Source organism: Asticcacaulis sp. P2_B1 (assembly GCF_056404915.1).
In genome coordinates, this window is record NZ_JBFUDD010000002.1 from 625,300 (window position 1) to 682,970 (window position 57,671).

At 61.5% G+C, this 57,671-nt stretch carries 49 protein-coding genes (2 of these 49 only partly in view); 19 read left to right on the plus strand and 30 right to left on the minus strand.

The window, feature by feature from the left end; all coding sequences use genetic code 11:
• The 3 genes from AC1DX3_RS07210 to AC1DX3_RS07220 all read right to left on the minus strand — a co-directional run.
• A protein-coding gene (locus AC1DX3_RS07210; protein WP_476988576.1) for a PAS domain-containing sensor histidine kinase crosses the window boundary here: on the minus strand, nucleotides 1-1,795 show its 5' portion. 629 nt of this gene lie to the left of the window's left edge; only the first 1,795 of its 2,424 coding nucleotides appear in the window; it begins with the start codon at nucleotides 1,793-1,795; its stop codon lies beyond the left edge, outside the window.
• 240 nt (nucleotides 1,796-2,035) lie between these two features.
• Nucleotides 2,036-2,692: an SdpI family protein gene (locus AC1DX3_RS07215; protein ID WP_476988577.1), complete on the minus strand. Its 657-nt coding sequence runs from the start codon at nucleotides 2,690-2,692 to the stop codon at nucleotides 2,036-2,038.
• Nucleotides 2,676-2,981 carry an autorepressor SdpR family transcription factor gene (locus AC1DX3_RS07220; RefSeq protein WP_476988578.1) on the minus strand — a complete coding sequence of 102 codons (306 nt, stop codon included), beginning with the start codon at nucleotides 2,979-2,981 and terminating at the stop codon, nucleotides 2,676-2,678. Before AC1DX3_RS07220 ends, AC1DX3_RS07215 begins: the two co-directional genes overlap by 17 nt.
• 117 nt (nucleotides 2,982-3,098) lie before the next feature.
• On the opposite strand from AC1DX3_RS07220, the gene AC1DX3_RS07225 reads away from it, so the two are divergent.
• A complete protein-coding gene (locus AC1DX3_RS07225; RefSeq protein ID WP_476988579.1) occupies nucleotides 3,099-3,662 on the plus strand; it encodes a hypothetical protein in 564 nt (187 codons plus the stop codon).
• Between the two features lie 147 nt (nucleotides 3,663-3,809).
• Here AC1DX3_RS07225 and AC1DX3_RS07230 read toward each other — a convergent pair whose 3' ends face one another.
• Both AC1DX3_RS07230 and AC1DX3_RS07235 read right to left on the minus strand, forming a co-directional pair.
• Nucleotides 3,810-4,397, minus strand: a complete 588-nt coding sequence (locus AC1DX3_RS07230) for an ActR/PrrA/RegA family redox response regulator transcription factor (protein WP_476988955.1) — start codon at nucleotides 4,395-4,397, stop codon at nucleotides 3,810-3,812.
• A 26-nt stretch (nucleotides 4,398-4,423) separates the two neighbouring features.
• Entirely contained in the window at nucleotides 4,424-5,887 is a 1,464-nt protein-coding gene (locus tag AC1DX3_RS07235) for an ActS/PrrB/RegB family redox-sensitive histidine kinase (protein WP_476988580.1), read from the minus strand.
• On the opposite strand from AC1DX3_RS07235, the gene AC1DX3_RS07240 reads away from it, so the two are divergent.
• The 3 genes from AC1DX3_RS07240 (at nucleotide 5,862) to AC1DX3_RS07250 (ending at nucleotide 8,676) form a co-directional block, all read left to right on the plus strand.
• Nucleotides 5,862-6,476, plus strand: coding sequence for an SCO family protein (locus AC1DX3_RS07240; RefSeq protein WP_476988581.1), 615 nt, complete (start codon nucleotides 5,862-5,864; stop codon nucleotides 6,474-6,476). The genes AC1DX3_RS07235 and AC1DX3_RS07240 overlap by 26 nt on opposite strands.
• Before the next feature lie 219 nt (nucleotides 6,477-6,695).
• A complete protein-coding gene (locus AC1DX3_RS07245) occupies nucleotides 6,696-7,946 on the plus strand; it encodes a polyhydroxyalkanoate depolymerase (RefSeq protein WP_476988582.1) in 1,251 nt (416 codons plus the stop codon).
• Entirely contained in the window at nucleotides 7,930-8,676 is a 747-nt protein-coding gene (locus AC1DX3_RS07250) for a M48 family metallopeptidase (RefSeq protein ID WP_476988583.1), read from the plus strand. The genes AC1DX3_RS07245 and AC1DX3_RS07250 overlap by 17 nt, the downstream gene beginning before the upstream one ends.
• Before the next feature lie 99 nt (nucleotides 8,677-8,775).
• Here AC1DX3_RS07250 and AC1DX3_RS07255 read toward each other — a convergent pair whose 3' ends face one another.
• Nucleotides 8,776-10,857 (minus strand): transglycosylase domain-containing protein, encoded by a 2,082-nt coding sequence (locus AC1DX3_RS07255; protein ID WP_476988584.1) that lies wholly within the window; start codon nucleotides 10,855-10,857, stop codon nucleotides 8,776-8,778.
• A 195-nt stretch (nucleotides 10,858-11,052) separates the two neighbouring features.
• Between AC1DX3_RS07255 and AC1DX3_RS07260 the strand changes: the two genes are divergently transcribed.
• Nucleotides 11,053-12,624, plus strand: coding sequence for a RecQ family ATP-dependent DNA helicase (locus AC1DX3_RS07260; RefSeq protein ID WP_476988585.1), 1,572 nt, complete (start codon nucleotides 11,053-11,055; stop codon nucleotides 12,622-12,624).
• 85 nt (nucleotides 12,625-12,709) lie between these two features.
• Here the strand turns inward: AC1DX3_RS07260 and AC1DX3_RS07265 are convergent, their stop codons facing one another.
• From AC1DX3_RS07265 to AC1DX3_RS07280, 4 genes are read right to left on the minus strand one after another with little or no spacing between them, the layout of a single operon-like run.
• Nucleotides 12,710-13,546 (minus strand): hypothetical protein, encoded by an 837-nt coding sequence (locus AC1DX3_RS07265; RefSeq protein ID WP_476988586.1) that lies wholly within the window; start codon nucleotides 13,544-13,546, stop codon nucleotides 12,710-12,712.
• Between the two features lie 18 nt (nucleotides 13,547-13,564).
• Nucleotides 13,565-14,074 carry a PadR family transcriptional regulator gene (locus tag AC1DX3_RS07270; RefSeq protein ID WP_476988587.1) on the minus strand — a complete coding sequence of 170 codons (510 nt, stop codon included), beginning with the start codon at nucleotides 14,072-14,074 and terminating at the stop codon, nucleotides 13,565-13,567.
• A gap of 54 nt (nucleotides 14,075-14,128) precedes the next feature.
• Nucleotides 14,129-14,542: a diacylglycerol kinase family protein gene (locus tag AC1DX3_RS07275; protein WP_476988588.1), complete on the minus strand. Its 414-nt coding sequence runs from the start codon at nucleotides 14,540-14,542 to the stop codon at nucleotides 14,129-14,131.
• Entirely contained in the window at nucleotides 14,535-15,077 is a 543-nt protein-coding gene (locus AC1DX3_RS07280) for an NUDIX hydrolase (protein ID WP_476988589.1), read from the minus strand. Before AC1DX3_RS07280 ends, AC1DX3_RS07275 begins: the two co-directional genes overlap by 8 nt.
• A 272-nt stretch (nucleotides 15,078-15,349) precedes the next feature.
• On the opposite strand from AC1DX3_RS07280, the gene AC1DX3_RS07285 reads away from it, so the two are divergent.
• Nucleotides 15,350-16,702, plus strand: coding sequence for an OmpA family protein (locus AC1DX3_RS07285; protein ID WP_476988590.1), 1,353 nt, complete (start codon nucleotides 15,350-15,352; stop codon nucleotides 16,700-16,702).
• Between the two features lie 165 nt (nucleotides 16,703-16,867).
• Here AC1DX3_RS07285 and eat read toward each other — a convergent pair whose 3' ends face one another.
• From eat to rpsT, 8 genes are all read right to left on the minus strand, one after another.
• Nucleotides 16,868-18,229: an ethanolamine permease gene (gene eat, locus AC1DX3_RS07290; protein ID WP_476988591.1), complete on the minus strand. Its 1,362-nt coding sequence runs from the start codon at nucleotides 18,227-18,229 to the stop codon at nucleotides 16,868-16,870.
• Nucleotides 18,230-18,262: 33 nt separating this feature from the next.
• Nucleotides 18,263-19,000 carry an ethanolamine ammonia-lyase subunit EutC gene (gene eutC / locus AC1DX3_RS07295; protein WP_476988592.1) on the minus strand — a complete coding sequence of 246 codons (738 nt, stop codon included), beginning with the start codon at nucleotides 18,998-19,000 and terminating at the stop codon, nucleotides 18,263-18,265.
• Nucleotides 18,997-20,394, minus strand: coding sequence for an ethanolamine ammonia-lyase subunit EutB (locus AC1DX3_RS07300; protein WP_476988593.1), 1,398 nt, complete (start codon nucleotides 20,392-20,394; stop codon nucleotides 18,997-18,999). The genes eutC and AC1DX3_RS07300 overlap by 4 nt, the downstream gene beginning before the upstream one ends.
• A 103-nt stretch (nucleotides 20,395-20,497) precedes the next feature.
• On the minus strand, nucleotides 20,498-22,936 hold the full coding sequence (gene gyrB / locus AC1DX3_RS07305; RefSeq protein ID WP_476988594.1) for a DNA topoisomerase (ATP-hydrolyzing) subunit B: 2,439 nt from the start codon (nucleotides 22,934-22,936) through the stop codon (nucleotides 20,498-20,500).
• A 14-nt stretch (nucleotides 22,937-22,950) separates the two neighbouring features.
• The gene (gene recF / locus AC1DX3_RS07310) at nucleotides 22,951-24,087 is read right to left on the minus strand and encodes a DNA replication/repair protein RecF (protein ID WP_476988595.1); all 1,137 of its coding nucleotides are present in this window, start codon (nucleotides 24,085-24,087) and stop codon (nucleotides 22,951-22,953) included.
• Between the two features lie 8 nt (nucleotides 24,088-24,095).
• Nucleotides 24,096-25,217: a DNA polymerase III subunit beta gene (gene dnaN / locus AC1DX3_RS07315; RefSeq protein WP_476988596.1), complete on the minus strand. Its 1,122-nt coding sequence runs from the start codon at nucleotides 25,215-25,217 to the stop codon at nucleotides 24,096-24,098.
• Nucleotides 25,218-25,446: 229 nt separating this feature from the next.
• A complete protein-coding gene (gene dnaA, locus AC1DX3_RS07320) occupies nucleotides 25,447-26,916 on the minus strand; it encodes a chromosomal replication initiator protein DnaA (RefSeq protein WP_476988597.1) in 1,470 nt (489 codons plus the stop codon).
• 843 nt (nucleotides 26,917-27,759) lie between these two features.
• Nucleotides 27,760-28,029 carry a 30S ribosomal protein S20 gene (gene rpsT / locus AC1DX3_RS07325; RefSeq protein ID WP_476988598.1) on the minus strand — a complete coding sequence of 90 codons (270 nt, stop codon included), beginning with the start codon at nucleotides 28,027-28,029 and terminating at the stop codon, nucleotides 27,760-27,762.
• 235 nt (nucleotides 28,030-28,264) lie between these two features.
• On the opposite strand from rpsT, the gene AC1DX3_RS07330 reads away from it, so the two are divergent.
• Nucleotides 28,265-28,810, plus strand: coding sequence for a TlpA family protein disulfide reductase (locus AC1DX3_RS07330; protein ID WP_476988599.1), 546 nt, complete (start codon nucleotides 28,265-28,267; stop codon nucleotides 28,808-28,810).
• Between the two features lies 1 nt (nucleotide 28,811).
• Here AC1DX3_RS07330 and mutM read toward each other — a convergent pair whose 3' ends face one another.
• From mutM to AC1DX3_RS07350, 4 genes are all read right to left on the minus strand, one after another.
• The gene (gene mutM / locus AC1DX3_RS07335; RefSeq protein WP_476988600.1) at nucleotides 28,812-29,678 is read right to left on the minus strand and encodes a bifunctional DNA-formamidopyrimidine glycosylase/DNA-(apurinic or apyrimidinic site) lyase; all 867 of its coding nucleotides are present in this window, start codon (nucleotides 29,676-29,678) and stop codon (nucleotides 28,812-28,814) included.
• A gap of 168 nt (nucleotides 29,679-29,846) precedes the next feature.
• A complete protein-coding gene (locus AC1DX3_RS07340) occupies nucleotides 29,847-30,755 on the minus strand; it encodes an aldo/keto reductase (RefSeq protein WP_476988601.1) in 909 nt (302 codons plus the stop codon).
• A 216-nt stretch (nucleotides 30,756-30,971) separates the two neighbouring features.
• Nucleotides 30,972-31,592, minus strand: a complete 621-nt coding sequence (locus AC1DX3_RS07345; protein WP_476988602.1) for a carbonic anhydrase — start codon at nucleotides 31,590-31,592, stop codon at nucleotides 30,972-30,974.
• Nucleotides 31,593-31,648: 56 nt separating this feature from the next.
• A complete protein-coding gene (locus tag AC1DX3_RS07350) occupies nucleotides 31,649-31,891 on the minus strand; it encodes a hypothetical protein (protein WP_476988603.1) in 243 nt (80 codons plus the stop codon).
• Between the two features lie 168 nt (nucleotides 31,892-32,059).
• Here AC1DX3_RS07350 and AC1DX3_RS07355 point away from each other — a divergent pair, with 168 nt between their 5' ends.
• From AC1DX3_RS07355 to AC1DX3_RS07365, 3 genes are all read left to right on the plus strand, one after another.
• Nucleotides 32,060-33,721 (plus strand): MFS transporter, encoded by a 1,662-nt coding sequence (locus AC1DX3_RS07355; RefSeq protein WP_476988604.1) that lies wholly within the window; start codon nucleotides 32,060-32,062, stop codon nucleotides 33,719-33,721.
• 106 nt (nucleotides 33,722-33,827) lie between these two features.
• The gene (locus AC1DX3_RS07360) at nucleotides 33,828-34,295 is read left to right on the plus strand and encodes a hypothetical protein (protein ID WP_476988605.1); all 468 of its coding nucleotides are present in this window, start codon (nucleotides 33,828-33,830) and stop codon (nucleotides 34,293-34,295) included.
• Entirely contained in the window at nucleotides 34,292-34,597 is a 306-nt protein-coding gene (locus tag AC1DX3_RS07365; RefSeq protein ID WP_476988606.1) for a type II toxin-antitoxin system RelE/ParE family toxin, read from the plus strand. The genes AC1DX3_RS07360 and AC1DX3_RS07365 overlap by 4 nt, the downstream gene beginning before the upstream one ends.
• A 124-nt stretch (nucleotides 34,598-34,721) precedes the next feature.
• Here AC1DX3_RS07365 and pbpC read toward each other — a convergent pair whose 3' ends face one another.
• Nucleotides 34,722-36,827: a penicillin-binding protein 1C gene (pbpC, locus tag AC1DX3_RS07370; RefSeq protein WP_476988607.1), complete on the minus strand. Its 2,106-nt coding sequence runs from the start codon at nucleotides 36,825-36,827 to the stop codon at nucleotides 34,722-34,724.
• 217 nt (nucleotides 36,828-37,044) lie between these two features.
• A complete protein-coding gene (locus AC1DX3_RS07375; RefSeq protein WP_476988608.1) occupies nucleotides 37,045-42,042 on the minus strand; it encodes an alpha-2-macroglobulin family protein in 4,998 nt (1,665 codons plus the stop codon).
• A gap of 200 nt (nucleotides 42,043-42,242) precedes the next feature.
• Between AC1DX3_RS07375 and AC1DX3_RS07380 the strand changes: the two genes are divergently transcribed.
• The 4 genes from AC1DX3_RS07380 (at nucleotide 42,243) to AC1DX3_RS07395 (ending at nucleotide 45,664) form a co-directional block, all read left to right on the plus strand.
• On the plus strand, nucleotides 42,243-42,746 hold the full coding sequence (locus AC1DX3_RS07380) for a response regulator (RefSeq protein ID WP_476988609.1): 504 nt from the start codon (nucleotides 42,243-42,245) through the stop codon (nucleotides 42,744-42,746).
• Between the two features lie 125 nt (nucleotides 42,747-42,871).
• A complete protein-coding gene (locus tag AC1DX3_RS07385; protein ID WP_476988610.1) occupies nucleotides 42,872-43,660 on the plus strand; it encodes a class I SAM-dependent methyltransferase in 789 nt (262 codons plus the stop codon).
• Between the two features lie 14 nt (nucleotides 43,661-43,674).
• Complete coding sequence (ubiB, locus tag AC1DX3_RS07390) at nucleotides 43,675-45,186, plus strand: 2-polyprenylphenol 6-hydroxylase (protein WP_476988611.1); 1,512 nt, start codon at nucleotides 43,675-43,677, stop codon at nucleotides 45,184-45,186.
• 103 nt (nucleotides 45,187-45,289) lie between these two features.
• On the plus strand, nucleotides 45,290-45,664 hold the full coding sequence (locus tag AC1DX3_RS07395) for a hypothetical protein (RefSeq protein ID WP_476988612.1): 375 nt from the start codon (nucleotides 45,290-45,292) through the stop codon (nucleotides 45,662-45,664).
• Here the strand turns inward: AC1DX3_RS07395 and AC1DX3_RS07400 are convergent.
• From AC1DX3_RS07400 to AC1DX3_RS07410, 3 genes are all read right to left on the minus strand, one after another.
• On the minus strand, nucleotides 45,661-47,124 hold the full coding sequence (locus AC1DX3_RS07400) for a hypothetical protein (RefSeq protein ID WP_476988613.1): 1,464 nt from the start codon (nucleotides 47,122-47,124) through the stop codon (nucleotides 45,661-45,663). The genes AC1DX3_RS07395 and AC1DX3_RS07400 overlap by 4 nt on opposite strands.
• Before the next feature lie 102 nt (nucleotides 47,125-47,226).
• Complete coding sequence (locus AC1DX3_RS07405; protein WP_476988614.1) at nucleotides 47,227-47,703, minus strand: cupin domain-containing protein; 477 nt, start codon at nucleotides 47,701-47,703, stop codon at nucleotides 47,227-47,229.
• On the minus strand, nucleotides 47,700-48,413 hold the full coding sequence (locus tag AC1DX3_RS07410; RefSeq protein ID WP_476988956.1) for a hypothetical protein: 714 nt from the start codon (nucleotides 48,411-48,413) through the stop codon (nucleotides 47,700-47,702). The genes AC1DX3_RS07405 and AC1DX3_RS07410 overlap by 4 nt, the downstream gene beginning before the upstream one ends.
• On the opposite strand from AC1DX3_RS07410, the gene coaBC reads away from it, so the two are divergent.
• The gene (coaBC, locus tag AC1DX3_RS07415; RefSeq protein WP_476988615.1) at nucleotides 48,412-49,599 is read left to right on the plus strand and encodes a bifunctional phosphopantothenoylcysteine decarboxylase/phosphopantothenate--cysteine ligase CoaBC; all 1,188 of its coding nucleotides are present in this window, start codon (nucleotides 48,412-48,414) and stop codon (nucleotides 49,597-49,599) included. The genes AC1DX3_RS07410 and coaBC overlap by 2 nt on opposite strands.
• 194 nt (nucleotides 49,600-49,793) lie before the next feature.
• On the opposite strand, the gene AC1DX3_RS07420 is transcribed toward coaBC, so the two are convergent.
• Nucleotides 49,794-51,272, minus strand: a complete 1,479-nt coding sequence (locus tag AC1DX3_RS07420) for a S10 family peptidase (protein WP_476988616.1) — start codon at nucleotides 51,270-51,272, stop codon at nucleotides 49,794-49,796.
• A gap of 257 nt (nucleotides 51,273-51,529) precedes the next feature.
• Here AC1DX3_RS07420 and AC1DX3_RS07425 point away from each other — a divergent pair, with 257 nt between their 5' ends.
• The 4 genes from AC1DX3_RS07425 (at nucleotide 51,530) to AC1DX3_RS07440 (ending at nucleotide 55,582) form a co-directional block, all read left to right on the plus strand.
• On the plus strand, nucleotides 51,530-53,944 hold the full coding sequence (locus tag AC1DX3_RS07425) for a glycoside hydrolase family 95 protein (protein WP_476988617.1): 2,415 nt from the start codon (nucleotides 51,530-51,532) through the stop codon (nucleotides 53,942-53,944).
• A gap of 145 nt (nucleotides 53,945-54,089) precedes the next feature.
• Complete coding sequence (dut, locus tag AC1DX3_RS07430; protein WP_476988618.1) at nucleotides 54,090-54,542, plus strand: dUTP diphosphatase; 453 nt, start codon at nucleotides 54,090-54,092, stop codon at nucleotides 54,540-54,542.
• 236 nt (nucleotides 54,543-54,778) lie between these two features.
• Nucleotides 54,779-55,138 carry a hypothetical protein gene (locus AC1DX3_RS07435; RefSeq protein ID WP_476988619.1) on the plus strand — a complete coding sequence of 120 codons (360 nt, stop codon included), beginning with the start codon at nucleotides 54,779-54,781 and terminating at the stop codon, nucleotides 55,136-55,138.
• Nucleotides 55,139-55,243: 105 nt separating this feature from the next.
• Complete coding sequence (locus tag AC1DX3_RS07440; RefSeq protein WP_476988620.1) at nucleotides 55,244-55,582, plus strand: hypothetical protein; 339 nt, start codon at nucleotides 55,244-55,246, stop codon at nucleotides 55,580-55,582.
• Between the two features lie 71 nt (nucleotides 55,583-55,653).
• Here the strand turns inward: AC1DX3_RS07440 and dapB are convergent, their stop codons facing one another.
• Both dapB and dnaJ read right to left on the minus strand, forming a co-directional pair.
• Nucleotides 55,654-56,409 carry a 4-hydroxy-tetrahydrodipicolinate reductase gene (dapB, locus tag AC1DX3_RS07445; protein WP_476988621.1) on the minus strand — a complete coding sequence of 252 codons (756 nt, stop codon included), beginning with the start codon at nucleotides 56,407-56,409 and terminating at the stop codon, nucleotides 55,654-55,656.
• 120 nt (nucleotides 56,410-56,529) lie between these two features.
• A protein-coding gene (dnaJ, locus tag AC1DX3_RS07450; protein WP_476988622.1) for a molecular chaperone DnaJ crosses the window boundary here: on the minus strand, nucleotides 56,530-57,671 show its 3' portion. It continues 19 nt past the right edge of the window; 1,142 of the gene's 1,161 nt are visible here — the last part of the coding sequence; its start codon lies beyond the right edge, outside the window; it ends in the stop codon at nucleotides 56,530-56,532.

Genomic DNA, 57,671 nt, shown 5'->3' on the forward strand with positions numbered 1-57,671 from the left:
CGAGATAGGCGCGCTGTTTGGTGTCGACGCCGGTGTTTTGCGCGTGCAGCAGGTCGGCATAGCCGACAATGGTGGTGAGCGGCGTACGCAGCTCATAGCTGACATTGGCGACGAAATCGCGTTTCAGCCGCACCGATTCGTTGAGTGCTTCGTCGCGCGCCTCGATGGCCTTTTCCAGACCGCGGGTCGCCGTGATGTCGGAGAAGGCGACCAGGGTCGCGCCGTCCGGCAGGGGCTGGGTGCGCCATTGCGCCAGGCGGCCGTCGGAAATCTTGATCTCGCCCATTTGCGGCGCCCGGGCCAGCGGGTCGGTGTCGGTAACGCGCGCCTTCAGCTCCGACCAGAAGCCGCGGTCATGGACCAGGGGCAGGCACAGCTCGGCGACATTGGTGAAATCCATAACCGAGACCATGTCGTCGGCCGACAGGTTCCAGAAACGATCGAAGGCCAGGTTGCGCAGGCGCAGGCGGCCATCGCTGCCATAGACCGAGACGGCGTCGTTCAGTTGGTCCAGCGTCGACTTCTGCACCTGGATCAAGGAGTTGAACTGCGATTTCAGCTTGAGCTCGCCGGTCTTGTCGCTGAACAGGATCAGCAGGCCACCCAAGGGGTGCGGTTGCCGCACGACGCGCAAAGACCGGCCGTCGGGCAGGCTCCACATTTCGTCGTCGGCCGTGTGGGTCAGGCCGAAGAACTCGCTCTCGCGCGCCTTGAAGCCGCTATAATCGCTGGTTTCCGGCAGGCGGCGCTTTTGGCGCAGGCGATCCAGCCATTCGCCATGGGTCGGGCGTTCGGCCAGCCAGGCCGGCTCCAGCTCCCACAGTTTTTCGAATTCGCGATTATGGAAGGTCAGTTGGCGTTCCGGACCGAAGATAGCGACGGCGTCTTCGAGGGAATCGAGCGTCTCATCGTGGGCCTTGGCGTGGCGCTTGAGCGCTTCGCGGCTTTCCTCGGCCTCGGTGACGTCGATGGCATAGGCGCAGACATAGGCCTCGTTGAGCGGCTCGGCGATGACCTGGAAGGCGCGGCGTTGGCCGGAAATGGTCAGCCAGCGGAAACCTTCGCGGCGCGTCTTCTGCTCCATGGCCTCATGGACCAGGGTATCGGCATTTTTGTCGAGCGTCAGATTGGCCTTGATGGCCTGTTCCAGACTGGTCGCCTCGGCGGCCTTCAGCCAGGCGGCATTGGCCCACACCACGCGGCCGTCGCGGGCGCAGATCCAGCATGGCGCAGGCAGGTGTTCCGCCATCTGGGCGAACGGACCCGACGACAAGGATTGACGGGCGCCGGCAATGGCCAGACGAATCCAGGCGGTGGCGCCCGACGACTTGCCTTCGACGATCAGGGTCATGCCGACCGGCAGGGACGACATCAGACCGTGCTGGACTTCGGCGAAGACTTCGAAACGGCACGACTTGCCTTCGGAAATCAACGATTTCAAGCCGATGGCCGCTTCGGGCGAGGTTTCACCGAGCGCCGCGACAACCTGTGGCGCGCAATCGGCGACCTTGGCATTTTCCATGAGGGACTTCAGACCGAGGGCCTCGGCGCAGTGGCGCAGAGTTTCCTCGCCCCATACCAGGCGAACGACATCACCTTCGACAGCCAGGAAGGCTTCATCGAACGCCGACGTGGCAGCATCGAGCTCACTCAACATGGTGTCTTTGGTAAACAGTTCGGACTTGAAGCCATCGCGTGACTTGGCGAGACGTGTGCGTGTCCGCCACGCCAGATAGGTCACGGATGAAGCAAGGGCCATCGACCCCGCCGCTACCGTATAGGCTATCGATTCCATGGCCATTACGCGCCTACTTAGCCCCACTACGAATCAGTTAACGGTCCACTATAGTCTAACTTGATTCTGACACAAATCGAGGGCGAGTTTTGCAAGGCAATCGCTTGCAGGAAAATGTTCAATGTGGACGCCAATACCGCGCCTTTAAACCTGGCGCATTGAGCGCCCGCGCCACGTTTGGCGCGTAGCCAAGGCCACGGATGTGGCCGGCCGGCGCGTGAGGCCGAGCAAAAAAGTCCATTATACGCTGCCCAATTTGCGCGCTGCCAGATAGGAGTAGGCGACGCTGGCTGCGGCTGGAATTGCGACCGCGACGATGAGAACGCCAAGCCGCCAGGTGATCGGTACGACAAATGCGGCCAGGACGACGACAGCCCCGCACAGCATGAACAGCGGCCCGGCAAAGCGGTGCGTCTTGTCCCACACACGTTCGTCGGACAAGGTCCACGGCGTCCGCACCCCCATCAGCCAGTTCTTGCGTGTCTTGGGCAGGTAGTTGCCAATAATCATGAACAGGACGCCGACGGCGGACAATGTAACACGCGTCTCGTCGATCGCCAGGCCGGCGGCACGGAAGACCAGGATGGCGTGGGTGACCGTCAACACGCCCAAGGTCGCCAGGACCACCATGCCGTAGGCGCCGGCCGAACGTTCGATCGACGCGTTTTTCGGCATAATGGCCGGCAATAGCCACAGCAGTAGGATCAGCAAGCTCAGGCTGATGGCCGGCATCATGACCAGGGCGACGTCGCGCGGCTGATAGCCATTCGGTGTGCCGCCGATGCCGAAATGCACCGCCATCGGCGCGTTGGGCACGTGCTGATAACCCCACACACTGACCCCGACCATGATCAGCCACATGACGAAGCTGACGATCATCTCATTTTTCAGGTACATGTTTCATCTCCTTGGCTGGTGTCTCAGCGAGGCCGACCTTGAATGCGTTCATCAATGCAAAGATGGCGTCTTCGAGCACGGAGGTATTCAGCCGATAGATCAGACTGGTCCCCTGGCGCGTGACATCGACCAGGCCGGCGGCCTTGAGCACGGCAAAATGGCCGGACAGGGTCGGCTTGGAGACATGGACATGACCGCTGATCTCACCGGCGGTCATCTCGCGCTCTTTCAGCAGCTCGAGAATACGGCGGCGGGTCGGATCGGCCAGGGCTTTGTAGACTTCAGACATAGGTTTCGTTCATTTGTTATTTTGGCAAATAACGAAATAAAGAAATATTGTCAAGCGAGTTCACGGACTGTTTGCCAGATCGCGGTATTCAGGGTTATGGTGCCGCCGGATCAAAACATGAACATTGCCTACCCCATTGCCAATGACGCCCATGACGCGCTCGCCCGGATGAAAGCCGGTACGGCGGCGATCGCCACGCGTGAAAAGGAAGCCGAGACCTTGTCCGGTGCACGTGTGGCGTTCGTCACGCAATCGATCGGGCCGCTCTATGAAACCCAGGACGAAGCGCTGAAGGTCTATGGCGGCGTGCTGGGTGAGGGCTGTCGGCTGACGGCGCGGATCAAGGAACAGGCACGGCGCAAGACAAAGAGCATGACGCCGGAATTCAGGGACGGTGAACGCTGGCCGAAACGCACAGCACCGGTAGCCACCGTATGGCAGTTGTCGGTAAGTTACTGGAAGATCATTACCGACAGCCATGCCGCGACGACGTCGGAGAAGCTGACCGATCAGGCGCGGCACCTGCGCAAAACCGTCAAGGGCCAAACCCTGACGCCTGAAGAGTTGCTGGCCCTGAGCCAAAGCCCGCTGGTCGCCGCCAAACCGCAAAAGGCGCTCGATTTCGGGCTGTTCGATTTTATCCCGCCGGATAATCCGGGCATCGTCATCGCGGACGAATAAAAAAAGATACAAACTCCGTCGGCCTGAGCCGGCATGATGAGTCGAAAACCGTTAGCTCTTGAGCACACGCAGCGACGTGTACGATTGTACACGAGCAAGTGCGCGCAAAGAGATGACGTGTTTGCAGACCATCAGGGCGAGCTCAGGTTACTTTGGTGCGCGCTTGGCCAAAATGCGCTGAAGAGTCCGGCGATGCATATTCAAACGCCGCGCTGTCTCCGACACGTTCTGCCCACATAGGGCATAGACGCGTTGAATATGTTCCCAGCGCACGCGATCGGCCGACATCGGATTTTCCGGCGGCGGAGGCGCGTGATCCTCGACCACCAGCAAGGCCTTGACCACATCGTCGGCATCGGCCGGCTTCGACAGATAGTCGATGGCGCCCGACTTCACGGCCTGAACCGCTGTCGCGATATTGCCATAACCGGTCAGCATGATGGCCCGAGCATCGGGGCGCTTCTTGTGCAGGGCTTCGACCGCCTTGAGGCCGTTACCGTCTTCCAGGCGCATGTCCATGACCGCAAAGGCGGGCGGCGTTTTTTCGATGATGTCCAGAGCCTGATGAACGCCTTCCGCCATGGTGACGGTAAAGCCGCGCGCTTCCAGTGCCCGTGCCAGCCGGTTGCGGAAGGGGGCATCGTCGTCCATCAGCAAAAGCGACACATCAGTCAATGTCGCCATGCGCGCCGAAATCGCCGCCTTCAAGGTCTCCAGCGAAGCGCCGCCGTCCATCAATGCATCGTCCATAGCAAAATTCCTTAGGCAGATGTGTCCGCCACCCACAAAATATCCTCTTGGTCGCGCCGCCACAAGGCCCGGACATAGGCCCCGCCACTTTCGCGGTTGCCAAAGGTGACCATGGCGCCGGTATGTTCGCACAGTGTCTTGGCGATGAAAAAGCCAAGCCCCATACCGGAATAACTGCGTCCCTCGGCCGCCGGCGCGTCGTCGCCGAACACCCGCGAAGAGATATAGGGATCACCCAGGCGCGACAATATGTCCGGCGCGAAACCACTGCCATCGTCCTCGATCGTCAGGCTGACATAGGCTTTTGTCACGTCAAAGCGCACCCAGACGGTCGTACGGGCAAAATCGACGGCGTTTTCGACGAAGGCAGCCCAGGCATGCATCCATTCCGGCCGGCGGCGGATCATCAGCTCTTCGCCGTCATTCGGCGCGCCATCGATGTGGATGTCGACGATAATTGCCTTCTTGTCCTTGCGATAGGGAGCGACGATCGAGTCGAGAAAGGCCGGCAACGATACCTGGTCGAACAGAAGGTCGCGTGTTTCAGGCCGCGCCGACAAGGCTTTCAGTATCTCCCGGCAACGCTGACTTTGCGAGACCAGGAGCTCAGCGTCCTCATAGAGCGGATCGCCCGGTTTCATGCCGTGCAGCATTTCCTTGGCGACGACCTGGATGGTGCCCAGCGGCGTGCCCAGTTCATGCGCCGCGGCCGCGGCCAAACCGCCCAAGGCCGACAGGCGGTGTTCCTTTTCAAGCACGGCCTGGGTGGCCGACAGGGCCTGCTCCATACGCGCCGATTCGAGCGAGGCCTGCCAGGCATAGCCGGCGGTGAAGGCGATGCCGACCAGGATGGCGGCCAGGAAGCCGAAGCGATACATGGCCGGCAGGGTGAAGACCTCGTCTTCACGCCATGGCAGTTCGAACGACCAAAAAGCCAGCGCAATCGTCGCCGCCATCGACACCACGACGACGGCCAGGCCGTGCCGCGTCGGCAGGTTGGCCGCGGCGACGGTCGGCGGCGCGATCAACATCAGGCAGAAGGGATTATTCAGTCCGCCGGTCACCGCCAGCAGCAGGGCCAGTTGCAGGGCGTCGAACGACAATTGCAGGGCGGCTTCCCAGTCGCGCATGCGCTGGCTGGAGCGGCGGCCCATCGACAAGACAATGTTCAACCACAGACTGGCCATAACGATGCTGAGGCACAGCCACAGGCGGATATGGTAGGCGAAGACGAAAGCGACCATGAGGACCATGGCACTTTGACCGATAATGGCCAGCCAGCGCAGCAGGACCAGGGTACGCAAGCGCAGATGATCCTTTTCGCGCGTAAAGGCCGGCGCCATCCACGGGCCGTCGTCTGCGTCATCTGGTCCATTGAAAAAGGTCGTGAACCCTTTTAGGGTCGGCGGCGGCGACATGGTACAAACCTCAAGACAGGCCGAGACATAGATGACAAAATTCCGCCTGGCAATCATAGCGGCCGCCTTCACACTGCTGATCGGCGTGGCGGCCGCCAATTGGTACCTCAGCCTGCATCATTCGCCAAACGGCACAGTGTCGCAGTCGGAAACGACGTCCGATATTGGCGGCCCGTTCGCCCTGACTGACCAGGACGGCAAGCCGGTGACGGAGGCCATGTTGAAGGGTAAGTGGTCGGCGGTCTTTTTCGGCTATACCTATTGCCCGGACGTCTGCCCGCTAACCTTGCAGTCCCTGGCCCAAACGCGGAAACTGTTGGGCGACAAGGCCAAGAATCTGCAGATCGTCTTTATCACGGTCGATCCGGCGCGAGATACGCCGGCCAACCTGAAGGCCTATCTGGCCAGTGGCGGCTTCCCTCCCGGGGTGATCGGCCTGACCGGCACCCAAGCACAGATCGATCAGGTAACCGACGCCTATCATGTGCCGGTCGAAAAGGTCGTCAGCGGCGATACCGTCAGCTTCAATCACGGCGCGGTCATCTACCTGATGGACCCAAAGGGTAATTTCAACACGCCGATGTCGAAGGAAATGGCGCCGGACGCCAATGCCAAGCTGATCCGTGACGCCATGCGCGGCGGCTGACGTGGATGGCGACTACCTGGCGCAACTTGCGACAGACCGGCATCGTAAACACGATATTGTATCACTTTTTAATTTATGTGACCGTAAACATTTGGCAGGTTAACTGTGATAGTGTTAGCTACCAGACGGGCGCATTCCCGTAAGTGACTCTCATTTTCGGGATTAAGTGCGCAACCGAGTTGGTGCCCAAGACCAGTAGTATTGTGAGTTCAAACCCTGATGCTCTATTCGTTACACGAATACGCCTATTACACCGCAGCTCCTTTCCGGGCCATGGCTCAGATGGCGCGCGATTTTTGGGGATCGAAACTCAATCCCGCCTCCGACACCGCGCTCGGCCGCACGCTCTACGCCTCGGCAGAGCTATTCAGCAATGTCACCAAGCGTTACGGCAAGCCCGAATGGGGCATCGACGCGGTTGCCATCAACGGCCACGATGTCCGCGTCTCGGTCATCGAAGACTGGTCATCGCCGTGGTGCAGGCTGCTGCGTTTCCAGCGTGATGTCTCCGACCTGCGCCGCGCCGGCTTCAAAAAGCCTGCCCCGGCCGTTTTGATCGTCGCACCGCTGTCCGGCCACTACGCCACCTTGTTGCGCGGCACGGTCCAGGAATTTTTGATCGATCACGATGTCTATATCACCGATTGGGTTAATGCCCGCAACGTACCGGTGCTGGAAGGCCGCTTCGATTTCTACGCCTATATGGACCATATCCGCGCCATGCTGACCGCCATCGGGTCGCGTTGCCACGTGGTCGCCGTATGCCAGCCGGGTCCGCCGGTCTTGGCTGCCGCCTGTTTGATGAGCGAAGACAACGACCCCTGCCGCCCGGCCTCCATGACCTTCATGGGCTCGCCGATCGATGCGCGCTTCAATCCTACCGTGACGAACCACCTGGCCAACGAAAAGCCATTCACCTGGTTCAAGTCGAATATGATCCACACGGTGCCGCCGCCCTATCCGGGTCTCGGCCGCCGCGTCTATCCCGGTTTCGTCCAGCTCTACAGCTTTATGAGCATGAACGAAGAGCGCCACACCGACGCCCATTGGGACTATTACAACTCGTTGGTCGAAAGCGACGGCGACACGACGCAAAAGCACCTGGAATTCTACGACGAGTATCTGTCCGTGCTCGACCTGACCGAGGAATTCTACCTTCAGACCATCGACCTGGTGTTCCAGAAGTTCGCCCTGCCCAAGGGCGAGCTGGTCCACAACGGCCGCAAGGTCGATTGCGCGTCGATCAACGATATCGCCCTGATGACCGTCGAAGGCGAAAAGGACGACATTTCCGGCGTCGGCCAAACCCAGGCCGCCCACAAGATGTGTCCCAATATCCCGGACGACAAGAAGGAACTCTACGTCCAGAAGGGCGCCGGCCATTACGGCGTCTTCAACGGCCGCCGTTTCCGCGAAGAGATCTATCCCCGCATCCGCGACTTCATCGCCAAAAATGACGGCGCTTCTTAAGAGCCTGTTCAAGAGCGATCCGGCCTACACACCGGGTCAGGTGCTCGATTTCGGCGCCTATGTCCTGCGCCTGAAGGTCAATGCCCGCGCCCGGCGCATTTCGTTGCGTATCGACAACAAGACTGGCGAGGCCGTCGTCACGGCGCCGCGCGTCAAGCATCTGAAAGACGCCGTCGACTTCGCCCGCACCCGCCACGATTGGATCATCGAAAAGCGCGCCGGCCAGGCCGCGCCTGAGGCTTTCGCGCCCGGCCAGATTCTGATGATAAAGGGCCACGCGGTGACCCTGGCGGAAAAGGGCGGTGTGATTTCGGCGCGGCCGGAGCAACAGGACGACGGTTCCTGGCAGCTGATCAGCAGCGGCGACGGCAAGACCTATGCCCGCCGCATCGAGCGTTATCTGCGTCAGCAGGCCCTGAAGACCCTGCAGGTCGAGACCGACCGCTATGCCGGCATGCTGGGGGTGACCGGAGTCAAGATCTCGCTATTCGACGCCAAGGGCCGGTGGGGATCCTGCACGCCGACGCGCAAGACCATCCGCTATAGCTGGCGCATCATCCTGGCGCCGGTGGCCGTGTTGAACTATCTGGTGGCGCATGAGGTGTCGCACCTCAAACACCCGGATCACAGTCCGCGTTTCTGGGCCGAGGTGACGGGTCTGTACGGTCCGTACAAACCGGCAAGAGATTGGCTGAAGAAGCGCGGGCAAGAGCTTTTCAAGTATCAGTAAGACGAGGGGCCTCGGGCCCCTCGACCCCATCACCACACGTACAGAAGGTCCACCGATGAGTTACGGGGTGCAGGGGGCTGCGCCCCCTGCCCTTCGACCTTACTGATGACTTTCCTGAGCCTGCGAGAATAGGTCATCCAGGCTTTGCGGATCGTCCTTTTTCTTGTCCTTCGGCTCTTCCGGATTGGGGATCGGCTGCATGGTAACCACCGGCGGCAGACCATTGTCGGTCGTGACCGGTGTCGCCACCTGGGAAGCCGCCACAGCATCGGCCTGAGTACCGAGCAAGTCCTTCAGCGCGTCTTCGGCGACGGGCGTCAGGGCGCCGCCGGCCGGGCCTTCGGGGATCGCACTAACCTGGATGCGTTTCAGTGCGCTGGTCATATAGGTCTTCCAGATCGCGGCCGGCGTCATGCCGCCGGTCACCTTGGCCATTTGCGAATTGTCGTCGCGGCCGACCCAGACGATGGTGACAAACCCGCCGGTATAGCCGTCGAACCAGGCGTCGCGGTAATCGCTGGTCGTGCCGGTCTTGCCGGCCAGGTCGTAACCCGGGATCAGGGCGCCGCCACCGGTGCCGCGGGTCATGACGCCACGCAGCATCTGGTTCATTTCCTGCAGCGGCGGGTTGTTGATGACGCGGATGCGGCCGCCGTCCTCGCCGGGTTCGCGGTATTGGAAGACGACCTTACCTGAGGCCGTCCGTATGCGGACGATGCCGTGGGCCGTGGCCTTATAGCCGCCGTTGGAGAACGGGATATAGGCCTGGGCCATTTCCAGCGGTGTCACTTCGGCGGTGCCCAGGGCCATGGCCGGGTCGGTATTGATCTTCGACTGGATGCCGAGACGCTTGGCGGTGCGGGCGACATTGTCGCGGCCGACATCGTTGGCCAGGCGTGCCGCCACGGTATTGACGGATTCGGCAAGGGCATATTGCAGGTCGATCAGGCCGAGATACTTCTTGGTGTAGTTTTCCGGCGACCAGCCATTGATCGTATAGGGCTCGTCGACGACCGGCGTGGTCGGCTGATAGCCGGCTTCCATGGCGGTCAGATAGATGAAGGGCTTGAACGACGAACCCGGCTGACGGAAGGCATTGGTAGCGCGGTTGAACTGGCTATCGGCATAGGAGACGCCGCCGATCATGGCGCGGATACGGCCTTCGCCATCGACTGAAACGACGGCCGCCTGCTGGACGCCCTTCTTGACGTCGCGCGCCATGATGGTCTGAACGGCGCGTTCGGCATCCGTCTGGATCGGCAGGTCGAGCGTGGTTTCAACGATCAGGTCTTCGGTGTTTTTCGGATCGACCAGGCCACGCACCTGGCTATCCAGCCAGTCGATGAAATACTGGGCGTGAGCCGAGGCCAGGGTTTTCGACACATTGATCGGCTGCTTCAGGGCTTCCTGACGCTGGGCCTCGGTGATGACCTTGGCATCGACCATTTCCTTGAGCACGACACCGGCACGGGCGCCGGCGCGTTGCTGGTCGGACAGCGGCGAATAGGAGGACGGCCCCTTCATCATGCCGGCCAGCATGGCGGCCTCGCCGATGGTCAGGTCCTTGGCGGGCTTGTTGAAATAGCGCGTCGAGGCGGCTTCGATACCGTAGGCGCCGGCGCCGAAATAGACGCGATTAAGATAAAGCGCCAGGATCTGCTTTTTGGTGAACTTATGCTCCAGCCACACGGCCAGCATCAGCTCCTGAACCTTGCGCTTCATGTTCTGATTGGCCGACAGGAACAGGTTCCGCGCCAATTGCTGGGTGATGGTCGAGCCGCCGGCCAGGTTGGAGCCCTTGTGCCGCGTGACGTTGCGCATCAGGGCGCGGGTGATGCCGACAGGGTCGAAACCGGGGTGAGTGAAGAACCGGCGATCCTCGATGGCGACGAAGGCCAGCGGCACATAGTCGGGCAGGCTGTCGATATCGACGGGAGCGCCGACCTGGGTGCCGCGCACGGCGATCAGGGCGCCGGAACGGTCGAGATAGGTGATGGCGGGCTGCTTATTGGGGTGATCCAGGGCCGATGTATCGGGCAGGTCGATCGTCATGACGCCGATAAAGGCAACCGCGAAAATGGCGCCCCAGATGATGACGATGGTGCTCCAATAGATCAGGGCCTGTAGGGGCGAACGCTTGCCCTGCCTCTTCCCCCCCGCAGAGGACATGTCCTTAGCCATACGAAAATCCTTACTGAGCCGGTCCTTTCCGGACCGACAGATAGCGCCCTGCCGCCGTTATAGCCAAACTTGTCGCGGCTGTCGCGTGAAACATCGTTAAGGCGGACCGTCCGGCACGCTCAACTGACCAGTTCTTTTTGGCTAAATTAAGGGTTAACCCTTGGCGTGGCGGACAAACCATCCTAGCTTGCGGGCATGTCCGATGCGTCCCTTCTCGACCGCTCCACCACCGATTCCAACATGCAGGCCGCGGTCCAGGCCCTGCAAAACGTCTTCGGCTATGAAGCTTTTCGCGGCCAGCAGGCCAGCGTCATCACCTCCATCATGGCGGGCAAGGATACCCTGGCCGTGTTGCCGACCGGCGGCGGCAAGAGTTTGTGCTACCAGATCCCGGCCATCGTCCGGCCCGGCATCGGCGTCGTCATCTCACCCTTGATCGCCCTGATGAGCGACCAGGTCCTGGCCTTGAAGGCGCGCGGCGTGCGTGCCGAACGCCTCGATTCCTCGCAATCCATGGACGCGCGCAGCCTGATCTGGGACGACGCACGCAACGGCGACCTCGACCTGCTCTATCTATCGCCCGAAGCCTTGATGCAGCCCTTCGTGCTTGACCGCCTGGTCAAGCTCAAACCCAACCTGATCGCCATCGACGAGGCGCACTGCATCAGTCAATGGGGCCACGATTTCCGCCCGGAATATCGCGCGCTGGGGCAATTGAAGGCACTCCTGCCGGACGTGCCGACCCTGGCCCTGACTGCCACGGCCGACGCCCACACCCGCGCCGACATCAAGGTCGCGCTCAACATTCCCGATGCGGTGGAAATCGTCGCCGGCTTCGATCGCCCGAACCTGTCGCTGCGGTTCGTTCGCCGCAAGGGCTCGGCGCTCAAGCACATCACCGAAATGCTGGCGCGGCTGAAAGGCGCCTCGGGCATCATCTATTGCGGGTCACGCGACGGCACCGAAAAACTGGCGCAAAACCTGGCGGCGGAAGGCTTTTCCACCCTTGCCTACCACGCCGGCCTGTCCGCCCAGGTGCGCGAAGACCGGCTGAAGGCCTTCATGGCGGGCAAGGCCAAGATCATGGTCGCCACCATTGCGTTCGGCATGGGCATCAACAAGGCTGACGTCCGCTTCGTCATCCATGCCGATCCGCCGTCCAGCACCGAAGCCTATTGGCAGGAAGTCGGCCGCGCCGGCCGTGACGGCAAACCGGCTTCTGGCGTTGTGTTCTACGCCTCGGGCGATCTCGGCTGGGCCATCCGCCGTTCGGGTCTGCGCGAAGCCGAGGGTTCGGGCGACCAATCCTTCCAAAAGCAGAAGGCACGCGACTTTTTCCAGATGGTGCTGGGTCATGAATGCCGCAAAGCCGCGCTGAGGCGTTATTTCGGTGAAGACGCCACAGAGGCGTGCCGGACCTGCGACAACTGCCTGTTGCGCGGCAAGGTGGTCGACGCCACGGAAGCGGCGCAGATGCTGATGTCGGCGCTCTACCGCATGAACGGGCCGCGCGGCCGCAAGAAGCTGATCGACCACGTCCTGGGTAAGTCGTCCGGTCCGGATTACACGACGCGCATGAAAACATTCGGTATCGCCAAAGGGCACTACGACGCCCACCTGCTGACCCACGCCCTGGACCAGTGCGAGGCCCACGGCATCATTGAGGAAGAGCTCTACGACAACAAGATGCCGATCGTGGGGTTAAAGGACGCCGACAAGCTCAAAGCCCTGTTCAGGGGCGAGCTCAGGTTCGAAGCCAAGATATAGCCCTTCCACCGCCGGTCTCCGATAATGCGAGAAGGGCATTCGGAGTAGCCATGCCCATTTTTGAATCGAACCAGCACTCCGAAACTCAGGCTTCACGCTTTTTACCGATCATCAGGACCAGCGCCGCCAGGATGCCGAACAGGAAGTTCGAAGAGAATATCTCCATAAGATGCATCTTGCGCACATCCCAGGGCATGAAGCTGTTCGGTAGCAACAAGACCAGAGCCATCAGCACGGCGAAAGCGAGGCCGGTCATGAGGGCGCGGAACATGACACTGCCCTTCAGGCTTTTGACGATCAGGAGAGCGACGCCCGCCCAGATGGCGCCGCGCAACACCTGCAACAATGCCAGTTGGCCCCGGTCGATATGCATGCCTTGCTCGTAATAGGCGCGCACCGCGGCGCCCTGCCAGGCGATTAGAGCTCCAGCGCCGAAATAGAAGACGATATAGATCGGAATAATGACCGGCAATTTCCACGCCAGTCCGCCCAAAGTCTCCGCCGGCTCCACGGTTTTTGCCGACCATAGTAGGGCGCAGACCACGGCAACGATCGCCGCCTTGACGAGATTGCCGATCGCCAAACCGGTCAAGAGCGAAGGCGACAGATGCATGTAACTGTTGAAATACCAGGCTTCGATCTGCGACAGACCGGTTTCCAATACATACAGGATAACGAACAGGGCCGCCGCCTTGCCCCAGGTCGCCCAGCGCATATTGGCCGCCAGCAGCGCCAGAACGACGGCAAAAGCGGCCGCGATAAGCGGCCTGGCCATAACGGTCGTGATCGGTCCATCGTTCACATTTGGGGGAATGGGTCCACGTGCGACCGCCAGGATGACCATACCGCTGACTATCTGCCCCAACATGAGAGCGACAAAGACGGCAACCGTTTTGGCCGTGAAGACAAGTCCGCTTTTCATTGTGTTCCCTCTTCTGAGTTATGGTTCGGATTGTGCAAGTTGCTTCCACGCATCGAGCGCCCATTCCGCCGATGCTTCGGTCGTTCTCAGACCGTGTTCCACTGCCAACCGGCTTTGCATTGGCATATGGTTCCAAAGGTCGCTCGACATAAATGCCTTCAAACCGGTCACGCGCGCCTTGGCGGCCATGGCGAAGGATTTGAGAAAATCGAGAGACACCTGTTTGTCGGGATGGTCGTGCAGGAAGGCAAACCGCAGTAATGCCATATGAACCGGTTCATCTTCCGCCATCGGTTTGAGCAGCCATTCGTTAAAAGCCTGCCGGCCAGCTGTCGTGATGACGTAGGGGGCCTTGTCACCGCCCGCGATCAGCGAGGCCTTCACCAAAACCTTGAGCGCAGGGTAGATGCTGCCGGGGCTGCTGGAATAGTTACCCATGGGCGTCGTTTCGAACACCTTACGCAGGGCATAACCCGTGCGCGGTTCGTCGCGTATCAATCCCAGCAAGGCATAATTCAGTGGTGTCATGGTACGTCTCGTATTAATTTCTTACATAGTACGACACGTACGAAAATGCAAGACTTAGATTGAAATGGGCCCCTGCATGGCCGTCAGCATGGCGTCGGCATAGGGCCACAGGGTCAGGAGGCCGATGGCAGCCGCACCAACGGCACAAATTAAAACAGCGCCGGCGGCGATGTCCTTGGCGCGCTTGACCGCCATATTGTACTCGGGCGAAACGACGTCGCAGACATATTCGACGGCGGTATTGAAGCACTCCGCTACCCAAACCATAACGATAGCCACAATGAGCCAGCGCCAATCTTCGGGGCGGACCTGGAGGAAGGCGGCCGTCAGGATGACAAGGACGGTCGCCACCAAATGCAGCCACGCATTATGTTGGCTCTTCAACATGAAGACGATACCCTCGAAGGCATAGCCGAAGCTTTTTAAGCGGGCCAGCGGGCTGAACCCCGGTTTGGCGTCGTCAGACATAGAGAGCCTCTCTTTGCAATTTGTCACCAAGCCGCGCCAGGCTGGGGCTGACGGCGCCGATATCGCCGAAGCGAAAACAGGCGGTCGCCAATTCCGGCTCAATCGCCGGCACACCGACGCGCGGCACCATGACATAGCGAAAGTCGATATGCCAATGATCGGGCTCTCCCTTGCGCGCGTTCGCCGGCACCGGCAACAGATCGATATCGTAGGGGACGGCAAAATCCTTATGCCAGGCGTGCAGGTCGCAGGTCAGGCCGGTTTCTTCGCGTGCTTCGCGCAAGGCGGCGGTCAACGGATCTTCGCCAGGGTCGATGTGACCGCCAGGCTGCAACCAAGACTGCAAGTGTGGATGCCAGATGGTCAGCATCGCGTCACCTTGCAGGATGATGACACTGGCCGTCACGTGGGCCGGCACGGTGGCGCGTTGCGTGATGTCGCCTTGCGTTTCGGCCAGCATGACCTGGATGCGGTCGATTGTGCCGCGCTCATCGGGAAATCGTACGGCATAGGTCTTCAGTGTTTCGGAAATCATGGCGCCGTCGGATCGGGAATCGTTGTGAAAGTCGAACACCCAACCTAGCAGTCCATCCTCCCCGGTCAATCACGGCGCGCCGTTGATGTAATCGCGGCCCGGAAATTCCTGCGACGGGCGAATTCGGCGCCAATTCGGTACGCTGGCGTCACGTTAAGAGACTTAATTGCCACCCTTTCGCCATATTTCACCGAGCGTTGTTTTTGAATTTGAGTTTTCTGCTATAGTTCGCGCCCAAAGCCGAGTCCACCCAGGATCAAGGGGCGAAGATCATGCGTTTGAAAATCATGGCCGTAGCGGCCTGCGCACTGTTTACCATTACATCCGCCGCTCTCGCCGATACCCATATCGGCTGGTATGTCGCCGCCGATGTCGGCGGCCACCAGCGTTCGACCCAGCGGTTGACCGTCACCGACGTGGCGATCGAAAGCTCGTCGTCATCGTCGTCGGAATCGTCCAGCTCCAGTTCGTCCAATTCCGGCAGCGCTCCCCTGTCGTCGCCGGCTCAGCATGCCGTGACCTCGCCGGACGACTATACCGGCCCCTATAATCTGAAAACACGCAACGACACGGCGGTATTCGTCCGCGGTGGCTATCGCTTCACGCCCAACTGGCGCGCGGAGCTCGAACTGGGCCAACGCGCCGGCAAGATCAATTCCAGCATCGCCAGCGGCGCCTATACCGATGAAGGCGCCCGCGGTTCGCTGGATGTCGACACCGCCATGGTCAATGTCATCTACGACATCGCCCCGGCCGCCAAGCTGCATCCGTTCCTGGGTGTCGGCGCCGGCGCCGTGCGCGTCAAGACCAACTATAACGGCACGGTGACGCCGACTGGTGAAGCCTATGTCACCCAGTCCTACGCCATCCACAGCAGCAAGACTGTCTCCGGCATACAAGGGATTGCCGGCCTGACCTGGGCGGCATCGGACCGGTTGAATGTCGACCTGACCTATCGCTACCTCCAAGTATCCAAGGTCAGTTACGATGTCATGGTCGATCGCAAATATTATGACGATTTCGACAATGAAGAAGCGCCCCGGGTACCGACCACGGCCCGCGTCGTCCGGGCCCCCAATGCCGAGGTCGTGCAAACCGGCGAGGTCATCGAACGTGACCGCATGTCCGGCCGTTTCAACGATCAGTCTCTGAGCATTGGCCTGCGCTGGACCTTCGGTCCGGAGTCCGCGCCGCCGCCGCCCGAAGCGCCTGTCTATGAAGCCGCGCCGCCGCCGCCGCCGCCCGCACAACCGGCAACGACGCCGTTGCCGCCAGCATCGCCGATCAGCGTCGAAAGACGCGACTTCATCGTCTATTTCGAGTTCGACAAGGCGTCGATTACGGATGACGGTCTGGCCGTCGTCCAGGCCGCCAGCGACTATACCAACGCCGCTAAATTCACGCAGGTGGCCGTTGTCGGACATGCGGACACCTCCGGCTCGGCCGCCTACAATATCAGCCTGTCCCGCAAGCGCGCTCAAATGGTCAGGGACGCCCTTGTGAGGGACGGTGTGTCGGCAGGCATCATCACGACCGACTGGAAGGGTGAAAGCCAACCGGCCGTCATGACCGGTGATGGCGTCAAGGAACCGCTGAACCGTCGTGTGGAGATCGATGTAGAGTAAGTCGCGGGGTCGCGGACCCCGCACCCCATAACTGTTCAGGATAGACTTTCTATCCAGCCAAATGAAAAGGGCGCCCAAACGGGTGCCCTTTTCATTTGGCTATATGGGAAGGTTACCCGAAACAACTTACGGGGTGTGGGGGCTGTGCCCCCACGACCTTACCCTTCACTCCGCCGGTTCGACAACCGCCACGACGCTGCGTTTACCGAAGACCTTCCACAGCACGAAGGCGATGGCCAGCATGCCGACGAAAATCGCAAACAGCAGCTGATTGAACCAGACCATGGTGATCAGGCACCCCACCGACAAGATCAGCGCAATGGCCGGCACGATCGGATAGCCCGGCGCCATGAAGCTGCGTTCCAGACCGGGCTCGCTGACCCTTAGTTTGAACAAGGCCGCCATCGAGATGATATAAAGGACGATGGCGCCGAACACCGAGATCGTCACGATGTTGGCGGTCAGGCCCAACCCGCCCAGCTTGATCAGATTGTCAGAGAAGATGGCGGCAATCCCAACCACGCCACCGGCCAGGATGGCCCAATGCGGAGTGGCGAACTTCGGGTGCACCCTGGCCAGGAACTCCGGCATATAGCCCGCCCGGCCGAGCGCGAAGATCTGACGCGAATAGCCGACGATGATACCGTGAAACGATGCAATGAGACCGAACAGACCGATCCACACCAGCATATGCAGCCAACCCGAGCCATCCCCCACGACAATCTTCATGGCTTGCGGCAGAGGGTCGTTGACAGCGGCCAGTTTGCTCCAGTCGCCGACACCGCCGGTGAAAATCATGGCGCCGAAGGCCAGGAACAGAAGCGTCAATATGCCGCCGATATAGGCGATCGGCACGACCTTCTTGGGGTTCTTGGTTTCTTCGGCGGCCATGGCAGCGCCCTCGATGGCGAGGAAGAACCAGATAGCGAAGGGGATGGCGGCGAAGATCCCGCCGACCGCGCCCATCGTGAAGTGCGAGGAGCCGGCCCAACCATTGACCGTAAAGCGGTCCATCGAGAAGCCTGGCGCCACGACGCCCATGAAGATCAGCAATTCACCAATGGCCAGAATCGTCACGAACAACTCGAACGTAGCGGCGATCGTGACGCCAACAATATTCAGCGCCATAAAGACGATATAGGCGCCCACCGCGGCCAATTTCGGGTCGAGACCCGGGAACTGCACATTGAGATAGGCGCCGATGGCCAGGGCGATGGCCGGCGGCGCGAAGACGAACTCGATCAGGGTCGCGAAACCGCCGATAAAGCCGCCGACAGGCCCAAAAGCCCGCAGGGCATAGGCAAACGGGCCGCCGGCGTGCGGGATGGCCGTGGTTAGCTCGGTATAGGAGAAGATGAAGGTGGTATACATGACGGCCACCAAGACCGTGGTGACCAGAAAACCGAGCGTGCCGGCCAGGCCCCAGCCGAAATTCCAGCCGAAATATTCGCCGGATATAACCAATCCGACCGCTATCCCCCATAGGTGCAGCCCCGATAGCTGCTTTTTTAGTCCTGTCTCAGTCATGGGATATCCCCTTCTACACACAAAACAGCCGGGTTATTCCGGCCCAGGTAACGCTGCTGCCGCCRCATTTTCCTTCAGACCGACCCCGGTCAGACCCAGGCGGCACGCCTCACGGATCAACCAGACGATCTTGTCCCCCGCGGCTTCGTAAGACAGGCCGTCGAGATGAATGTTAGAAACGCAGTTACGTTCTGAATCCATGCGCCCGACCCTGGGCGCATAGGTGACATAGGCCCCAAGGCTGTCGGGTGCGGACAGGCCAGGGCGCTCGCCGATCAGGATGACGACGACCCGGGCGCCCAGTGCTTCGCCGACCCCATCTGCCAGGGCGACACGCGCCTGTTCGGCCAGGACGACCGGCGCCACGGTGAAGCCGCCCAGGCGATTGAGGCAGGCCTGCAAAGCCTTCTCGGCATGATGTTCGATGGCAGCGGCCGACAGGCCGTCAGCGATGACGAAGGCGACATCATAACGGCCGCTCAGTTGGCCGAGGCTGTCGGGATGGACCTGCCGGCCCAAATCCGGGCGGGCGAGATATTGCGTCCGGCCTTCGCACAGGGAACGTACGCGCACCGTCTCCAAAGGCGCTAGCCGCGCCGCCATCGCCGCGAAATCGACCGCGCCGTGGACGGCGTCGCGAGCGCGGGCATGCGCGAGTTGCAGGTCGAGATTGGCGGCGGTGGGGATACCGTCGCCGCAGCGGCCGAGCCCAATCCTTGCGCGTGTGGAATTGCGAAAACGTGCGAAAGGATCAAGCTCGACGATGGTCATGGCACAACTCCATAATCGAGCAGACGCCGCGCATAGGGCGCCGCGTTCCCCGCCGGCGCCAATCGCCCGGCACTGTCCAGCATGCCCATGCGTTTCAGCCAGGCTTCGAACTCGGGCGCGGGCGGCTTGTTGAACATGTGCCTGAGGCTGACGATGTCGTGGTAGGACAGGCTTTGGTAATTCAGCATGACATCGTCGGCGCCGGGCACTGCGATCAGGAAGTTGCAGCCGGCCGTGGTCAGCAAGACCATCAGATTGTCCATGTCGTCCTGGTCGGCTTCGGCATGATTGGTGTAACAAACGTCGACGCCCATCGGCACGCCCAGCAACTTGCCGCAGAAATGATCTTCCAGGCCGGCCCGAATGATCTGTTTGGCGTCGTAAAGATATTCCGGACCGATGAAACCCACGACGGTATTGACGATCAAAGGCTTCAACTCACGGCAGACGGCATAGGCGCGGACCTCGACGGTTTGCTGGTCGACGCCATGATGGGCGCCGGCGGACAGCGCACTGCCCTGCCCCGTTTCGAGATAGACACAATTGTCGCCGACTGTGCCGCGCTTCAGCGACAAGGCTGCCTCTCGGCCTTCACGCAGAAGCGCCATATTGACGCCGAAACCGTCATTGGCGGCCTGGGTGCCGGCCACCGATTGGAATACCAAGTCGAGCGGCGCCCCGCGCTCGATCGCCTGGATGGAGTTGGTGATGTGGGTGAGGACGCAGGATTGCGTCGGAATATCGAAGCGCTGGCGCAGGCGATCAAGCAGGTCGAGGAGCGTGATACAGGCGTCGACATTGTCCGTAGCCGGATTAATGCCGATCACGGCGTCGCCTATGCCGAATAGCAGGCCGTCCAGGGTAGATCCGGCAATGCCCAAGGGGTCGTCAGTCGGGTGGTTGGGCTGCAGGCGGCTGGCCAGCCGGCCCGGCAGGCCCAATGTATTGCGGAAGGCCGTCACGACCTGAATCTTGGCGCCGACCGAGATCAGATCGTGGTTGCGCATGATTTTGGACACCGCCGCCACCATTTCAGGCGTCAGGCCCGGCGCCACGGCGGCCAGTTTTTCCGTCGTCGCTTCATAGGACAACAGCCATTCGCGAAACTGGCCGACCGTCATATGGCTGACGGGCGTGAAGGCCTCGGCATTGTGGGTGTCGATGATCAGCCGTGTGACCTCGTCGTCTTCGTAAGGAACGACAAGGTCTTCGAGGAAGGTTTTTAGCGGAATATCGGCGAGGACATATCGCGCTGCAACAGAGCGTTCATTGGTATCCGCGGCGAGGCCTGCCAATCGGTCTCCAGACCTTATGGGGCTTGCACATGCGAGCACGGCTTTCAGATCGATGAAAGTGTGTTTCTCTCCGGAAAGAACCACAGAATATTGTGCCATGCAGCATAGTTATGTATAATAAATACGATTTGGCAAGTCCATAAATAGGACTTTGAGGAAGTCGTGGGGCCGCGGGCCCCACACCCCGACCCCACGACTTCCCTTACGCATCCACCTCAGCATCCAACGCATTATCCTGGATAAACTCCCGGCGCGGCTCGACCAGATCCCCCATCAGCTTCGAGAACATCTCGTCCGCCTCATCGGCATGGTTGACCTTGACCTGCAGCAATGTCCGCACATCCTTGTCGAGCGTGGTTTCCCACAGCTGCTCGGCGTTCATTTCCCCAAGGCCTTTATAGCGCTGGATCGTCATGCCCTTGCGGCCGGCGTCCAAAACGGCGGCCACCAAGTCCAAAGGCCCGCGGATATCGGTCGACTTGTCCTTGCGGGTGAAGATGCCGACATCGTTATAGATATCACCCAAGCCATCGGCGCGTTCACCTAAACGGCGGGCGTCCTGGCTGTGCATCAAGGCGTCGTCGAGCGCGATTTTTTCCTGCACGCCACGACGCGTGCGTTCGAACAGATAACCGCCGGCCGGACCGACACTGACCGACCACGGCCCGTCGCCGTCTTCGTTCAGGCGCGTCAGGCGAACCGCCACGGCGTCCATGTCGGGATGCGTGCCGAACAAGCCGCCAAGCGCCGCCTGCTCGATGGCGAAGGCCGGCGCACGTTGGCTCAGACGATCGACACTGGCCTTGAAGCTCTTGGCCGAACGCACCTGGGCTTCCAGATCCATACCGAGGATACGTTCGCCCGATTTCAGGCTCAACACAGCGTCGCCGATGCCTTCGTCGATAAGATAGGCGTCGAGCTCCGTATCGTCCTTCAGGTAGCGCGACGACTTGCCCTTGGCGACCTTATACAGAGGCGGTTGAGCGATATAGAGATAGCCCTTGTCGATGATCTCCGGCATCTGACGATAGAAGAAGGTCAGCAAAAGCGTGCGGATGTGGGCGCCGTCGACGTCGGCGTCGGTCATGATGATGATCTTGTGGTAGCGCAGCTTTTCGATATTGAAATCGTCGCGGCCGATGCCAGCGCCAAGGGCGATAATCAGGGTACCGATCTGCTCGGACGACAGCATTTTGTCGAAACGGGCGCGTTCGACGTTCAGAACCTTGCCGCGGAGGGGCAGGATGGCCTGGTTTTCACGGTTCCGCGCCTGCTTGGCCGAACCGCCGGCGGAGTCCCCTTCGACGATGAAGATTTCAGACTTGGCCGGATCGCGTTCCTGGCAGTCGGCCAGCTTCCCTGGCAGGGACGAGATGTCGAGCGCCGACTTGCGCCGGGTCAGGTCGCGCGCCTTGCGGGCGGCTTCGCGGGCCGAGGCCGCTTCGATGATCTTGCCGACGATTGCCTTGGCTTCGAGCGGGTTTTCCTCGAACCATTGCGACAGCTTGTCATAGACCAGGCCTTCGACGGCCGGGCGGACTTCGGACGAGACCAGCTTGTCCTTGGTCTGGGACGAGAATTTCGGATCCGGCACCTTGACCGACAGGACGCAGGTCAGGCCTTCGCGGGCGTCTTCGCCGGTGACCGTGACCTTCTCCTTTTTGGCGGCGCCGGACGATTCCATGTAGGCCGTCATGACGCGGGTCAAAGCGCCGCGGAAGGCCGCCAGGTGGGTGCCGCCGTCGCGCTGCGGGATGTTGTTGGTGAAGCACAACATCGTCTCGTGATAGCTGTCGTTCCACTGCAGGGCCAGGTCGACCTCGACCTTTTCGCGCGCGCCGCGCACGTCGATCGGCGCCCGCAGGATCGATGTCTTCGCCTTGTCGAGATGCTTGACGAATTCGACGATGCCGCCGTCATAATGCAGGATGACTTCGTAAGGTTCGGCCTCGCGCATGTCGGCGAAGCGGATCGAAACGCCGGAATTGAGGAAGGCCAGTTCGCGCAGGCGGTGTTCCAGCGTCTTGCGGTCGAAATCGATAAAGGCAAAGGTCGTCAGCGACGGGAAGAAGGTGACTTCCGAGCCGGTATGGTCAAGTCCGTTGTCGCGCTTGGGGGCGTCGCCGGTGACCTTGAGCGGGCTGACGGTGACGCCGCGCTCGAAACGGACCTCGTGCTTCTTGCCCTGGCTGTAGACGACCAGGTCGAGATAGTCGGACAGGGCGTTGACGACGGAGACGCCGACGCCGTGCAGGCCGCCGGAAACCTTGTAGCTGTTCTGGTCGAATTTACCGCCGGCATGGAGCTCGGTCATGATGACTTCGGCGGCCGAAACCCCCTCGCCTTCATGGATGCCGACGGGGATGCCGCGGCCATCGTCGGTGACCGTGCAGGAGCCGTCCTGATTGAGGATGACCTGGACGCGGGTGGCATAGCCAGCGAGTACTTCGTCGATGGCGTTATCGACGACTTCGTAGACCATGTGGTGCAGTCCGGAGCCGTCGTCGGTATCGCCGATATACATGCCGGGACGCTTGCGGACGGCGTCGAGACCCTTCAAAACCTTGATCGAATCAGCGCCATATTCTGACTGTCCGTTGGCGTCCTTGCCATCGGCGTCTAGTTCGTTGGAATCGGTCATGGAAGGCCTTCGTTTTAATCAACAAAATCAATGAATTGCCCGGCCTCAACACGCACGCCGAGCGCGCGGTTCGTAAGGCCGTCGAACAGGCCCTGATCGGTGCCTGTAAAGAAGGTTTGTAGCCCTAAAGCATGGGTCTCGTCAAACAATGCGTGCCTGCGGACGGGGTCCAAATGGGCCGCCACTTCATCGAGCAGAAGGATGGGCGGGCTCAGGTTCAGCATGGCCGACAGGCGCGCGCCCTGGGCCAGGATGATGTTGAGCAGCAAGGCCTTTTGCTCGCCGGTCGAACCGTCGGCCGCGGGGCGGTTCTTGTCGCGATGGACGACGCTCAAATCCATGCGGTGGGGGCCGAAAAGCGAGCGGCCGGCGGCGCCATCGCGGCTGCGGGCGCGCTTGAAACCCATCATCAGGGCGCCCCTCAGACCGAACACGCTGGCGTCGGGGTCGTAATCGGCGCCGGTGAGGCCGAGATCGGCCTTTGGGAACGGTCCCTGGTGGTTTTCGATCTGGTCCTGCAGGACGGCAACGGCGCGGCGGCGGGCGTCGATCATCTGCTCGCCGCGTTCGCCCAGCTCGGCCTCCAGCAGGGTCAGCCAACCGTCGTCATTCGGGCCGTCGGTCAGCAGGCGCAGACGTTCTCGCAGGGCCTTCTCATAGGCGCTGACGACGGCGGCATGGGCGGGTTCGGCGGCATAGACCAGGCGATCGAAGAAGCGCAGGCGTTCGGAACGGGCTTCGAGGAAGAGACGGTCCTGGGCGGGCGTCAGCCAGATCAGCCGGACGTGTTCAAGCAGGCGCGCCGCCGTGACGGTCTGGCCATCGAGACGGACAGTGCGTTTGTCAAGATTGCGCGGATCGGAGCCGGTGCCGATATGGATTTCGTTTTCGCCGCTGTCGAGTTTGGCGGCAACGCCCCAGGCGCGGCCACGCGCTTCGTCGGGCAGACGGCGGCCCAGTTCGTTGAAGGCAGCTCCGCGCAGCCCGCGGCCGGGATTGAGGACGCTGATGGCTTCGAGCAGGTTGGTCTTGCCGGCACCATTGGGTCCGAACAGGTAGACACTGCGGCCATGGACGGCGAAATCCAGCCGTTCATAGGACCGGAACTCGGTCAGGGACAGGGATTGCAGCGCGTGGCTTTGGGTCGTCACCGGTCCGGTTAGACGCGCAGCGGCATCAGGACGTATTGCACGCCGTTATCGACCGGGTCGAGCACCAGGGTGGGTGACGAGGCGTCGCTGAAGCGCAGTTCGACGTTTTCGCCGCCGATCTGGCCCATGACATCGAGGATATAGCGGGCATTGAAGCCAATATCGATGGTGTCGTTGTCGTAGTCGATTTCGGCTTCTTCGACGGCCTGGCCGGCTTCGATATTGCGCACCGACAGGGTCAGGCGGCCGGGCTCGATCGTCATCTTGACCGAGCGCGACTTTTCCGCGGAGATGGTCGAGACGCGGTCGACGGCTTTCGACAGCACGCCGGTATCGACGATCATGATCTTGTCATTGCCCTTGGGGATGACGCGGCCATAGTCCGGGAACGAGCCGTCGATGATCTTCGACGTCAGCGAGGCGTTACCGAACTGGAAGCGGATCTTGGCCGGCGATACGGTCAGGTCGACATAACCGGTGCCATCGTCGAGCAGCCGGCGGGCCTGGTCGATGGTCTTGCGCGGGATGATGACGCCCGGGCCGCCCATGGCGCCTTCCGGGGCAGGCATTTCGGCCAGGGCGAGGCGGTGACCGTCTGTGGCGACGGCGCGCAGGTAGTTGGAGCCGTCTTCGCTCAAGCAGTGGAGATAGAGGCCGTTCAGGTAGTAGCGGGTTTCTTCGGTCGAGACGGCGAAGCGCGTCTTGTCGATCAGGCGTTTCAGGTCGTCGCGCAGGATGGCGTAGGCGACGCCTTCGTTATCATTCGACATGATAGGGAAGTCGCCGGCGGGCAGGACTGGCAGGGCGAAGCGCGAGCGGCCGGCCGAGACGCTGAGGCGCGGATCATCGCCGGCGCTGAACTTGATTTCGACGTCGGCGCCTTCGGGGAGTTTGCGGACGATTTCGTAGAGGGTGTGGGCGGGGGCCGTGATCTGACCGGGAATGGAGACGGTGGCTTCGGCGGTATCGACGATTTCCATGTCGAGATCGGTGGCCGAGAAGGACACGGTGCCGCGTTCCGCCGACAGCAGGACATTGGACAGGATGGGGATGGTGTTCCGGCGTTCGACGACGTTCTGGACGTGGCCTAGGGCTTTGAGGAGGGCACCACGTTCTATGATGAATTGCATCTTGTTGTCCTGATTGCGGGTCGTGTCCGACTCGCTGAAACTCGGGGCCGGGAGGCGGACATTAGAGCAAAATTTACGAAGTTCAATCGCCGACGGTGGAAAATGCCCACGATTGCGTTATGGGGTGCGGGGTCCGCGACCCCACATCTTTTCTTTCTTTCCCTCGCCTTTCAGGCGGGGGGAAAGAAAGAAGGGAAGTCTTGGGGCCTCGGGCCCCAAACCCCATAAATCAAGTGTTGCGCAGTTTCCGCGTCAACGCTTCCACATCACGCGCAATCTGATCGTCAGCCAGCAATAGCTCCTCGACCTTCTTCACCGCGTGCAACACCGTCGTATGGTCCCGGCCGCCGAAACGACGACCGATGTCCGGATATGACCGCGTCGTGTGCTGCTTGCACAGCCACATCGCCACCTGACGCGGACGCGCCACACTACGCGTACGGCGCTCGCTCAGCAAATCCGCCTGCTTCAAACCGAAATGGTCCGAGGTCAGCTTCTGGATCTCGTCAACCGTCACACGGCGCTCAACGGCCACCTTCAGGTTCGGCTGCAACAGCGCCATAGCTTCTTCCAAAGTCAAACTCCCAAGACGCGGCCCAGCACTTGCCACCAGGGTATTGACCGCGCCTTCAAGCTCGCGGATCGACCCCGGCACACGCTCGGCCAGAAAATGTAAAACATCAGGACGCGGCTCCTGCGGCGCGCCCAAACGCTGCGACAACTGCTGCAGCTTGCGCTCGATGATGCCCATGCGCAGGCTTTGGTCAGCCACATCCAGCGCGCAAACCAAACCCGACGACAGGTGCGAACGCAACCGCGCCTCGATCTCGGTCAGCTGCGACGGCGGACGGTCGGCCGTGAATACGACGCGACGATTGTTCTCGATCAGGCTGGTCAGCGTATGGAACAGCTCTTCCTGGCTCGATGTCTTACCGCCGATGAAATGGACGTCGTCGACCAGCAACAGATCGGCGCCGCGGATCTCGTCCTTGAACGCCGCCGTCGACTTGTCCATCAAGGCCTTGACGAAGGTCGAGGTGAACTTTTCCGCCGTCAGGTAAACGATCTTGGCATCGGGACGGCGCATCTGCGCTTCCCAGCCGATAGCGTTCAGCAGGTGGGTCTTACCGTAACCGTAAGGGCCATGGAAAAACACCGGGTTGAAATGGCCGTCGGCCCACGATGCCACCTGGCGCGACATGGTATAGGCGAATTCATTGCCACGGCCGGAGACGAACGAGTCGAACGTCAGACGTTCCTGCAAGCCGCTGATGCGATTGGCGTTCGAAACGACAACCGGCTGACTCTCGGCGACAGGCTCGCTTTCCGGCGTGCTGATGGCTTCGGAACCCGACAACGGCTTGGTGACGGCCGGCGTTTCAACCCGAACTTCGCCGCCCCGAACCTCACCGCCCAAGCGGTTCTCGTCCTCATATTCGACGCGACATTTGACGTCGAGAATGCGCGATTCAGGATCGTGCTGCGACCACAGCTCCTGCGCCCGGCGTATGGCATTGCGCGAAATCCAGTCGCGCGCATAGGCCGTCGGTGTCACCAGGACCGGATCGCCGAACGGCCCCGGCCTGACGGATGAGGGCGCGACGTACGAATTGTACGGCCCTTCGCCCAATTCCTTGCGCAGCACGGTCGCCACTTTCGACCACACTGACTCAGGAAGAATCGGTGACCAGCTTGTCATGCTTGGCATTCTTTTATCGCCCCGATCATTTTGCCCTTACCCACACTATACTTCATGACATCGTTCCCGTTGGTTTTAGCGATCCGAGATCCCCATAACCCCCTGTAAGCGACGTGTTCAGCGTCCGGCATGCAAGGCTACACCCTGCACTCAACGCGCCATTGGCTCCGTCCGCCACCCTACCCTCACCACAAGGCCGGCAACGCACGTTTTACCGCGAAGACCCCAACCGTTTTCGGCCATCGGTCAAAACTTCACCCCTTACACGCCAGCCGCGAAGCAAAACGTGCAAACGGTTACCGATTCCCCTGTCACGCGAAATGACCGGGTCATCGATACAGCCCCGCTGAGCTGGCGACCGCACAATACATGCAGTCGTCACCGGCGAAACTCAACCCCAGGGGACAGGCAGGACCTAGCCGTCCAACCGCCCCGGAAAAGCAGAAAAGCCTCATGATCCGACCTTGGCCGGATACCGGTCAATTCGTCCGTGTTGTGACGACTTGACCGTGAGGGCCTCAAATTAACGTTCTCGCGTTCCCGGTCAATGACCTTATTTGCAGTTTGCCCCGTATAAGGGTCTTGACTCTGCTAACCTGTTCGCTCGCAACGAGAAATTAATACTATATTTGGCAATTATTTTTCGCCGCCCGCAACTTTTTACCACAGGTGTGGACAAGCTTGCGCACAAGGCAAAATCCACCCGTCGCTCACCGTGATGGGTGGGCGTTTGGGGCAGAGATTATGTCGGAGAAGTTGCAGAAACCGCCCGCTCGCAGCAGGCTCTTCCACGTCGTCAGGCCGTGGCGGGCAGGCGCCCGGCCACGGTTGGCAACTGACAGCTTAGGCCGTGGCCAGCTTCTTCAGTTGCGCGGCCAGGCGCGAAACCTTGCGCGAGCCGGTATTCTTGTGAACCACGCCCTTGGATACGGCGCGCATCAGTTCCGATTGCGCCTCGACGAAAGCCGCCTGYGCAACGGCAGCGTCGCCGCCGGTCAGGGCTTCTTCGAACTTGCGCACATAGGTGCGAACGCGCGAGCGGCGCGCCTTGTTGACTTCGGTACGGGCAGCGATCTTGCGGATCGCCTTGCGGGCGCCGGGGTTATTGGCCATTCATCACCTGACAGGAGGTATAGGTTAAAGCGTACGCACCCCGCTCGGGATGAGCGGAGACGTGAATTTCAAGGGGGCGGGATATAACCGAGACTAAGGCCCCGGTCAATCATCCTTAGACCCTTTTCGCACCTTGCGGGTAAAAATTATGCACAGACGGGGACTCATATCCGATTCACCGGTCTTGCCGCGACCCGCGGTTGCGCGTAATCTTATTACATACGGGGGAGTTCCAATGTCATTGATCACACGTCGGGCGACTTTGGGCGCCGTTATGGCCACAGGCTTGGGTGCCGGCCTCGCCGTCGCCACAAGCGTAGAGGCCAAGCCCAATATCGGCAAGCCGGCGCCTAAATTTACCCTGCACACCTTCGACCGCCGCAAGATCACCCTGGCCGACCTCGCCGGCAAGGTGATCGTGCTGAACTTCTGGGCGGTATGGTGCGGCCCGTGCAAATACGAGCTGCCGGAAATCGACACCTATGTCCGCAGCAAGGGCGGCGACGATCTTAAGGTTTTCGCCGTGACGATCGACGACACGGTGTCCGACAAGGATTTGAAGCCGCTGGCCTCGGTCCTGTCCTTTCCGCTGGTATCGCGCATCGACGGCAATTACGGCATTATCGGCGGCGCGGTGCCCAGCAACTACGTCATCGATCGCAACGGCATCCTGCGCTATGCCCAGGCCAATGCCTTCAGCTATGGCAGCTTCGCTGCCACGGTCGGCCCGCTGCTGGCGGAAAAGGCTGTTCCCGCGCCAGCACCGGGTGCCACGACCTAAGCTATTTCTGACACACCGGGCAAAAGAAGCTCGATCGGCCTTGGTGAACCTTGCGCTCGATTATCCCGCCGTCGTCGCGTTTGCACGGTTCACCCTTGCGATCATAAACACAGAAGCGATGCTGGAACGTGCCCAACTCACCGGACGCCGCGGTGAAATCGCTGATCGACGATCCCCCGACCGTCACGGCCTCTTCCAGCACCGACTTGATGCAGTCGACCAAAACGCTCGCCTGCTTTTTGTTTAGCTTGTCGGCCGCGTGATCGGGGCTCAACCGCGCCCGCCACAGCGCCTCGCAGACATAGATGTTGCCAAGCCCGGCTATGCCGCCCTGGGCCATCAGCAGGGCCTTGAGATTGACCTTGCGACCCGTCGCCATGCCCATCAGGTACTGAGTGTTCAAATCGTCCGACAAAGGCTCGACACCCAGCCCCTTGAACCATGAACTCTCATACAATTCCGCCGGCGACGTCAGCAGCATGAAGCCGAAACGCCGCGGGTCGTAGAAGTCGATGCGGCTGACCTTGCCGTCCGGATGATGGGCGAGGCATTGAAAATGCAAATGCTTCTGGTCCACCGTGACCTCGTGATAATAGTGGCTCAGGCTCTCGGCCGAGTCGTTGATCTGGAACCGCCCGGTCATCCCCAGATGCGTCACCCACACCTCCTGGGTATCCAGCCAGGCCAGCAGGTACTTGGCGCGACGCTCCAGCCGCAAGACCTCGGCGCCGTTCAGACGTTCAGCAAACCGTTCCGGAAACGGATAGCGCAGATTGGGGCGATGCAAGCGCACTTCACCCAGCTTCGCCCCGACCAGATGGGGCTCAAGGCCGCGCCGGACCGTCTCGACCTCGGGTAATTCGGGCATGGTCGTCTCCAATCCGGGTTGGACTTAGCACCCGACCGATTGGCTCACAAGGTATAGGTCTCTTAAGAGCAGGGGTCGCGGACCCCTGCACCCCAACACTGTAAGAGCAAATTGAACAAGAGCGGTTATGGGGTGCAGGGGCCCGAGGCCCCTGCTCTTTAAAAAGCCTTAAGCCACGCGAACCAAACGCCGCTTGCCCAGCTCACCCAGATCGGCGAACCATTGCCGCGGATCCAGCGCCACGTCGTCATTCAATGCCATGGCATCCCACGGCATTTTCGGCGCCTTGCGTTCCGAGGCGGCGACGATGGCGCGCAGTTCGGCCGCCGAGGTGACGCCGACCATGACGGTCGAGACGCCGGCCAGGTTGAGCGCGAAGCTCAGGGCCGCATGCAGCGGATCGGCGCCCATCTCGGCCATGATCCGGCGTACGCGCGACAGGTGCGGTCCGACGGGGATGAGATTGGCCGGCAAGTTTTCGCGCGGCAGGAAGAGCAGACCTTGCAGGAAGACCGAGCGCAATTGCACTTCGCAGCCCAATTCGGCCAGACTTTCGATCGTGCCGTTGCGCACCAGCCGTTGATCAAGGATCGAGGCCGGCACCTGCATGATATCGGGCTTGAAGCGTTTGGCGAGTAGCAGGGGCTGGTCTTCGTAACGGGCGCTGATGCCGATCTTGGTGATCAGGCCGTCGCCCTTGAGTTTTTCGAGGCGCGCCCACATGGCGTCGCCATCGGGGCCCATCAGGTCTTCGGCGCGATCGACGAGGGCGGCGTGGGCACGGACTAAGCCCATATGGTCGACGGAGCGGCGCAGGCGCGATTCCAGCCACTCCAGGCCCTTTTCGAGGGGCAGGGTGCGGACCTGGGGCTTGAAGGGCGACGGGAAAGGCCAGCAGCGGCCGAGGATGCGTTCGACATCGCCGTCATAGTGGGCGGCATCGATCTGCAGAACCTTGCAATCGGCGGCCAGGGCCAGGATTTGACGCACTTCGTCCTCGCTCACACGACCACGCGTGTTCGAGATGCCGTAATCACAGCCGAATTGTGCTGAACCCAGACCTAAGGCGGCAACCATGCCCGCTATTCACCAGAAAATAACTACGTCCCTTAACCAAGAACGAACAGGTGCAAAATGCGGCCCAAACCTTAAACAACCTCTTTACAGCTTATAAAAAAACGATGTTTCTTCACAGGCCTGTTGATAACATTATGGTTAACGGGGATTAATTTTTTGTCGCGTACCCTATCCAAAAGTGCAAGATTTCTTCGCAGGACACTTTTTGGAGTGCGCTTAAACCGCGAAGATGCGACGTCTGTCTGGGAAACCCGAAACGCTGACATCCTGATCGCTGACAAGGCCGTTTTTCAATGAATAGACCCAGCCGTGGATGGTCAATTCCTGTCCCTGGCGCCAGGCGGCTTCGGTGATCGGATTGACGGTGATATTGCGCACTTGCTGGATAACATTGAGTTCGCACAGCCGGTCCAGCATATGACTTTCGTCGGGGCAGGCATCCAGTTCGTGTTTGTGGGTATGGGCGACTTCGCGGATGGGCGACAGCCAGTGATCGATCAGGCCGTGCTCGCTCGACTCGACCGCGGTGCGCACCCCACCGCAGCCATAATGACCGACGACCAGGACGTGCTTCACCTTCAGGACATGGACGGCATATTGCAGGACGCTGAGATAGTTGGCGTCCTGGTGCGGCGCCAGATTGGCGACATTGCGGTGGACGAACATTTCGCCCGGATCGAGATTGACGATTTCGTTGGCCGGCACGCGGCTGTCGGAACAGCCGATCCAGAAATATTCCGGCGATTGCTGGCGCGTCAGGCGCAGAAAGAATTCAGAATCCTTAAGGACCTTTTCCTCGGCCCATTTGCGGTTATTGGCGATCAGATGATCCAGCATAATCCGGTCCTCACGTAACTGAGATGCTTATAGAACCGGCGGCCGGGAGATCAACCCTATTTATGCGTTTGCGAGATCAAGTCATGCGCACATTGAAATACGCAGCCGATCGCCTGGTCGATGGCGAGGCCAGCCTTTTCGAACGAATGGTAACGGATCAGCAGGATCAGGACGACGACACCCAGGCAAGCCAGCAGACCTTCGACGACATTGAGCAGCATAACCGTCGGGCGCATGCGCTTGACCTTGGCGTAGGAGGTCAAGCCTTCCGGCGCGCGCGTCATTTCGGAAAACTTCATCTCAACCCCCTTGATACCAAACCTTAACGCACCTTAACCGCAAATTCCGCTCGGCGCTAGTCCGCCAAAACAGTCCCAGGACAGGCCATGAAACCCCTTGTCTTTCCTACAGGTTTCGGTCAAATGCCGTCAGGTCAAACAAGCCCAAACGGGCAACAGGGGCAATGCATGTCGGCGAATGACAAGACAAAGACACGTTTCGGCGGATTGAAGACCATCGTGGCGGCCTCGGCCGCCGGCACCACTTTCGAATGGTACGACTTCTTCATCTTCGGCACCCTGACCAAGATCATCGCCGACAACTTCTATACCGGGCTTAACGAAACCCTGGCGACCCTGGCCGCCCTGTCGACCTTCGGTGTCGGCTTTATCGCCCGGCCAATCGGCGCCCTGGTCTTTGGCCATATCGGCGATAAGAAAGGCCGCAAGGGCACCTTCCTCTACACCATCCTGGTCATGGGCCTGGCGACCATCGCCATCGGCCTGCTGCCCAATTATAAACAGGCCGGCGTTATCGCCCCGATCCTGCTGATCTGTCTGCGCATCATCCAGGGGTTTGCTTTGGGCGGCGAATATGGCGGCGCGGCTATCTATGTCGCCGAACACGCCCCTTCCAACAAGCGCGGCGCCTTTACCGCCTGGATCCAGAGCAGCGCGGCGTTCGGCCTGATCACCGCCCTCCTCGTCATCCTGGCGACACGGACCCTGCTGACCGAACCGGTCTTCGCCGATTGGGGCTGGCGCATTCCGTTTGTCATTTCCGTCCTGCTGCTGGGCGTCTCGGTCTATATCCGCGCCCGCACCGCCGAAAGCCCGGCCTTCAAGGCTTTGCACGAGCAAGGCCAATTGGCCAAGAGCCCGCTGTCGGAAATTTTCACGCGCTGGAAAAACCTGAAAGGCATGCTGATCGCCCTGTTCGGCTTCATGACGGCTCAGGGCGTCATCTGGTACACGGCCTTCTTCTATACCCAGGTCTTCCTCACCAACTTCGTCAAGCTCGATCAGGCCCAGATGAACTGGCTGATCATCGGCATGACCCTGGTATCGGCGCCACTCTACATCATCTTTGCCACCCTGTCCGACAAGATCGGCCGCAAGCCGGTCGTCTGCTTCGGCATCATCCTGGCCTGCGCATCCTTCTTCCCTGGCTTCGACATGCTGATGAAATACGGCAACCCCGACCTCGACGCGGCGCATAGGGCCAATCCGGTCTATGTCGTCGCCGATCCGGCGCAATGCACCTTCCAGTTCGACCTGTTCCAAACCGCAGTCTTTACCTCGCCGTGCGACCTTGCCAAAAGCGTCGTCACCGGCGTCGGCACGCCCTATGTCAGCAAGCCCGACACGGCAGGCGGTGCCTCGGCCAGCGTCCGCATCGGCGATCAGACCATCGCCATCCCATCCGGCGCCGGGCTCGACAAGGCCGCGATCAAGGCCCTGAAGGCCAAGGCAAGCGGCGAAGTCAAGGCGGCGATGAAAGCGGCCGGCTATCCGGAGAAAGCCGATCCGAAAAAGGCCAATCTGCCGGTCATGTTCGGCGTGCTGGTCATCTTCGCCATCGCCTGTACGGCGCTCTATGGCCCGATGGCGTCGCTGCTGGTCGAAATGTTCCCGACACGGGTGCGCTATACGGCCATGAGCCTGCCTTACAATATCGGCACCGGCTGGTTTGGCGGGCTGCAACCGGTCCTGTCGTTCGCCATGGTGGCGGCCTCGGGCAATATCTATTTCGGCCTGTGGTATCCGGTTGGCACGGGTATCCTGGCCGTCATCGTCGCCCTCCTCTTCCTCAAGGAAACCAAGGGCCGGGATCTCAGCACGATCGAATAGGGTTCTTCGCGCAGATAGGCCTGAACCCCGCAATTTATTGTTTTTCGCCTTGCGACTTATAATAAATTGCATACACTCCTCCTGTTGAAACCCAGGAGCAACGGTCATGCCGGCCGACACGATCGATCACAGCACGCTTATCCAACTCGTTGAGGCAGGAAATGTGTGCGACGCACATGTGGTGACCAAGACGGACGGCTTCGTCATTGAAGTCACCTACGGTCAACGCAATCGGGTCCTGAAAGCGCAACGCAGTGGCCAGGAGCGGCGCTTCAAGAAAATGGAAACTCTGATGAGTTATCTGAGGGGCATCGGTATTTCGAAGTTCGATGTCGATATGGTGTCGGTGTCGCCGGCTGAGATGAAGACAACCGAGCGTCCAGACAGATCCGAAGCTCTCCGCAAGACACACGCGGCTTCGGCCGACTACGACCAGTGGTTTCTCGATCAGGTCGACGAAGGCATTTATCTGGCCGACGCCCCTGACGCGGTGTGGATCAGCAATGAAGATGCCCAGGCATCCTGGAAGAAGAAGCGGGATGAGCTTCTTGCCCGCGCCGGGTCGAAGTCTTGATCATCGTATGGCTGGAAAAAGCCATTGTCGATCGCGATGGTCAGTTAGACTATATTGGCGAGCGCAATGTCACCGCCGCCATCGGGCAGGGTGATCATATCGAAGCCCAGGTCAACATGCTGGCCGATTTCCCCAATATGGGTCGAGCCGGCAAGCGCAAGGCGACGCTGGAACTGGTCATCGACAAAACCCCGTTCATCGCGGTGTACCGGGTGAAGCCGCGACTGGAGCGCGTCGAAATCCTCCGGCTATTGCACAGTGCTCAGCAATGGCCACCAAAAAAACCAAGGACCGCGACCTGAGCACGATCGAATAGTTGAAGCGCCTAATGCAGTAGTCAGAGCGCTGCATAAGAACCCCTATTTCGTTGATTTCATTCGTTTTTTAGTGTCGTTATGCAGAGGCCCGTAAAAGGTAATAGCGCACCTAAGGCGCGCCACCGGCGATGGTTTTGACGCGGATATGACTCTTGTCCTGATGACCGTTGGCGTCGATCAGGGTCAGGTCGTAAAAGCCCTCGGCCGGCGGCGACCAGCTGAATTCCCCGGCCTCGTCCTCATGGACCGGCTCGCCATTGACGTACCAGGAGATCGGCCGCAGCCCGTGGGCCGACAGTTTCAGCGGCCGCACCAGTTTCAGGTTGCCATCCTTGTCGACCCCGGCCTTTTCGACATAGACGGTCGCGTTATTGGGCGGAAACAGGATCGACGCCTTGCTGTCGCGGGCATTGAGGATGCGCAAAGCCGTCGGCGCCACATTGGGTCCCAGGGCATTGGGTAACTGGGTTGGGGCCTGCAACTGATCGAAGACGTCGAACAACAGCGGCGCGGCGGCTTCGCGACCGGTCTGGTCGGCGCGTGCACCGCCATCGGGGCGGCCGGTCCACACCATGACGGCGTAACCGCCGGCCACGCCGACCGCCAGGGCATCGCGATAGCCGTAGGAGGTGCCGGTCTTGAAGGCCGGGCGGTTGCCGGCACGCATCAAGGGCCCGGGCAGGCGCCCGGCGGGCGGCGGCGTTTCGCGCAGGATGGTGATGATACGGTCGGCGGCGTCGCCACGCATCAGTCTCTGGCCTGAGGGTTCATTCTTTTCGTCGCCAACCGTATAGGCCAGGGGCTTGACCAGGCCGTGATCGCCGAGGCCGGCATATAACATGGCCAGATCGTCAAGCCGAATGCCCTCACCTCCGAGGGCCAGAGCCAGGCCGGAATCGTGCAGGCCCGACTTCGGCACGACCAGCTTGACGCCGACGCCTTCGAGGCGCGCCTGGAAGACAGCGGGGCCGACGCGGTTCAGCACCGCCACCGCCGGCACGTTCAACGAATTGATCAGAGCCTCCTTGACCGAGACCTCACCGTGGAAGACGCGGTCGAAATCCTCGGGCTGATAGTCGCCGAAGCGCGTCGGCGCATCCATCAGCCGTGTTTCCGGCGCCACCAGGCCGTCTTCGAAGGCAAAGCCGTAGATGAAGGGTTTCAGACTTGAGCCCGGCGACCGCAAGGCGCGCGTCATGTCGATCCAGCCGCCCGGCCGGTCCAGGCCGCCGGAACCGACACTGGCGCGTACGCCGCGGGTCTTGATATCGATGACCAGGATGGCGACGGAGGTATTGGGACCCTGGTCGCGCGCCGTTTGCGCCGCCATGGCTTCCAGGCGAGTCTGCAGATTGGCGTCGAGCGTGGTGACGACGGTCGCCTGCAATCCCTTGACGTTTTTGGCCAGGCGCCCGGCCGTGTGCCAGGCAATGGTCGGGAAGGTGAAGCGTTTCGTCACCATCGGTTCGTCGACGGCATTCTTGACCTGGAGCGCGTCGATCTCGCCGGCCTTTTGCATGCGCGCCAGGATCAGGTTGCGCGCCGCCAGGGCGATCTCCGGACGCTTGTCGGGACGGCGGGCTTCGGGCGCCTGGGGCAGGGAGATCAACAACGCCTGTTCGCCAAGCGTCAGGCTGACCGGTTCATGGCCGAAATAGCTGAGCGATGCTGCCCGCACGCCTTCCAGGTTGCCGCCATAGGGCGCCAGGGTGAGATAGAGCGAGAGAATGTCGCGCTTCGAATAGCGCATGTCCAGTTGCAGGGCGCGCAGGGCTTCGATCGCCTTGTTGCCATAGTCGCGGGGGTGCGGCGACAGCAGGCGCGCCGTCTGCATGGTGATGGTCGAGCCGCCGGAGACGATGCCGCCGGCGTGGATGTTCGATAATAGCGCCCGCAGGATCGAGGTCGCGTCGACGCCGGGATGGAGATAGAAGCGCTCGTCCTCGGTCTTCAGCAAATGTTGGACGAAGCTCGGGTCCGTGCGGTCGAGATCGGCACGGATGCGCCAGCGGCCGTCGTCGACCGGCAGGGCGCGGAGCCAGGTGCCGTTGCGGTCGAGCGCCACGGCCGAGGCGCGTTCGGCCTTGGTCATATCGGGCGGCAGGGCGACATTGACCACCGCCACCAGCAACTCAAGCGCCATCAGGCCGATCAGGGTCTTGACCAGCGGAGCGATAAGTTTGTCGGGATTGAGAATTTTAAACCGCTTGAACATCGTGGTGTCTTCCCCTCGCCCCGTGACCACGGGGAGAGGGTGGCCCGAAGGGCCGGGTGAGGGGCGTGTCGGCCACCGGAAAGCAGAAGACGGTTCGCCAACCTGAAGCCGTTCATCTTGATCTTCGTCGGCGGCCCCTCACCCGCCAGGCTGAGGCCTGGCACCCTCTCCCCGTAAGAACGGGGCGAGGGGAAGGAGAGAGGCGGCCGATGCAGCTTTATTGCCGGGCCGAGATGACCGTGCGGCTGCCGCCGGTGCGGCCATAGGTGCCGGGACGGTAGAAGTCCTTGGCCTCGGCCCCGGGCAAGTAGTAATCCCCTTGCGTCACAGCACGCGCGATATAGGCCATGGTGAAGCCCTGGGCCGACGAGACGTCGAGCGCCGCGATAAAGCGGTCGTCGCGGGCCTCGGCCACCTTCAGCGAGGTCAACTCACCGACAAAGCGGAACGGTCCGTTCTGGGCGTCTTCATTGGTCAGGGTCGAGTCGATCTCGAAACCGGCCGGCAGCGGATCGTCGACCACGATGGGCCGCAGCTCCGCCATGTCCGAATGGCCGGAAATGACGATCAGGACCTTTTGTCCCTGGACCAGATGCGACGGATCGATGCGCGAACCGTCCAGGGCGTAGAAGGTCTTGACCAGGTTGAGACCGTGGCTGTCGGCGGCAGGCGAAGTCGACGGCGTACCGATCACCGTCACCGTGCGCCAGATGGCGCCCGAACCGGTGTTCTTGAGGTGCGCCTGCGCCAGGGCGCCGACGCCGTAACGCGAGACGTGCATGCCGCCGGGCAGGGTATTGACCCCCTGGGCGTCGATCTTGGTCACGCCGGCGGCCTTCATCATATAGGAGGCGGCGCGCAGGACATAGGCGTCCTCGATCGTGTTCATCTGGGCCGGCGACTTCATCGAGTTTTCGAGGCGCGGAATGAGACCGCGGGCGATGTCGTCTTCACCGGCTTCATAGGCGAGCGCAATGACACCGGCCAGGTCGCGCAGCGGCGTCTGGTACCAGTCATTGGGGTCGCTGTAGCCGAGCTTGGCGATCGCCTGCTGGAAGGCCAGACGAGCACGGGCACGGTCGCCCATCATGTCAAGGCCGGCGGCAACCTGGGCCCGCGCCAGGGGCGAGGCCTCGGCGGCGAACTGGACGTCCTGATACCAGCGCAGGCGGGCGAGATCGCCCGAATGCGCCTTGGCCAGGACATACAGCGAATAGGCCGAGGCCCGGCTGCGCAGTTGTTTGGTCAGATTTTCGCCCGACACACCGAACCACGACCACTCCGACGGCACGCTCAGGCGATAATTGACGCTGGTGAAACCGTCGGGCTTGGCCATGTCGCGCATGGCGTTGAGCGCCTTGTCGATAGCTTCCTGCGGAACATAGACACCGCGAGCGCGGGCTTCGAGCAGGAAGTCGGTGGCATAGGCGCCGACAAAGCCGTCGGCGTCGCCGTCACCCGGCCGCCACAGGCCGAACGCCCCGTCCTCGGTCTGACGATCGAGAATCTTGTCGACCGCCTGTTTGAGGGCATAATTGGCGGGCTTGGCCGCGTCCTTGCCGACCAGGGATTCCGAGACATAGAGCCACGGCGAGCCGGACGACGTCACCTGTTCGGTGCAGCCATAGGGGTATTTGTTGAGCGCGGCGGTGAGCGGCGCCGGATCGATATTGCGGAACGGCGAATAGGAGACTTCGACCGTCGCCGAACCGGGCTGGAAGCCGGCCAGCAGGTTGGCCGGCGGCGTCCAGGTTTCATTGACCGCCTGGGACTGGGTCACGACCTGGGTCAGTGGTCCCCAGCCATTGCGCGTCTGGATCTGGAAGGCGTCGGCGAAGCTGTAACCCTGGCCGTTCAACCCGACCTGGACGGTCGAGATGCCGGTGGTTTGCGGCGCGTCCATCGGTACGCTCTGGATGGTACGGTCACCGTGGTTGAGGTTAAAGGCTTTCTCGAAGGCGATGATCAGGCCTTGCAGACCGCGGACAAAGGTTTGGTAGAGGCCGGGCTTGCCGTCGACATTGTCGAGTTCGAGCGTCGCGATGGCGTGGTCGCCGGGCGCCAGGAAGCGCGGCAGGGAGAGGTCCGCCACCACCGGTTCACGCACGATCAGGCGTTTTTGGCCGGCGCCGACGGCATCGTCGGTCCAGGCCACGGCCATGATCTTGAGCTCGCCGTTGAACTTGGCGATCGGCATGCGGATGGTCGCCTTGCCGTCGAGCCCGGTTTGCACCACGCCCGACCACAAAGCCACCGTGCGGATCGGCGTCGTCGTCAGACCCTCCCCGCCCAGCTGATCGCCACCGAATTCGATCGGCGCCGGCGCCCCGAGATTGGGATCGAGCAGGCGGCCGTAATCGTCATTATAGTCGACGCCGAGGGCGCGCTTGCCGAAGTACCACGCCGTCGGATCGGGCGCGGTGAACTTGGTCAGGTTGAGGATGCCCTGATCGACGACGGCGATGCTGACCTTGGCGCGATCACCGAACTTGATGCCCTTGATCTCGACCGGCACGTCGATATAGCCGTGGCCCTGGATGTCGAGCTTGGGCTGTTGCGGCGTGTCGCTGACCGGGATGACCACACCCAGCTTGCGCGACTTCGGATCGAGCGGAACATAGATCAGGCCGATGGCGCGGCGCGGCTTTGACGAAGTTACCGGGTCGCGCGGCTGAATGACGCTGACCATGATATAGGCGCCGCCACCCCAGGCCGCGGTCGTTTTCAGGCGCACCGTGGTGCCGCCTTCACCGACCGTAACCGTCTTGAGATCGACCAGGTGGTCGGTGGCGACGGCGATCTGGGCTTCGCCCTTATAGGGGGCTTTCAGGGTCACTTCGACGGTGTCGCCTTGGCTGTAGGAGGTCGATCCGGCCGTCAGACGGACGAAATCGGGCGCGTCATTGCCTTGTTGCGACGAGCCCCAACCCGAGGAGAAGCGCGTCACGGTCTTGGCCTGACCCGGCACCTCGACCTCGATGCGGTAATCGCCCCAGTCGAGATTGCGTTCGAAGGTCGCGCCGGTATTGGCGTTGAGGTCATAGGGCTTGGTCGAGATGATGACGTCGTGGTGGGTCGAGCGCCAGTTCCATTTGCCGTCGGCAATGTACCAGTCATAGTCCCAGACTTCGGAAATCAGGGTGACCTTGGCGCCCTTGACGGCGGTCTTCTGGCCCTGGGGCGTCAGGCCGATGATGTTGAACGACATCTTCGGCGTGTCCTTCCACGAACCGTCCTTCTGGTCGACCTTGACGCCGAGATAGAGCGGGCTCTGGCGGATTTTCAGGGTCTGGCTTTCCTTGACCGGACGGCCGCCGGGTTCGAAGACCGAAGCGGTCAGGAGGACGCTGAGCGGTTGCGTCGTGTCGCCGGCCAGGGAGGCGTCGAACGGGAACAGGGCATTGCCCTGGGCGTCGGTGGTCGAGGCCGGCAGATCGACATATTTTTCCTCATAGGGTGTCGATTCATCGCCGAAGCTGTAATCGGCAAATTCCGGGAACGGGTTGGCGTCGGCGCGGATGCGCGCTTCGCCGGTGACCTGAAGGCCCGAACCGATAGCGCCATAGAGATAATGGGCGGCGACCGTCACCGGCCGGCTTTCGGTCAGCGACAATAATGGTTTTTGCGCGTCGGCCTTGACGTCGACACCGAGGCGTTGCGGGGCGAAGTCTTCGACCGCGAAACCGACATTGCCGGCGTCGCCTTCGATCCCGTCAAGAACGATCTTGGCCGACCATTGGCCGCGCGGAGCCGATTTCGGCAACATGACATCGGCGCCGGCATAACCCATCGGCGTCTTGACGAAACCGAAGCGGAAGGCTTCGACGCCGGAGGGACGCGTGACGATGAGGAAGCCCTTGCGATCCTTGATCGCCTTGCCTTCATTATCGCGCACCATGGCGACCAGGTGGACGACTTCGCCGGGGCGATAGATACCGCGGTCGGTATAGAGGTAGCCGTCGACGCCATTGACATTGGCGCGGCCGTCGGTGGTCGAGCTGTCTTGCCGCCCGCCGACCCCGTGCGAGGTCAGGTCCATCGGCGAGCGATCGATATCGACGGCGGTATAGTCGTCGCCGGCGCCATAGGCCATGATCATCTTGGGCGCCAGGGCGTCCGTGCCTTTCAGCAGGGCGCCGTTGAAGGCGGCATGGCCGTCGACCCCGGTGCGCACTTCACCCAGGGTATCGCCATTGCTGGCGACCAGGTCGACCTTGACCCCGGCCAGAGGCTTGGCGGTCTTCAGCGAGCGCATAACGACGTCGAGGCCGTTCTGCCCCTTATAGGTCGTCATCGCCATGTCGGTATAGATGACCCAGCGCCGCGCCTGGGCCGGCTGGTCGTCTTCTTTTTTGTCGCGGCCGCCCGAGGCATCCTTCACCTTGACGATATAGGCGCCCGGCTTCAGGGTTTTCAGCACGGCGCCCAGCGGGAAGACCGTGGTCACGCGTTCGCCGTTGCCGGCCTTGACCCCGACCTTGCCGGTCCAGATCTTAACGCCGATATCGTCGGCGGCATCGTCACCCCAGCTGTCGTCCCATTCGCCTTCAGCCGTCGGCTCCGGCGCCGAGACCGATTTACGCACCAGGTTGCGGTCGGAGACGTGCCAGACTTCGAAGGCCAGGGAGGTAACATTGACAGTTTCGACAGCCACCCCGTCGCCTTCCTCGCGCGGCAGGATGACACCGTTGCCGGCAAAGCCGACATAGGGCGGCTTCTCACCGAAGCTGAAGTCGAGGTCCGTATTGGCCTTCAGGGTTTCCATGCTCTTGCTGGGCAGGCCCTTGAGCAGGGTAATGCGGCGGTCGGTAAAGCCGAAACCGGAAACGCACAGTGTGTCGTCCTTGACCGAGACGGCCGGGGCCGACGGCAGGGCCGGCGAGACGACGACATAGTCGCCATAGGATTTCGCCGAGTCGAGCGGGCGCGAGAACTGGATACAGGCTTTCGGCGCGGTGCCGGTGGTATCGAGATTTTGATGCCAGACGTCGAAACCGGCCGGCTTGGCGTCGCCGGCGCGCGGGGCGTTCTTGTCGCGCGGCTTACCGAACAGGCCGGTCGCCGGTCCGGCCAGTTCCCCGGAGTCGGTGACGGCGGCCATGGAATGGCTTTGGTCGCCATTGGTGGCGCGGGCGGTGAGGAAGCCTACACCGAAGCCTGCGATGAGCACCGCCGCGGCGCCCGCGATCAGGGTTCTGTTATGCCAGTCGATCATGGAATTGTCCCCGCCGTACCCAGGCGTTCGGCCGCCCGGCAAAGTATCGTTAACCGGGAAGAGAACAGCGGATTAGGGCAAAGATCAATCTTTGTTTTGCCAATTTTCCGAATAACGCTAATGATTCCGCCGAAGGGCATGGCCGGCGGTTGACGACGCGCAACCCTCTACCGTTTTCGCCTCCGCGGGAGACCCTGGATTTGAGTAAGTTCGCACGCGTGATGGTGCTCGTCGTCGATGACAACCACTATATGCGCGTCATCGTCTGCACCATGCTGCGCTCCATGGGAATCAGCCTGATCCGCGAAGCCTCAGACGGCATCGAGGCGCTGGAAATCGTGCGCGACTGGCGGCCGGACGTTATCATCCTCGATTTGATGATGGAGCAGCTGGACGGCATCGAATTCACCAAGCTGGTCCGCCGCGGTTCCGACAGTCCCCACCCCTATGTACCGATCATCATGATGACCGGCCACACCGACCGCCGCCGCGTGTTGGAAGCCCGCGATGCCGGCGTCAACGAGTTCATCGCCAAGCCCTTGACGGCGCGCGCCCTGATCGACCGCCTGCGCAGCGTCATCGACAACGAACGCGGCTGGGTCAAGTCGCAGAATTATGTCGGCCCCGACCGCCGGCGTAAGGTCGTCGCCGACTATAAGGGGCCGTTCCGCCGTGTGGCCGACAAGGCCGAGGGGAAGTATTAGGCCTGGACCACCTGAGACATATCGCCGCGAGAGCGCTGTAACATTTATGGGTCAAGGGCCCGTGGCCCTTGCCTTTACCACTTTTTGTGTCGCCATTTTAAGCTTTCTCATTTAAAACGCTTCGCATGAGCGAAACAACAACCTCCCCCTTCGGCTTCAAGGATGTCGACGCCCGCGAGAAGGTCTCGCTGGTCCATGACGTCTTCGCCCGCGTCGCCGACAAGTACGACCTGATGAACGACGTCATGTCGATGGGCGTGCACCATGTGTGGAAGGACGCCGCCTGCGCCCGCCTCAATCCGCAGCCGGGCGAGATCATCATCGACTGCGCCGGCGGCACCGGCGATATCGCACGCCGCCTCGCCAAGCTGGCCCGTGCCGCCAAGGCCCGGCGCCTGGCCCGCGGCACCATGGCGCGCGACGCCGAGATCCGTATCATCGACTATAACGAAGCCATGATCATGGCCGGCCGCGAGAAGTCGGCCAAGCTGAAACTGCACGAGCCGGAGATTTCGTGGTCGGTCGGCGACGCCATGAACCTGGCCATCCCCGATAACAGCGTCGACGCCTATATCATTTCCTTCGGCATCCGTAACGTCGCCGACGTCCAGGTGGCGCTCAACGAAGCCAAACGCGTGTTGAAGCCCGGCGGCCGTTTCTTCTGTCTCGAATTCTCGCACCCTACGTCGTCGGCAGTGGCGAAAATCTACGAGACCTACAGCTTCAAGGTCATCCCCTTTATGGGCGAACTGGTGGCTCAGGACCGCGACAGCTATCAGTACCTGGTCGAAAGCATCGAGCGCTTCCCGGATCAGGAAACCTTCAAGGGCATGATGGCCAAGGCCGGCTTTACGCGTCTCAGCTATACCAACTTCTCCGGCGGCGTTTGCGCACTGCACGAGGGCTGGGCGTAAGGCTCGACATTCCCATGGCAGGTATCGATTCTTGGCTGCGCATGTTCCGCACGGGCTTTGTCCTGTTGCGTTACGACGCCCTGATCCCGAAGGAGACCTCGCACCTCCTCGATCCGATTCCTCGCTTTTTTGTCGGGGTTGTGCGCGGGATGTTCGCCAAAAAATCGCAACTGCGCGCGGGCGAGCGCTATGCCAAGGCCTTTCATCACCTCGGGCCGGCCTTTATCAAGCTCGGCCAGGTCCTGTCGACGCGCGCCGATATTTTCGGTGAGGCCTTCGTCACCGACCTGTCGCACCTGAAAGACAATCTGCCGCCGTTTTCCAAGGCGGTGGCCGAGGCCAGCGTGCTGGAATCGCTGGGCGCCCCGGTCGAGACCATCTTTTCCGAGTTCGGTGATGTTTTGGGCTCGGCCTCGATCGCCCAGGCCCACGAGGCCATCCTGAAGGACGGCCGCAAGGTCGCCGTCAAGATCCTGCGCCCGGATATCGAGACCATCATCGCCCGCGATATCGGCATGCTGACCCTGGGCGCCAAGGTCATCGCCTTCTTCTTTCCGACGGCACGGCGCTTGGAGCCCGAGGCCTTTGTCGCCACGGTGGCGCAATCTCTGCTCCTGGAACTCGACCTGCGCCTCGAAGCATCGGCGTGCGACGAGATCGGCAAGATCATCAACAAGGAACCATGGATGCGGGCGCCGAATGTGGTGTGGCATCAGGTGTCGCGCCGCGTTCTGGTCACGGAATGGGCTGAGGGCACGCCGTTGTCGCGGCCGGAAGCCCTCACCCTGCCCGGCCTCGATCACAAGGAACTGGCCGACAATCTCATCCGCGCCTTTTTGAGCCAGGCCCTCGATCACGGCGTCTTCCACGCCGACCTGCACGAAGGCAATCTGTTCGTCTCAGCGCCAGCCCAGATCACCGCCATCGATTTCGGTATTATCGGCCGGCTGCGCCCCAAGGAGCGGCGCTATCTCGCCGAAATGCTGTGGGGCTTCCTGCGCCGCGATTACAAACGGGTGGCCGAGGTCCATTTCGAGGCCGGTTATGTTCCGCGCCACCACAATGTCGACAGCTTCGCTCAGGCCCTGCGCGCGGTCGGCGAGCCGGTTTTGGGGCGCCAGGCGACCGAGGTTTCAATGGGCCGGCTGCTGACGCAACTGTTCGAAATCACCGCCCAGTTCGACATGCACCTGCGCCCGGAACTGGTGCTGCTGCAAAAGACCATGGTCAGTGTCGAAGGTGTCGCCCGGCGGATCTACCCTGAGCACAATCTGTGGGAAGCCGCCCGCCCGGTGGTCAAGGACTGGATCTCGCGCGAGCTGTCGCCGGTGGTCGAAGCCCGCCGTCTGTTCGAAAAGCTCGTCAGCCGTTTGCGGTCGGACGACGAGGAGGGTGTCACGGCTCGGGAAACGTTCGAACTGACCACCCTGCGCGTCGTCGCGTCGCAAGGCCGCATGTTCGGCCTGATCGCCCTGGTCGTGTCGGTCATATCGCTGGGCGTCATCATCTGGATGGCCGTGCGTTGATTTGGCGCAATGAAAGCCATCACATCTTGAGATAATCTCGCCTACAGTTGAACGCAGATCAACGGCCCCTTCGGACCGCTGTCCGTTTCACAGGAGGCAAGTCATGACCCATAATCGCGCCGTTCTCACCATCGACAGTCACAAGGCTCAGTTTACCAAGCTTGACGGCGAAAACCCCGACACCCGTCATTTCAAGGCCAAGACCCACGAAACGCGGCAACACAATAGCGATGTCCGCGATGTCCATGAGTTCTTCGCCGAGGTCAGCGACGCACTGGCCGGCACCGCGCAAATCCTGGTCACCGGCTCCCATGACGGACTCAACGCTTACCGCCATTATGTCGAAAAGCATCGTCCGCAACTGGCGCCGCATATCCTCGGTTACGAAGTCACCGACCACCCGACCGACGGCCAGCTGGCCGCCTTTGCGCGCGACTTTTTCGACAAGCATGAGCGGCTGGCGCACCCTGCCGACTAAGGCTTAACAAGATCACGCCGCACCCAGGCCTGGACACCTTCATAGGTCTTGCGCTTTTGCGGCGTCATCTCGTCCGTCGCCACCAGGACGTAGTCCGTCATCAGCCGCGCCGTTTCAGGATCGGCGGAGATCCATCGCGGCCAATTATACGGACCTAAACCCACCAGGACGATATCCGGCCGCCTGGCCAGGTCGCGATTGGTGGCGGCGCGGTCGAAAGCCATCCAACCGACCAGGCGTTTCTGCTTTTCAGGATCGTCGGTCGAACTGTAAAGCGCCATGCTGTTGGCCGTGATCCATCGGCTGGAATAGGTGCCTATCCAGGAACCGTGGATGCGCGTGGCGATGGGATGGCCGGGCGCCTGGTCAGCCGTAATGGCCATAACGCTTGGGTGGGCCACGACGGTTCGGATCGTTGGCACGACGCCCTGGGCCGGATAGGTGAAGATGCTGTAGCCGGCGATGTTCACCAGGGCGGCGAAACAAGCGACGATGGCGCGCATACGCGTTTCCGGTTGCCCGGCGGCGATCGTCGGCCAGGCCGTTATCCACACCGCCAGCATCAGGGTCGCCACCATGGGCAGGGCGTGATAGGCCCAGCCGCGGCCTTGATCGACAAAGCCGATCAGAAAGCCGAACGAGGCCGCAAGCAGGACGGTGGCATAGGCGTCGAAACGCCGCAGCAGGTACCACAGCGCGCCGACCGACATGGCCCAGGTTAGGACCTGGGTCGAGGTCAGCTGGTTCCAGAACGGCTTGCGCATCGGCCGGTAGACATCGAGCAAGAGCGGCAGGACGTCATGGCTATAGGCCGGCATGAAAAGATAGACCGAGGCCGCGTAGACGACCGACAAGGTGCCGGCCACGACAATTTCCGGCGCCAGCAGCAAGCGCCAGTCCCGTCGAACATAGGCCGCCGCGCCGAAGGCCGCAGCCAGACCCAGGGCAAAGTGCGGTTTGATCATCGGCGCCAGCCCTGCCAGGACGCCACAAAGAACAGCTGCCCATAGCGCCACGGCCTCACCCTTGGCGCGGCGGATGGCAAGCCCCAATACAGGCAGCATCAGGATGACGGCAATATGTTCGCGCTCGGCGAAGGCCGACAAGGGCATGATCAGGACGATGAACAGCACGACCCAGCGACCGCCGATGCCCAGGCCGGCCAAACGCGCGAACCCAAGCGTCGAGCCGGCGCCGACCAGCAAGACCATGGTCACGAAGACGGTTTCCGCGGCCACGCCGGTGACGTGTTCGACCCACACGGCCGGCAGATAAAGCCACACCGCCATGGGTGGATTGGTCTCGACGATATCGCGATAGAGCACGGCGCCGCCCAGCAACCGCCGGCACACCGAACATAGCCAGTAGATATCGGTATCGAGCGGCAGGACGGCATGGATCAGCGCGGCGGCCAGGATGACTACCGCGGCTTGGAACCAGGGCTGTTGCGCATATTTCATGCCGGCACCCTAAACAGCGTCGCCTTACCAAGGTCTATATTTGACGCGCAATACTTCCAAAAAGTGCCAAGGAGACACAGATGCACGCTTTTTGGATTGCGCTTAGTACGCCGTGCCGTCCTTGTGGCGGAACACCCAGGCACCGTCGACCATGACGGCTTGCAGGTCGTCGTCGGGATAGCTGCCCTGGTCACCCGGCGTACGGTCGCCGGCTTCGAGATAGACGACGTCTTCGCCACTGCGGTTGATCAGCATATGGCCATTGCCGGTGCCGGCCTTGAAGCCGGCGCACATGCCGGGCGACAGGGGCGTTTCGCCTTCGTCGGTGATCAGGGTGGGGTTGCCCTCCAGGATGTAGACGAATTCGTCCTGCTTCGAATGGGCGTGGCGCAGGGACGACCGCGCGCCTGGCTTGAGCCGTGTCAGATTGACGCCGAAATTGCTCAGGCCGAAGACGTCGCCGAGCGCGCGCTTTTCACGGCCGGCCATCATCGAAAAGAAGGGCTCGGGATAGTTGGAGGGCTTGCGCCGGGGTTCGACATCAGCGGCCAGGATGGCGACGGGCGGTTTATCGCTCAATTGTCGTCTCCATAGCTGTCGCGGCGGATCGTCCGGCGCGTCGATTCGATTTGCTTCTGGTTCTGCCAATAGGCCACGCCGTTGTCCGGCCGGAAGAAGGTGCGCGGCGCGCCGGCCTTGGTGGCGACGGCGAAGATGTTCTGTTTCGGGTCGTAATAGAGGGTGTCGCCATTGCTGCGTTTCAGGGTCTGGGTCCCCGGCGGCGGGCTATGGATGAAGCCGTGGACCATGGCGACATAGTCGGGATAGGTCCTGGCCCCGAACTCGGCGCCGTGCTTGCTGAAATGGTAATGGGCGTTGTCGTCGGCGGTATATTTGCGGTTCTTCGACCATAGCGGCCAATCGCCGTATTTCGTGTCGGTGATCGCGGCATGACCGGCCGGGACCTTCAGCGGGATAAAGTCTTTTGGCGTGGTTTGCGGAGAGTCCGCCTCGCCGGGAATCGGCATCGAGGCTTCCTCGATCTCGCCTGACGGCGGCGATTTGACCTTGGCGGCGCTCTTGTCGGCCCAAGCCGGCGCGGCTTGAGAAGATGTTGCCGGTGATTTGCCGTCGCCATCGTGCATCACCGCCGACGGCCCGGCATCGCAGCCCGCCACCAGCAGGGCCAACCATCCGATCAGCCAAAACGCCTTGCGCATCCTTGTCCCCTTGCCCTTGCGCTCCCACCTATGCCACAAGGCGGCAAGGTTGAGAAGGACGATGGACATGGACGACAAGCGGATTCTTCTCATCATTTCCGGTGGCATCGCGGCCTATAAGTCGCTCGAGCTGATCCGGTTGCTGAAGAAGGCCGGGCTGGCTGTCCGCGTGGTGATGACCAAGGCGGCGCATGAATTTATCACGCCGCTGACCGCCGGCGCCCTGTCTGGCGACAAGGTCTATAGCGAGCTGTTCGACCTCACCGACGAGACGGAGATGGGTCATATCATGCTGTCGCGCCAGGCCGATCTGGTCGTGGTGGCGCCGGCGACCGCCAATATCATGGCCAAGCTGGCGGGCGGATTGGCCGACGATCTGGCCTCGACCCTGTTGCTGGCCACCGACAAGCCCGTCCTCATGGCGCCGGCGATGAATGTGCGCATGTGGCACCATAAGGCGACCCAGCGCAATTTGGCGACCCTGAAGGGCGATGGCGTGCTGTTCGTTGGGCCCGACGAAGGCGACATGGCGTGCGGCGAATATGGCCTGGGGCGGATGAGCGAGCCCGAAGCGATTTTAGCCGTCATCCAGGCGCAGTTGACGGCGACCGGACCCCTGGCCGGCAAGACAGCGATCGTCACCGCCGGCCCGACCTTCGAGCCGCTGGATCCGGTGCGCGGCCTGACCAACCGCTCGTCCGGCCGCCAGGGTTATGCCATTGCCGAGCGTCTGGCGCGCGATGGCGCACGGGTCACCCTTGTCTCGGGGCCGACCAACCTGGCCGTGCCAAAGGGTGTGACACGGATCGATATCGAAACGGCGCAGGAGATGCTGGATACGGTGCTGGAACGCTTGCCGGCCGATGTCTTTGTCGCTGTCGCCGCGGTCGCCGACTGGAAGCCCAAGACGGTCGCCACGGAGAAGCAGAAGAAGACCGGCGAACCGGAGCTGTCGGTCGCCTTCGTCAAGACGCCGGATATCCTGGAAGCCGTGTCGAAGCATCTCGATAACCGGCCGCGCCTGGTCATCGGTTTCGCTGCCGAGACCAATGACCTGGAGACCTATGCTCGCGCCAAACTGGCGTCCAAGGGCTGCGATGCCATCGTCGCCAATGACGTCAGCGCCGGCGTCTTCGGCACGACGCAAAACCACGCGCATCTGCTCGACCTAAACGGCTTCGCGGATATTCCAGGCGACAGCAAGGATGATGTCGCGGACTATCTCAGCCAGTATATTGCGGGGCGGTTGGGTTAAGGATTAGGAGGTCCGCAGATTAGCGCAGATTTAAGAGGGTGATTTTTCAGAGCGATCCGTCACGCGACCTTCGCAGGCCGCTCGATCCGAACGATCGCAAAGCGATCATCAGGTTGATCGTTTTTTACCTCTGGCGGCCGACATTACTCTGAAAAATCACCTCTTAAAATCTGCGTAAATCTGCGGACAACCCCCTAAGACGCCCCGTACAGCGCCTTGGCGTCGGCCTTGAAAGACGCGGCGCTGTCCGGGCGGCTGTAGAACATATGCCCGCCGGGATAGACCGACAGCTTGACGCGCTGGTCGCTGCCGAAGCTCGGCATCTGGTCGATGACCAGTTGCGAGGTGAAGAATGGGCACGACAGGTCGTTATAACCGTGGACGATGAGCACACCCATATGCGGGTCGTTGGCGATGGCTTCGCGCAAGTCGGAGACGGGCTTGTCCTTCGGCGGCGCGTCGTCCCAGGCGCGGCCGACGGCATAGTTCAGGGCTTCGTAATGGGCATCAGTCTTCCAGCCGACTTCGCGGGTGACGAAATCGACCATGGCCGAGGTCGTCGGCGCGATCAGCGAGTTGAGGATCGGGTCGCCCGACTGCTGGTCGTAGGATTCCGGGAACGGGTCGTAGGCCGTGACGTTCGAGTCGTAGACACTGCCGATCTTGCCTTCGCTGCGGTGGGCCTCACGCAGATAGGTGCCGATGTCGACGCGGCCGGCCATGCGCTGGACCAGGGCGGGATCGAGGCCGGTATAGGTCGAGACGTTTTGCACGATGCGGCTGACGGCCTGCGGATCGGAACGGCCTGCCAGGAAGTCGGTAACGAATTCGGTGCGGTCGTAATGTTCGACATCGGCCATGGCGGCGGGGGTCAATTGACCCTTACGCTCGAAATTGCCGGCGGCCATGGAGGGCAGGTTGATCATCCACGGCAGGGGCGACAGGGCGGTTTCGTCGCCGATGGCGGCCGGGTCGAGATAGGGCGAAACCATGATCAGGCCGGAAACGCCGACACCCATCCGGGTTTGCAGGTTGTTGGCGATGCGCGGCGCGCGGTAACCGCCGTAGCTCTCACCCATGACATATTTCGGCGAACGTAGGCGGCCGTTGCTGACCAGCCAGTCATAGACGACGCGCGACAGATAATTGATATCGGCTTCGGTCGAGAAGAAATCCTTCTTGGCCGCGTCGTCACTTTCGTCGGAACGGGAAAAACCGGTGCCGACCGGGTCGATAAACACCATGTCGGTCATGTCGAGCCAGGTATTGGCGTTGTCGGAAACCTTCAGGTCGGACGGCGCATCGCCTTCGACGCCGAATTGCACGCGTTTGGGGCCGATGGCGCCCATATTGAGATAGACCGATGAGGCGCCAGGGCCGCCGTTGAAGGCAAAGGTCACCGGCCGGTCAGGCTTGCTGCCCGGCAAGGTGTAGGCGGTGAAGACGACGTCGGCGATCTTCTTGCCCTTGTCGTCGCGCACAGCGATCTTGCCCACCGTGGCGTCATAGCTGAGCGTCTTGCCGTTCAGCATGATCGATTGGTGGATGGTCTTGTCGTCCGGCAGGGGCGCCAGTTCGTCATCGGATTTTTTGTCGTCGGCCTTAGCATCCGCCTTCTCGGCGGCGGGTTTGTCCTTGTCGGCAGCGTATGCCGGCAGCGCGGTCGTGCCCATGAGAGCCCCACATGCCAAAGTACTGGCCAAGGTGATGAAAAGAGACGCGCGCAAGGTCATGATGCCCCCAAAAGCCGGTTGAGATTGTTACAACATACACAATTGCCCGAAATGCCATCATTACAAAAAATTCAGAATGCAGCGGGCGAAATGGCCGGCTATGTGCCTACTGGGCATGAATTTTCGAGTATGCTAGTAACATTCATATATGAATGTACGCGGCCGGATCAAAGGCCGGACAGTTGGGAGACGCACGAATGAAAACCAGACATTATGTGTCACGGCGTGGCGTGCTGGCCGGCACGGCGGCGCTCGGCCTCACCGCAAGCATCGGGAGGACGGAATCGCCAAAGGGCGACGACCGTCTGTGGTACCGACAACCTGCAGCGCGCTGGGAAGAGGCCCTGCCGGTGGGCAATGGCCGGCTGGGCGCCATGGTCTTCGGCCGCGTCGCCCAGGAACGTCTGCAACTGAACGAAGATACGCTATGGTCGGGTGCGCCCTATACGCCGGACAATCCCGACGCCCTGGCCGCCCTGCCCGAGGTGCGTGCCCTGCTGGCCGACGGCAAATACGCAGAAGCGACCCAGTTGGCCAGCGCCAAGGTAATGGCCAAACCCTTGTCGCAAATGGCCTATGGGACGCTCGGCGATATTTTCCTGACCTTCGCCAGCGCCCAACAACCCACAGACTATGAACGCCGCCTCGATCTCGCGACGGCGGTCACCCGTACCGAATACCGGATGGGCGGCGTCAAATTTACGCGTGAGGTTTTTGCCTCTGCGCCGGACCGGGTGATTGTCGTCCACCTGGAGGCACCCAAGGGACGGCTGAGCTTCGACCTGGCCTACCGCGGTCCCGGCGAGGCGCAATATACCTCGCCCGCCTATAACGGCTCGGCGACCGACCTGGTGACACAGCAAGCGACCGACTGGCTGATGACCGAAGCGACAGACGAGGCACGCGGTGATGTTCTACGGACAGCCGACGGCACAGATGCCTTGCTGGTGACCGGCCGCAACAAGGCCGGTCCCGACGTTGCCGCCGGGCTGACCTACGCCCTGCGCATCAAGGTGATCGCGGACGGACAGGTGATTGTCGCCAATTCCGGCATCCATGTCCGGGACGCCGGCAAGGTCACCCTTTTGATCGCCGGCGCCACCAGCTACATCAACTATCATGACGTCAGTGGCGATCCCGTCGCCATGGTCAGGCAGGACACAGACAAGGCCGCCGGCAAGCCCTATGCGGCCCTGAAGCACGATCATATAAGCGATTACCAAAGCCTGTATGCGCCGGTCAGCCTGGACTTGGGGCGGACGTCCGCCGCCACCCAGCCGACCGACGTTCGGATTGCCGCCGAGAACGCCGACGATCCGGCGCTCGCCGCGCTCTATTTTCAATATGCTCGCTATTTGTTGATCTCGTCGTCGCGACCGGGCACGCAGCCCGCCAATCTGCAGGGCATCTGGAACGCCGGCACCAATCCGCCGTGGGGCAGCAAATACACCATCAACATCAACACCGAGATGAACTACTGGCCCGCCGATCCCGCCGGCCTGGGGGCCTGCGTCGAGCCCCTGCTGCGCCTGGTCGAAGACCTGTCGGTGACCGGCGCCAAAACGGCCAAAACCATGTACAATGCCCGCGGCTGGGTGGCGCACCACAATACCGACCTGTGGCGGGCTTCAGCGCCGATCGACGGACCGATGTGGGGCCTGTGGCCCTGTGGCGGCGCGTGGTTGTGCAATACGTTATGGGACCATTACGATTATGGCCGCGACGAGGCGGTGCTGAAGCGGCTGTACCCGCTTTTGGCGGGGGCATCGCAGTTCTTCCTCGATACGCTGATCGAAGATCCTAAAGGGCGCGGCCTGATGACCTCGCCGTCCCTGTCGCCGGAAAATCAGCACCCCTTCGGCTCTTCCCTGGTTGCCGGCCCGGCAATGGACCGGCAGATTATCCGCGACCTGTTCGACCATACGCTGGCGGCCGGCCATCTTCTGGCCGCCGATGCCGGCCTGATGGGGCAGATTACCCAGGCGCGGGCGCGCATCGCCCCCGACCGGATTGGCTCGACCGGACTATTGCAGGAATGGCTGGAAGACTGGGACAATCAGGCGCCGGAACAACATCATCGTCACGTCTCGCATCTCTATGCCGTCTATCCCAGCGGCCAGATCAATGTCCGCGACACGCCGGACCTGATCAAGGCCGCCAAGGCCAGCCTGATCCAGCGCGGCGACCTGGCCACCGGCTGGGGCACGGCGTGGCGGCTGTGCCTGTGGGCGCGCATGGGTGAAGGCGACCATGCCCATACCGTCCTGAAAGCCCTGACAGGTGCGCAACGCACTTATCCCAACATGTTCGACGCCCACCCGCCGTTCCAGATCGACGGTAATTTCGGCGGCGCGGCCGGCATCATGGAAATGATCGTCCAGTCGTGGGGCGGCGAGATCATCCTGCTGCCGGCCCTGCCCTCAGCCTGGCCGTCGGGCGCGGTACGCGGCCTCAAAGTGCGCGGCGACGTCAGGCTCGACATGACCTGGCGCGCCGGGCAGGTGGCGTCGCTGCGGCTCGGCGGTGCCCCTGGCGCCAAGGTAAAGCTGCGGCGTAGCGGCAAGCTGGAAGAGGTAATTTTGAACGCGCACGGGCAGTACCGGCTGGGATAATTCACCACAGCAAAAGATGGAGCGGTTTATGGAATCATGAAATAGCGGGCTTAGCCTAAGGCGCCGCATCAGCGGCGGCGGGCCGTCGCCCTTGCCAAGCCGCAATCATCATCGCGGCTTGGAGTCACTTCACTGGAATCCGTTCATGACCGTTATCGCCCACGTCCAGCAATTGCCCCACGCCTCGGGCCTCGCCCTGCCCGCCTATGAAACCGATGGTTCGGCCGGCCTCGACCTGCGCGCCGCCATCGCTGAAGGCGAGACCCTTGTGCTGAAGCCGCTGGCGCGCGCCCTGGTGCCAACGGGCCTGAAGATCGCCGTGCCGCTGGGCTACGAGGTCCAGGTCCGGCCGCGGTCCGGCCTGGCGCTGAAGTTCGGCATCACCTGCCTGAACAGCCCCGGCACGATCGACAGCGACTATCGCGGTGAAGTCGGCGTCATCCTGATCAATCTCGGTTCGGAAGATTTCGTCATCAACCGCGGTGACCGTATCGCCCAGGCCGTTGTGGCGCAACATGCCCGCATCGTCTGGGAAACACCAGAGGCACTCGAAGCGACGGCGCGCGGCGAAGGCGGGTTCGGCTCGACCGGCCRGTAACATTCTCTTATCGCGCGACTAACTACTCGCCTAAAGACACACATCTGTGATCACATAACCACATTATCCGACTTTGCATATCCTGCGAAGCACTTCAGCCTGCCTGAATCGTATAGCTTTTTGATGCCCATGAACGGGAAATGAACCACAGCCACAGACATCGTTCAGTCATCGGGAAGCTAAGTGATGTGATCAAGGGCGCCGCGATGTCGCGGCTGAGTTAGGGCGGTAGTAGAATGAACAGTTTCATCCAGTTCGGTTGGGCCATGTGGGATTCGGCGCAGGCGGCGCTGATAGGACTTAATCCGGTCCCGGCCCTGATTATCAGTCTGTTCATCGGCATGGCCCAGGGCAAGCGCGCCAACCCCTTCCTCAATACACTTCTGGCCCTGGTACCGTCCGTACTGATCGCCGCCGTGTGGCCGATGGTGTCCGGTTATCAGCCGATCTGGCCCGACTTCACCCAGCTCGAAGTCGAGATTCAGACCGGTGTCCTGGCCATTATGTGCTTTGCGATTATTGTCGGGCTGTCAGTGGTCAAACACACCTTGTCGCTGGTCGCGCACCCCAAGCCGAACGGTCACAAGCCGGTGTAGTCGCAAATTTGTTCATCCCCCGTTCATCTTCGCCCTTGAAAGATGGTTAATGGCGCGTATCCTGCCGGTGTAGCCCTTTCACTTCAACCGACGAGAGACGATCTTATGAACGACATCTGGAACTTTATTCTTGGTTTGGGGGACGGCCTTCAGGACGCAGTCAGCGCGGTCAATGTCTTGCCGATTCTGCTGATCGCCATGGCCATCGGCATTTTCTTCAAGCCGGAAAATTACGCTGTGAAAGCCCTGGTCGCGCTGATTTTGGTGCTGGCGATTCGCATTTTGTGGCCGACCGTGTCGGGGCATCGTGCGGAACTTCCCGATTTCCGCCACCTGTCGGCGATCGTGCAGATCTTCCTGCTCTATGTCTTTGCTTACGGCATGATCGGCATGATCGGCAGTTTGAGAACGCTCAGCAAGGGCGCGGCAAAAGCAGCGCATTAAGCTGACCGCCAGCTGAAATCTTATATGCCTCCCGCCTATGGCCGGGAGGCATATTCGTATGGGTTTACGGCCTAAAATCCAAGTACGTCCTGCATATCATAGAGGCCCGCCTGTTGTTTACGGCCCCACAGCGCGGCCTGCACGGCGCCGCGTGCGAACAGGGTACGGTCGCGGGCGGAGTGCGACAGGGTGATGATTTCGTCTTCCGAAGCCAGGATGGCGCTGTGTTCCCCGACGATGCCGCCGGCGCGGACGACGGAAAAACCGATATCGCCTGCCCGGCGGGCGCCGGTGATGCCGTCGCGGGCAGCGACCTTGACACGATCGAGCGAAACGCCGCGGCCATAGGCGGCGGCTTCGCCCAGCATCAGCGAGGTGCCGGACGGCGCGTCGACCTTGCGGCGGTGGTGGGCTTCGGTGATTTCGATATCCCAGTCTTCGGCGCTCAGCCGGGCGCTGGCCTGTTTCAGCAGGCCCATGACGAGATTGATGCCGAGCGAGAAATTACCGGACTGGATAATGACGACCTGGTCGGCGAAGTGACTGAGCTGGTCGCGTTCTTCGGGCGTGAAGCCGGTGGTGCCGATGACGTGAACCAGGGGCCGTGGACGGGACAGGCCTTCGCCGGCACAGGCTTCAAGCAGGGCCAGGGAGGCTTCCGGCCGCGAAAAGTCGATGACCGCGTCGGTACGCGTGAGGTCGGGCATGTCGTTGCGATTGAGGCGGGCGACGACGGTGTGCTTGGCGTCATCGAGCACGCGTGCGACGGCCTGGCCCATGCGGCCCTTGGCGCCGTTGATGGCGAAGCGTGTCGTGGGAGCGGCCATGAAAAACCCTTATGCCTATTCGGAAATGCTTCTTTCCGAATAGGCATAAGGGTTCATTTGGTCAATCCCTCACATCGTTATGGTTCCAAGGGGCTTGCCCCTTGGTCCCCGAAGGGCCTGCTACTGCGCCGCCGCCCCAGTGATATCATCCCAAAACCGCTTGGCCTTGTGCATGAAGCCTTGCGACTGCTGATAGGACTGCTCTTCCGCGAGGGTGGCGAATTCCTTCATCAGTTCCTTTTGGCGCGCCGTCAGGTGCTTGGGTGTCTCGACGAACAGTTCGACGATCAGATCGCCCTTTTGCTTCGAGTTCAGGCCCGGCATGCCGCGGCCCTTCAGCTTGACCTTGTGGCCGGTCTGGGCGCCTTCGGGGACAGCGACGCTGAGCTTGCATTGACCGTCGCAGTTCTCACCACCCATCAGGCACGGGACTTCGAGATCGCCGCCCAGGACGGCGGTCGTCATCGGTACGGGGATCGAGCAGTGCAGATCGAGGCCGTCACGTTCGAAGATGTCGTGATCAGCCAGGCTGAGGAAGATATAGAGGTCGCCCTTGGGACCGCCCTTGGGGCCGGCCTGGCCTTCGCCCTTGAGCAGGATACGGGCGCCGTCGTCGACGCCAGCGGGGATGCGGACCTTGAGGTTCTTGTTCTGACGGACCTGACCGTGACCGCGGCATTCGCTGCAGGGATCCTTGATGATCGTGCCCTGGCCGTTACAGCTGGGGCAGGTGCGTTCGACGGCGAAGAAGCCATTCGAGGCACGGACGCGGCCCTGGCCACCGCAGGTCATGCAGGTCGACGGCTTGGTGCCGGGCTTGGCGCCCGAGCCGTGGCAGACTTCGCAGGTCATGGTGGTGGGGACGGTGATCTCGATCTCGTCGCCCTGATAGGCCTGTTCGAGGGAAATTTCGTAGTCGTAGCGGACATCGGCGCCGCGCTGGGGCCCCGAGGGTCCGCGGCGTTGCTGACCGAAGATGTCGCCGAACATTTCCGAGAAAATGTCTTCGACATTGGAGAAGCCTTGCGCCCCGCCGCCGAACCCGTTGCTTTGGCCGTTGACGCCAGCATGGCCGTAACGGTCGTAGGCAGCGCGTTTCTGGGCGTCCGACAGCACGCTATAGGCTTCGTTGACTTCCTTGAAGCGCGCTTCGGCGCCGTCATCGCCGTGATTGCGGTCGGGATGGTGTTCCATGGCCTTCTTGCGGAAGGCGGTTTTCAGAACCACTTCGTCGACCGTGCGTTCAACGCCCAGCACTTCGT

Bases quoted from the DNA above. Each gene is read 5' to 3' on its own strand.
- AC1DX3_RS07215 (WP_476988577.1), bottom strand. From the start codon at position 2,692: ATGTACCTGAAAAATGAGATGATCGTCAGCTTCGTCATGTGGCTGATC.
- AC1DX3_RS07220 (WP_476988578.1), bottom strand. From the start codon at position 2,981: ATGTCTGAAGTCTACAAAGCCCTGGCCGATCCGACCCGCCGCCGTATT.
- AC1DX3_RS07225 (WP_476988579.1), top strand. From the start codon at position 3,099: ATGAACATTGCCTACCCCATTGCCAATGACGCCCATGACGCGCTCGCC.
- AC1DX3_RS07230 (WP_476988955.1), bottom strand. From the start codon at position 4,397: ATGGACGGCGGCGCTTCGCTGGAGACCTTGAAGGCGGCGATTTCGGCG.
- AC1DX3_RS07240 (WP_476988581.1), top strand. From the start codon at position 5,862: ATGACAAAATTCCGCCTGGCAATCATAGCGGCCGCCTTCACACTGCTG.
- AC1DX3_RS07235 (WP_476988580.1), bottom strand. From the start codon at position 5,887: ATGATTGCCAGGCGGAATTTTGTCATCTATGTCTCGGCCTGTCTTGAG.
- AC1DX3_RS07245 (WP_476988582.1), top strand. From the start codon at position 6,696: ATGCTCTATTCGTTACACGAATACGCCTATTACACCGCAGCTCCTTTC.
- AC1DX3_RS07250 (WP_476988583.1), top strand. From the start codon at position 7,930: ATGACGGCGCTTCTTAAGAGCCTGTTCAAGAGCGATCCGGCCTACACA.
- AC1DX3_RS07255 (WP_476988584.1), bottom strand. From the start codon at position 10,857: ATGGCTAAGGACATGTCCTCTGCGGGGGGGAAGAGGCAGGGCAAGCGT.
- AC1DX3_RS07260 (WP_476988585.1), top strand. From the start codon at position 11,053: ATGTCCGATGCGTCCCTTCTCGACCGCTCCACCACCGATTCCAACATG.
- AC1DX3_RS07265 (WP_476988586.1), bottom strand. From the start codon at position 13,546: ATGAAAAGCGGACTTGTCTTCACGGCCAAAACGGTTGCCGTCTTTGTC.
- AC1DX3_RS07270 (WP_476988587.1), bottom strand. From the start codon at position 14,074: ATGACACCACTGAATTATGCCTTGCTGGGATTGATACGCGACGAACCG.
- AC1DX3_RS07275 (WP_476988588.1), bottom strand. From the start codon at position 14,542: ATGTCTGACGACGCCAAACCGGGGTTCAGCCCGCTGGCCCGCTTAAAA.
- AC1DX3_RS07280 (WP_476988589.1), bottom strand. From the start codon at position 15,077: ATGATTTCCGAAACACTGAAGACCTATGCCGTACGATTTCCCGATGAG.
- AC1DX3_RS07285 (WP_476988590.1), top strand. From the start codon at position 15,350: ATGCGTTTGAAAATCATGGCCGTAGCGGCCTGCGCACTGTTTACCATT.
- eat (WP_476988591.1), bottom strand. From the start codon at position 18,229: ATGACTGAGACAGGACTAAAAAAGCAGCTATCGGGGCTGCACCTATGG.
- AC1DX3_RS07300 (WP_476988593.1), bottom strand. From the start codon at position 20,394: ATGGCACAATATTCTGTGGTTCTTTCCGGAGAGAAACACACTTTCATC.
- gyrB (WP_476988594.1), bottom strand. From the start codon at position 22,936: ATGACCGATTCCAACGAACTAGACGCCGATGGCAAGGACGCCAACGGA.
- dnaN (WP_476988596.1), bottom strand. From the start codon at position 25,217: ATGCAATTCATCATAGAACGTGGTGCCCTCCTCAAAGCCCTAGGCCAC.
- dnaA (WP_476988597.1), bottom strand. From the start codon at position 26,916: ATGACAAGCTGGTCACCGATTCTTCCTGAGTCAGTGTGGTCGAAAGTG.
- AC1DX3_RS07330 (WP_476988599.1), top strand. From the start codon at position 28,265: ATGTCATTGATCACACGTCGGGCGACTTTGGGCGCCGTTATGGCCACA.
- mutM (WP_476988600.1), bottom strand. From the start codon at position 29,678: ATGCCCGAATTACCCGAGGTCGAGACGGTCCGGCGCGGCCTTGAGCCC.
- AC1DX3_RS07340 (WP_476988601.1), bottom strand. From the start codon at position 30,755: ATGGTTGCCGCCTTAGGTCTGGGTTCAGCACAATTCGGCTGTGATTAC.
- AC1DX3_RS07345 (WP_476988602.1), bottom strand. From the start codon at position 31,592: ATGCTGGATCATCTGATCGCCAATAACCGCAAATGGGCCGAGGAAAAG.
- AC1DX3_RS07350 (WP_476988603.1), bottom strand. From the start codon at position 31,891: ATGAAGTTTTCCGAAATGACGCGCGCGCCGGAAGGCTTGACCTCCTAC.
- AC1DX3_RS07355 (WP_476988604.1), top strand. From the start codon at position 32,060: ATGTCGGCGAATGACAAGACAAAGACACGTTTCGGCGGATTGAAGACC.
- AC1DX3_RS07360 (WP_476988605.1), top strand. From the start codon at position 33,828: ATGCCGGCCGACACGATCGATCACAGCACGCTTATCCAACTCGTTGAG.
- pbpC (WP_476988607.1), bottom strand. From the start codon at position 36,827: ATGTTCAAGCGGTTTAAAATTCTCAATCCCGACAAACTTATCGCTCCG.
- AC1DX3_RS07375 (WP_476988608.1), bottom strand. From the start codon at position 42,042: ATGATCGACTGGCATAACAGAACCCTGATCGCGGGCGCCGCGGCGGTG.
- AC1DX3_RS07385 (WP_476988610.1), top strand. From the start codon at position 42,872: ATGAGCGAAACAACAACCTCCCCCTTCGGCTTCAAGGATGTCGACGCC.
- ubiB (WP_476988611.1), top strand. From the start codon at position 43,675: ATGGCAGGTATCGATTCTTGGCTGCGCATGTTCCGCACGGGCTTTGTC.
- AC1DX3_RS07395 (WP_476988612.1), top strand. From the start codon at position 45,290: ATGACCCATAATCGCGCCGTTCTCACCATCGACAGTCACAAGGCTCAG.
- AC1DX3_RS07400 (WP_476988613.1), bottom strand. From the start codon at position 47,124: ATGAAATATGCGCAACAGCCCTGGTTCCAAGCCGCGGTAGTCATCCTG.
- coaBC (WP_476988615.1), top strand. From the start codon at position 48,412: ATGGACGACAAGCGGATTCTTCTCATCATTTCCGGTGGCATCGCGGCC.
- AC1DX3_RS07410 (WP_476988956.1), bottom strand. From the start codon at position 48,413: ATGTCCATCGTCCTTCTCAACCTTGCCGCCTTGTGGCATAGGTGGGAG.
- AC1DX3_RS07420 (WP_476988616.1), bottom strand. From the start codon at position 51,272: ATGGGCACGACCGCGCTGCCGGCATACGCTGCCGACAAGGACAAACCC.
- AC1DX3_RS07425 (WP_476988617.1), top strand. From the start codon at position 51,530: ATGAAAACCAGACATTATGTGTCACGGCGTGGCGTGCTGGCCGGCACG.
- AC1DX3_RS07435 (WP_476988619.1), top strand. From the start codon at position 54,779: ATGAACAGTTTCATCCAGTTCGGTTGGGCCATGTGGGATTCGGCGCAG.
- AC1DX3_RS07440 (WP_476988620.1), top strand. From the start codon at position 55,244: ATGAACGACATCTGGAACTTTATTCTTGGTTTGGGGGACGGCCTTCAG.
- dapB (WP_476988621.1), bottom strand. From the start codon at position 56,409: ATGGCCGCTCCCACGACACGCTTCGCCATCAACGGCGCCAAGGGCCGC.